Annotated in this window: 57 protein-coding genes, 1 tRNA gene and 1 pseudogene (1 of these 59 only partly in view); 26 read left to right on the top strand and 33 right to left on the bottom strand. The window is 63.3% G+C overall.

All coding sequences use genetic code 11. The features are described 5' to 3' along the window. The 4 genes from CK219_RS11925 to CK219_RS11910 form a co-directional block, all read left to right on the top strand. A protein-coding gene (locus CK219_RS11925; protein ID WP_095766955.1) for an NUDIX hydrolase crosses the window boundary here: on the top strand, positions 1 to 37 show its final stretch. The gene continues 389 nt to the left of window position 1, outside the view; 37 of the gene's 426 nt are visible here — the last part of the coding sequence; the start codon falls outside the window, past its left edge; it ends in the stop codon at positions 35 to 37. A gap of 71 nt (positions 38 to 108) precedes the next feature. Further along, positions 109 to 486, top strand: a complete 378-nt coding sequence (locus tag CK219_RS11920) for a TIGR02301 family protein (protein ID WP_095767180.1) — start codon at positions 109 to 111, stop codon at positions 484 to 486. A gap of 353 nt (positions 487 to 839) precedes the next feature. After that, positions 840 to 1097, top strand: coding sequence for a hypothetical protein (locus CK219_RS11915; protein ID WP_040984202.1), 258 nt, complete (start codon positions 840 to 842; stop codon positions 1095 to 1097). Between the two features lie 124 nt (positions 1098 to 1221). Further along, positions 1222 to 2010: a hypothetical protein gene (locus CK219_RS11910; RefSeq protein WP_176476992.1), complete on the top strand. Its 789-nt coding sequence runs from the start codon at positions 1222 to 1224 to the stop codon at positions 2008 to 2010. A gap of 122 nt (positions 2011 to 2132) precedes the next feature. Here CK219_RS11910 and CK219_RS11905 read toward each other — a convergent pair whose 3' ends face one another. Then, the gene (locus CK219_RS11905; protein ID WP_095766953.1) at positions 2133 to 2357 is read right to left on the bottom strand and encodes a hypothetical protein; all 225 of its coding nucleotides are present in this window, start codon (positions 2355 to 2357) and stop codon (positions 2133 to 2135) included. A 50-nt stretch (positions 2358 to 2407) separates the two neighbouring features. Beyond that, positions 2408 to 3739, bottom strand: coding sequence for a dihydroorotase (locus CK219_RS11900; RefSeq protein ID WP_095766952.1), 1332 nt, complete (start codon positions 3737 to 3739; stop codon positions 2408 to 2410). 85 nt (positions 3740 to 3824) lie between these two features. Here CK219_RS11900 and CK219_RS11895 point away from each other — a divergent pair, with 85 nt between their 5' ends. From CK219_RS11895 to CK219_RS11885, 3 genes are all read left to right on the top strand, one after another. Beyond that, positions 3825 to 4688 (top strand): folate-binding protein YgfZ, encoded by an 864-nt coding sequence (locus CK219_RS11895; protein ID WP_095766951.1) that lies wholly within the window; start codon positions 3825 to 3827, stop codon positions 4686 to 4688. Continuing rightward, a complete protein-coding gene (locus tag CK219_RS11890) occupies positions 4688 to 5326 on the top strand; it encodes an HD family hydrolase (protein ID WP_095766950.1) in 639 nt (212 codons plus the stop codon). The genes CK219_RS11895 and CK219_RS11890 overlap by 1 nt, the downstream gene beginning before the upstream one ends. A gap of 66 nt (positions 5327 to 5392) precedes the next feature. Then, the gene (locus CK219_RS11885) at positions 5393 to 7528 is read left to right on the top strand and encodes an EAL domain-containing protein (protein ID WP_095766949.1); all 2136 of its coding nucleotides are present in this window, start codon (positions 5393 to 5395) and stop codon (positions 7526 to 7528) included. Between the two features lie 13 nt (positions 7529 to 7541). On the opposite strand, the gene CK219_RS11880 is transcribed toward CK219_RS11885, so the two are convergent. Then, positions 7542 to 8432: a fatty acid desaturase family protein gene (locus CK219_RS11880; RefSeq protein WP_095767179.1), complete on the bottom strand. Its 891-nt coding sequence runs from the start codon at positions 8430 to 8432 to the stop codon at positions 7542 to 7544. A 218-nt stretch (positions 8433 to 8650) separates the two neighbouring features. Here CK219_RS11880 and CK219_RS11875 point away from each other — a divergent pair, with 218 nt between their 5' ends. Next, entirely contained in the window at positions 8651 to 8941 is a 291-nt protein-coding gene (locus tag CK219_RS11875) for a LysR substrate-binding domain-containing protein (RefSeq protein WP_095766948.1), read from the top strand. On the opposite strand, the gene CK219_RS11870 is transcribed toward CK219_RS11875, so the two are convergent. From CK219_RS11870 to CK219_RS11845, 6 genes are all read right to left on the bottom strand, one after another. Beyond that, positions 8926 to 9561, bottom strand: a complete 636-nt coding sequence (locus CK219_RS11870; protein WP_095766947.1) for a hypothetical protein — start codon at positions 9559 to 9561, stop codon at positions 8926 to 8928. The genes CK219_RS11875 and CK219_RS11870 overlap by 16 nt on opposite strands. A gap of 111 nt (positions 9562 to 9672) precedes the next feature. Continuing rightward, positions 9673 to 9945 carry a DUF3303 family protein gene (locus CK219_RS11865; RefSeq protein WP_095766946.1) on the bottom strand — a complete coding sequence of 91 codons (273 nt, stop codon included), beginning with the start codon at positions 9943 to 9945 and terminating at the stop codon, positions 9673 to 9675. Between the two features lie 237 nt (positions 9946 to 10182). After that, positions 10183 to 11646, bottom strand: coding sequence for a RimK family protein (locus CK219_RS11860; protein WP_095766945.1), 1464 nt, complete (start codon positions 11644 to 11646; stop codon positions 10183 to 10185). A gap of 4 nt (positions 11647 to 11650) precedes the next feature. Next, a complete protein-coding gene (locus CK219_RS11855; protein ID WP_095766944.1) occupies positions 11651 to 12748 on the bottom strand; it encodes a GNAT family N-acetyltransferase/peptidase C39 family protein in 1098 nt (365 codons plus the stop codon). Between the two features lie 207 nt (positions 12749 to 12955). Continuing rightward, positions 12956 to 13750 (bottom strand): anti-sigma factor, encoded by a 795-nt coding sequence (locus CK219_RS11850; RefSeq protein ID WP_095766943.1) that lies wholly within the window; start codon positions 13748 to 13750, stop codon positions 12956 to 12958. Next, positions 13747 to 14265 carry an RNA polymerase sigma factor gene (locus CK219_RS11845; RefSeq protein WP_095766942.1) on the bottom strand — a complete coding sequence of 173 codons (519 nt, stop codon included), beginning with the start codon at positions 14263 to 14265 and terminating at the stop codon, positions 13747 to 13749. Before CK219_RS11845 ends, CK219_RS11850 begins: the two co-directional genes overlap by 4 nt. 213 nt (positions 14266 to 14478) lie before the next feature. Here CK219_RS11845 and CK219_RS11840 point away from each other — a divergent pair, with 213 nt between their 5' ends. Next, a complete protein-coding gene (locus tag CK219_RS11840) occupies positions 14479 to 14730 on the top strand; it encodes a type II toxin-antitoxin system Phd/YefM family antitoxin (protein ID WP_095766941.1) in 252 nt (83 codons plus the stop codon). Next, complete coding sequence (locus CK219_RS31640) at positions 14723 to 15118, top strand: hypothetical protein (protein WP_176476991.1); 396 nt, start codon at positions 14723 to 14725, stop codon at positions 15116 to 15118. Before CK219_RS11840 ends, CK219_RS31640 begins: the two co-directional genes overlap by 8 nt. Positions 15119 to 15146: 28 nt before the next feature. Here CK219_RS31640 and CK219_RS11830 read toward each other — a convergent pair whose 3' ends face one another. After that, positions 15147 to 17915, bottom strand: coding sequence for a DUF2339 domain-containing protein (locus CK219_RS11830; protein WP_095766940.1), 2769 nt, complete (start codon positions 17913 to 17915; stop codon positions 15147 to 15149). A gap of 350 nt (positions 17916 to 18265) precedes the next feature. On the opposite strand from CK219_RS11830, the gene CK219_RS11825 reads away from it, so the two are divergent. Beyond that, a complete protein-coding gene (locus CK219_RS11825) occupies positions 18266 to 18730 on the top strand; it encodes an NUDIX domain-containing protein (RefSeq protein ID WP_095766939.1) in 465 nt (154 codons plus the stop codon). A 12-nt stretch (positions 18731 to 18742) separates the two neighbouring features. Here the strand turns inward: CK219_RS11825 and recO are convergent, their stop codons facing one another. The 7 genes from recO to CK219_RS11790 all read right to left on the bottom strand — a co-directional run bounded on the left by recO (position 18743) and on the right by CK219_RS11790 (position 23986). Next, positions 18743 to 19501: a DNA repair protein RecO gene (gene recO, locus CK219_RS11820; protein ID WP_095766938.1), complete on the bottom strand. Its 759-nt coding sequence runs from the start codon at positions 19499 to 19501 to the stop codon at positions 18743 to 18745. Positions 19502 to 19533: 32 nt separating this feature from the next. Beyond that, positions 19534 to 20481, bottom strand: coding sequence for an aminoglycoside phosphotransferase family protein (locus CK219_RS11815; RefSeq protein ID WP_095766937.1), 948 nt, complete (start codon positions 20479 to 20481; stop codon positions 19534 to 19536). A 40-nt stretch (positions 20482 to 20521) separates the two neighbouring features. After that, positions 20522 to 21454, bottom strand: coding sequence for a GTPase Era (gene era / locus CK219_RS11810; RefSeq protein WP_095766936.1), 933 nt, complete (start codon positions 21452 to 21454; stop codon positions 20522 to 20524). Further along, on the bottom strand, positions 21439 to 22155 hold the full coding sequence (gene rnc, locus CK219_RS11805; protein ID WP_095766935.1) for a ribonuclease III: 717 nt from the start codon (positions 22153 to 22155) through the stop codon (positions 21439 to 21441). The genes era and rnc overlap by 16 nt, the downstream gene beginning before the upstream one ends. A 4-nt stretch (positions 22156 to 22159) precedes the next feature. Beyond that, positions 22160 to 22909, bottom strand: coding sequence for a signal peptidase I (gene lepB / locus CK219_RS11800; RefSeq protein ID WP_095766934.1), 750 nt, complete (start codon positions 22907 to 22909; stop codon positions 22160 to 22162). A gap of 79 nt (positions 22910 to 22988) precedes the next feature. After that, entirely contained in the window at positions 22989 to 23402 is a 414-nt protein-coding gene (gene acpS, locus CK219_RS11795; protein ID WP_041009542.1) for a holo-ACP synthase, read from the bottom strand. Then, positions 23399 to 23986, bottom strand: a complete 588-nt coding sequence (locus CK219_RS11790) for a DUF2062 domain-containing protein (protein WP_095766933.1) — start codon at positions 23984 to 23986, stop codon at positions 23399 to 23401. The genes acpS and CK219_RS11790 overlap by 4 nt, the downstream gene beginning before the upstream one ends. A 211-nt stretch (positions 23987 to 24197) precedes the next feature. Here CK219_RS11790 and CK219_RS11785 point away from each other — a divergent pair, with 211 nt between their 5' ends. Continuing rightward, the gene (locus tag CK219_RS11785; RefSeq protein ID WP_095766932.1) at positions 24198 to 24728 is read left to right on the top strand and encodes a GNAT family N-acetyltransferase; all 531 of its coding nucleotides are present in this window, start codon (positions 24198 to 24200) and stop codon (positions 24726 to 24728) included. On the opposite strand, the gene CK219_RS11780 is transcribed toward CK219_RS11785, so the two are convergent. The 4 genes from CK219_RS11780 to rpoZ all read right to left on the bottom strand — a co-directional run bounded on the left by CK219_RS11780 (position 24706) and on the right by rpoZ (position 28600). Beyond that, complete coding sequence (locus CK219_RS11780) at positions 24706 to 25089, bottom strand: VOC family protein (protein WP_095767177.1); 384 nt, start codon at positions 25087 to 25089, stop codon at positions 24706 to 24708. The two genes, CK219_RS11785 and CK219_RS11780, sit on opposite strands and share 23 nt — an antisense overlap. 75 nt (positions 25090 to 25164) lie before the next feature. After that, the gene (pyrE, locus tag CK219_RS11775) at positions 25165 to 25743 is read right to left on the bottom strand and encodes an orotate phosphoribosyltransferase (protein ID WP_095766931.1); all 579 of its coding nucleotides are present in this window, start codon (positions 25741 to 25743) and stop codon (positions 25165 to 25167) included. 99 nt (positions 25744 to 25842) lie between these two features. Next, positions 25843 to 28074, bottom strand: a complete 2232-nt coding sequence (locus CK219_RS11770) for a bifunctional (p)ppGpp synthetase/guanosine-3',5'-bis(diphosphate) 3'-pyrophosphohydrolase (protein WP_095766930.1) — start codon at positions 28072 to 28074, stop codon at positions 25843 to 25845. Positions 28075 to 28198: 124 nt separating this feature from the next. Further along, positions 28199 to 28600: a DNA-directed RNA polymerase subunit omega gene (gene rpoZ, locus CK219_RS11765; protein ID WP_095766929.1), complete on the bottom strand. Its 402-nt coding sequence runs from the start codon at positions 28598 to 28600 to the stop codon at positions 28199 to 28201. A 304-nt stretch (positions 28601 to 28904) separates the two neighbouring features. Here rpoZ and CK219_RS11760 point away from each other — a divergent pair, with 304 nt between their 5' ends. Both CK219_RS11760 and CK219_RS11755 read left to right on the top strand, forming a co-directional pair. Continuing rightward, a complete protein-coding gene (locus CK219_RS11760; RefSeq protein ID WP_095766928.1) occupies positions 28905 to 29486 on the top strand; it encodes an NYN domain-containing protein in 582 nt (193 codons plus the stop codon). Between the two features lie 11 nt (positions 29487 to 29497). Further along, complete coding sequence (locus tag CK219_RS11755; protein WP_095767176.1) at positions 29498 to 30154, top strand: uracil-DNA glycosylase; 657 nt, start codon at positions 29498 to 29500, stop codon at positions 30152 to 30154. A 33-nt stretch (positions 30155 to 30187) separates the two neighbouring features. On the opposite strand, the gene CK219_RS11750 is transcribed toward CK219_RS11755, so the two are convergent. Beyond that, positions 30188 to 30661, bottom strand: a complete 474-nt coding sequence (locus CK219_RS11750) for an Lrp/AsnC ligand binding domain-containing protein (RefSeq protein ID WP_140842520.1) — start codon at positions 30659 to 30661, stop codon at positions 30188 to 30190. Positions 30662 to 30778: 117 nt separating this feature from the next. Between CK219_RS11750 and CK219_RS11745 the strand changes: the two genes are divergently transcribed. Beyond that, entirely contained in the window at positions 30779 to 31735 is a 957-nt protein-coding gene (locus CK219_RS11745) for a DMT family transporter (RefSeq protein ID WP_348628332.1), read from the top strand. Between the two features lie 39 nt (positions 31736 to 31774). Here CK219_RS11745 and CK219_RS11740 read toward each other — a convergent pair whose 3' ends face one another. The 4 genes from CK219_RS11740 to CK219_RS31140 all read right to left on the bottom strand — a co-directional run bounded on the left by CK219_RS11740 (position 31775) and on the right by CK219_RS31140 (position 34504). Beyond that, positions 31775 to 32485 carry a GH25 family lysozyme gene (locus tag CK219_RS11740; RefSeq protein WP_095766925.1) on the bottom strand — a complete coding sequence of 237 codons (711 nt, stop codon included), beginning with the start codon at positions 32483 to 32485 and terminating at the stop codon, positions 31775 to 31777. 89 nt (positions 32486 to 32574) lie between these two features. Then, positions 32575 to 33054 (bottom strand): SsrA-binding protein SmpB, encoded by a 480-nt coding sequence (smpB, locus tag CK219_RS11735; RefSeq protein WP_095766924.1) that lies wholly within the window; start codon positions 33052 to 33054, stop codon positions 32575 to 32577. 246 nt (positions 33055 to 33300) lie between these two features. After that, on the bottom strand, positions 33301 to 34182 hold the full coding sequence (gene dapA, locus CK219_RS11730) for a 4-hydroxy-tetrahydrodipicolinate synthase (protein WP_095766923.1): 882 nt from the start codon (positions 34180 to 34182) through the stop codon (positions 33301 to 33303). 115 nt (positions 34183 to 34297) lie between these two features. Further along, entirely contained in the window at positions 34298 to 34504 is a 207-nt protein-coding gene (locus tag CK219_RS31140; protein WP_141245327.1) for a hypothetical protein, read from the bottom strand. A 145-nt stretch (positions 34505 to 34649) separates the two neighbouring features. Here CK219_RS31140 and CK219_RS11725 point away from each other — a divergent pair, with 145 nt between their 5' ends. Together CK219_RS11725 and CK219_RS11720 are read left to right on the top strand one after the other, a co-directional pair. After that, a complete protein-coding gene (locus CK219_RS11725) occupies positions 34650 to 36683 on the top strand; it encodes a lytic transglycosylase domain-containing protein (protein ID WP_095766922.1) in 2034 nt (677 codons plus the stop codon). Positions 36684 to 36901: 218 nt separating this feature from the next. Further along, on the top strand, positions 36902 to 37795 hold the full coding sequence (locus CK219_RS11720) for an alpha/beta hydrolase (RefSeq protein ID WP_095766921.1): 894 nt from the start codon (positions 36902 to 36904) through the stop codon (positions 37793 to 37795). Positions 37796 to 37866: 71 nt separating this feature from the next. On the opposite strand, the gene CK219_RS11715 is transcribed toward CK219_RS11720, so the two are convergent. From CK219_RS11715 to CK219_RS11705, 3 genes are all read right to left on the bottom strand, one after another. Beyond that, entirely contained in the window at positions 37867 to 38940 is a 1074-nt protein-coding gene (locus CK219_RS11715) for a site-specific integrase (protein ID WP_095767175.1), read from the bottom strand. Between the two features lie 241 nt (positions 38941 to 39181). Next, a complete protein-coding gene (locus CK219_RS11710; protein WP_095766920.1) occupies positions 39182 to 40384 on the bottom strand; it encodes a porin in 1203 nt (400 codons plus the stop codon). A 381-nt stretch (positions 40385 to 40765) separates the two neighbouring features. Continuing rightward, positions 40766 to 40856 (bottom strand) — tRNA-Ser (locus CK219_RS11705). A 334-nt stretch (positions 40857 to 41190) separates the two neighbouring features. Between CK219_RS11705 and CK219_RS11700 the strand changes: the two genes are divergently transcribed. Next, positions 41191 to 42378 carry a porin gene (locus CK219_RS11700; RefSeq protein WP_095766919.1) on the top strand — a complete coding sequence of 396 codons (1188 nt, stop codon included), beginning with the start codon at positions 41191 to 41193 and terminating at the stop codon, positions 42376 to 42378. Between the two features lie 153 nt (positions 42379 to 42531). Here CK219_RS11700 and CK219_RS32720 read toward each other — a convergent pair. After that, positions 42532 to 43591: pseudogene (locus CK219_RS32720) on the bottom strand (sulfotransferase). After that, entirely contained in the window at positions 43561 to 44142 is a 582-nt protein-coding gene (locus CK219_RS32125; protein ID WP_245340456.1) for a tetratricopeptide repeat protein, read from the bottom strand. Before CK219_RS32125 ends, CK219_RS32720 begins: the two are co-directional and overlap by 31 nt. Positions 44143 to 44307: 165 nt before the next feature. Here CK219_RS32125 and CK219_RS11690 point away from each other — a divergent pair, with 165 nt between their 5' ends. The 8 genes from CK219_RS11690 (at position 44308) to CK219_RS11650 (ending at position 53284) form a co-directional block, all read left to right on the top strand. Continuing rightward, a complete protein-coding gene (locus tag CK219_RS11690; protein WP_095766918.1) occupies positions 44308 to 45420 on the top strand; it encodes a pyridoxal phosphate-dependent aminotransferase in 1113 nt (370 codons plus the stop codon). Positions 45421 to 45633: 213 nt separating this feature from the next. After that, the gene (locus CK219_RS11685; protein ID WP_095766917.1) at positions 45634 to 45915 is read left to right on the top strand and encodes an acylphosphatase; all 282 of its coding nucleotides are present in this window, start codon (positions 45634 to 45636) and stop codon (positions 45913 to 45915) included. Positions 45916 to 46135: 220 nt separating this feature from the next. After that, complete coding sequence (locus CK219_RS11680; RefSeq protein WP_095766916.1) at positions 46136 to 46783, top strand: TetR/AcrR family transcriptional regulator; 648 nt, start codon at positions 46136 to 46138, stop codon at positions 46781 to 46783. A 42-nt stretch (positions 46784 to 46825) separates the two neighbouring features. Then, complete coding sequence (locus CK219_RS11675) at positions 46826 to 47989, top strand: isovaleryl-CoA dehydrogenase (protein WP_095766915.1); 1164 nt, start codon at positions 46826 to 46828, stop codon at positions 47987 to 47989. A gap of 9 nt (positions 47990 to 47998) precedes the next feature. Further along, positions 47999 to 48898 carry a hypothetical protein gene (locus CK219_RS11670; protein ID WP_095766914.1) on the top strand — a complete coding sequence of 300 codons (900 nt, stop codon included), beginning with the start codon at positions 47999 to 48001 and terminating at the stop codon, positions 48896 to 48898. A gap of 9 nt (positions 48899 to 48907) precedes the next feature. Further along, on the top strand, positions 48908 to 50515 hold the full coding sequence (locus CK219_RS11665; RefSeq protein WP_095766913.1) for a carboxyl transferase domain-containing protein: 1608 nt from the start codon (positions 48908 to 48910) through the stop codon (positions 50513 to 50515). A gap of 2 nt (positions 50516 to 50517) precedes the next feature. After that, a complete protein-coding gene (locus tag CK219_RS11660) occupies positions 50518 to 51048 on the top strand; it encodes an O-acetyl-ADP-ribose deacetylase (RefSeq protein WP_095766912.1) in 531 nt (176 codons plus the stop codon). Between the two features lie 271 nt (positions 51049 to 51319). Beyond that, positions 51320 to 53284 (top strand): acetyl/propionyl/methylcrotonyl-CoA carboxylase subunit alpha, encoded by a 1965-nt coding sequence (locus CK219_RS11650; protein WP_095766911.1) that lies wholly within the window; start codon positions 51320 to 51322, stop codon positions 53282 to 53284. 139 nt (positions 53285 to 53423) lie between these two features. Here CK219_RS11650 and CK219_RS11645 read toward each other — a convergent pair whose 3' ends face one another. Both CK219_RS11645 and CK219_RS11640 read right to left on the bottom strand, forming a co-directional pair. Next, positions 53424 to 54545: an ABC transporter substrate-binding protein gene (locus tag CK219_RS11645; RefSeq protein WP_095766910.1), complete on the bottom strand. Its 1122-nt coding sequence runs from the start codon at positions 54543 to 54545 to the stop codon at positions 53424 to 53426. 367 nt (positions 54546 to 54912) lie between these two features. Then, positions 54913 to 55179: a sel1 repeat family protein gene (locus CK219_RS11640; RefSeq protein WP_027164869.1), complete on the bottom strand. Its 267-nt coding sequence runs from the start codon at positions 55177 to 55179 to the stop codon at positions 54913 to 54915. Positions 55180 to 55243 lie beyond the last annotated feature (64 nt).

Here is a 55243-nt window from a genome sequence, read left to right as displayed (position 1 = left end):
GGAATTGCTTGGGTCAGCGCAAGGCACAAGGCGGTGAGCATCCAGAATGGCCTTGCAGGCGACGAAATGTTTCGCCACAAAGCCCTGCCCTTTCACCGCAAGGCTTTGATGACCCGCGCTCCCGCTTTTCTCGCCGCGTGCCTCGCCGTCAGCATGACCGTCGCAGCGTCCCCAGCGCCCGCCGCCGAGGCGCCTTTCGAGCCCGGGCTGATGCGGCTGGCGGAAGTCCTGGGATCGCTGCACTTCCTGCGCAACCTGTGTGGCGAGAAGGGCGACAAGTGGCGGGTCGAGATGGAAAAGCTGCTCGAATCGGAAAGCCCCAATCCCGACCGGCGCGCCCGCTTCATCGCCTCGTTCAACCGCGGCTACCGCTCCTTCAGCGGCACCTACACGCGATGCACGCCTTCGGCGACCGAGGCCATCGCCCGCTACATGAAGGAAGGCGAGACGCTGTCGCGCGACATCGCTTCCCGCTACGGCAATTGAGACCGGGTCGGCCGCTGCATGTTTTGCGCAGATTTGTGGCGGGCAATCGGTGCCAATGTGACGTGCCTTATTGTGTCCTGTCCCGCTCTGGTGCAATCATGTGTTGCACTTGCGCAACAGTATTAATGAAACGTTAGCGCGCACTTGTGGAATTAACTCAAACTGAAGGTTTCGATGCCCCAAGCCGGTCTAATCGGCTAAGCTCGGCATCAATTGAGGGCAGTCTCGCCCGGAATGTGGATTTCGACCGTAAAAATGTCGTATTTACAAAGACTTAATTGAGACTGCGGACGAACTGACAGACCAAGCCGGATCCCTCGTCGGATCGACGCTTGTAGAAAGTGGATATCGCAATGGAACATGGTGTCAGCGACATCGACGCTTTGGTCAGGGAAGAAAAGCGGCTGACTGCCGTGGAGAGCCACAGCGAAGCGTGGGCCGAGGGCCTGTCGGCCGGCATCGAACCGGAAATCATCGCCGAAGCGGCGCTGGAGACCGCTTTCGGCGAGATGTTGCGCGCCAATGGCGAGACCTCGGCGCTTGCCCTGCTCGACCGCATGCGGGAAAAAGTGATCGCCGGCGCGTTCGAGCCGGAACGGCTGAAGCACTAGCCACCCGTTTTGACAGCGACTTTTTGATAGTGACTTTTGACGCGCCGTTTGGGCATCATGTCCATGCGCTCGGACATTCAATGTGCCGGCCGGACCGAGCCCGGGAACCATGGAGAGGCAAGCGGTGAGATTTTCGATGTCAGGTCGGCCGCGCGGGCTGGCCCTCAGCATCCTGATCGCCGCCTCCTGCCTGGCGCTGCCTCTGTGCCTCACCAGCACGCCTTCCTACGCGCTGAGCGAGATTCAGCGCGAGGACCTGCCTTCGCCGGTCACCCCGCCCGCCAATAGCGACAGCGCCGCGCCCGGCGCTGCCGTGCCGATGCCGGAGCCGCCCGGCACCAAGCCCGCGGACGGCCAGCCGGCCGACGACACCGACAAGTCGGAGCCGGAGACGCCGCCCGCCAATGGCGGCATCACCAGCCCGCGCGCAGACCCTGACGGGCCGCCGCCCGCGGTCGTCTACGACCTCAACACGCTTCCCGAACCAGTCAAGCGCATGCACGGGCTGCTCATCGAGGCCTGCCGGACCGGCGACATCGAGAAGCTGAGGCCGCTGATCGGCAAAGGCGATTCCATGACGCAATTGTCGCTGGGCGACATCGATGGGGACCCGGTCACCTTCCTCAAGAGCCTTTCGGGCGACGGCGACGGCCAGGAAATCCTCGCCATCCTGGAAGAGGTGCTTTCGGCCGGCTACGTCCATGTCGACACCGGCACGCCGCAGGAACTCTATGTCTGGCCGTATTTCTTCGCGCTGCCGCTCGACAAGCTCGATGCCAGGCAGCGCGTCGAATTGTTCAAGCTGGTCACCGCCAGCGACTATGACGACATGAAGCAGTTCGGCGCCTACATCTTCTACCGCGTCGGCATCACGCCGACGGGACAGTGGCTGTTCTTCGTCGCCGGGGATTGAATTTCGCCCTTACTCGGTAAGGCTGGCGGGACAGCGCCCCCCTCTGTCCTGCCGGACAGAGGGGGGCGCGAAGAAACACGATCATAGCGGATCGTCCTATTGCCGAGGATTGTTGCGATGGCTCAGGCAGTGGTCAGAAGGATGCCGTGACCGAATTCGTCGGCCAATTTCATGATAAGCAGCTTCTCACGCGCCGTAAGGCGCTTTTGGTCGACAAAGCGCCAGTTGCGTTCGTAAAGCGCAAAGGCCTCTTTCGCGGGAATAGGGCGCGCGACATCGCGGTTCCAGGCGAGCGCCTGGAGCTCAGGAAACTCCGCAGGAATGATCGGCGCAATATTCGCGGTCATAGCCCACCCAAGATAATGCAGAGCGCTTAACAAATCCAATGTCGGCGGGATCAGGCCGGCAGCGCCTCGGAGAACTCCACCGCCCTGCCCTGGCCGGGTGTCGCGATCTCGCCTTCCCACATGACGCGCGTGCCGCGCACGATGGTGCCGACCGGCCAGCCGGTGACCTCTTTGCCATCATAGGGCGTCCATCCGGCCCTGGAGCCGGCCTGCGCGTTGGTGATGGTCTCGCGCCGCCTCATGTCGACGATCGTAAAATCGGCATCGTAGCCGGCGGCGATGCGGCCTTTCCTGGCCATGCCGAAAATGCGCTGCGGACCATGGCTGGAAAGATCGACGAAGCGCTGCAGGCTGAGCCGGCCGGCATTGACGTGGTCGAGCATGATCGGCACCAGCGTCTGCACGCCGGTCATGCCGGACGGCGAGGCCGGATAGGGCTTCGCCTTCTCGGCCAGCGTGTGCGGCGCGTGGTCGGAGCCAAGGACATCGACGATGCCCTGCGAAATGCCGTGCCAGACGCCTTCACGATGGCGTGGCGCCCGCACCGGCGGGTTCATCTGGATGAGCGTGCCAAGCCGCGCATAGTCGTCGGCGCTCAGCGTCAGATGATGCGGCGTGGCCTCGCAGGTCGCGACATCCTTGTGCTGCTCGAGGAAGACGATCTCCTCGGCCGTCGATATGTGCAGCACATGGATGCGCGCGCGTGTCTGCCTGGCGATGCGCACCAGCCGCTCCGTGCAACGCAGCGCCGCGATCTCGTCGCGCCAGACGGGATGCGACGACGGATCGCCCTCGACGCGCTCGCCGAGCCGTTCGCGCAGGCGGAACTCGTCCTCCGAGTGGAAGGCGGAGCGGCGGCGGGTGTTGCGCAGGATCGAGGCGACGCCTTCATCGTCCTCGACCAGAAGATCGCCGGTGGACGAGCCCATGAACACTTTTATGCCGGCCGCGCCCGGCAGCCGTTCCAGTTCGCCGACATCACGAGCATTGTCGCGCGTCCCGCCGACCCAGAAGGCGAAGTCGCAATGCATGCGGCCGGTAGCGCGGCGCACCTTGTCGGCAAGTGCTGCCTCGCTGGTGGTCAGCGGATTGGTGTTGGGCATTTCGAAGACGGCGGTGATGCCGCCCAGCACCGCGGCGCGGGAGCCGGTTTCCAGATCCTCCTTGTGCTCCAGCCCCGGTTCGCGAAAATGCACCTGGCTGTCGACGACGCCCGGCAGGATGTGCAGGCCCGTGCAGTCAATGGTTTCGCCGGCCGAAGCCTGGCCGAGATCGCCGATCCGCGCGATGCGTCCGGCCTTCACGCCGATGTCGCGCCGTCCCCCGCCGTCATGGTTGACCACCATGCCGCCTGTCAGGATGAGGTCGAAGGTGGTTGCCATTGGCAGGTCCAATCTCTTGCGGGGGGAGTGTGGCCGGCTTACGTAATGACCGGACGTTTTGCAAGATCAGGCCGATTTCACGCCCATGCCCTTTGCCCAAATCAAAGACCGCGCGCTCATTTCCGTGTCAGGCCCCGATGCCGAGCATTTTTTGCAGAACATCCTCACCACCGATCTCGACATGCTTGCGCCCGGTGAGGTGAGACCCGGCGCACTGCTTTCGCCGCAGGGCAAGATCCTGTTCGATTTCCTGGTCTCGCGCGCCGGCGACGATGGCTTCCAACTGGAATGCCGGGCCGACATCGCCGACGACTTCGTGCGCAGGCTGATGCTTTACCGGCTAAGGGCAAAGGCCGAGATCGCCAAGCAGGATCAGGTGCTTGTCACAGTCGCATGGGGTGATGATTCAACCGCCTCACGTTCTGATTCAACAGCGCTCTCCGACACGCGGTTTCAAGATATCACGGTTACGCGCACTTATGGCGGCGAGGCGCGGGACGGCGGCGACCCGAATGGCTGGCTGAACATGCGCATCGGCAACGGCATTGCCGAAAGCGGCAGCGACTACCAGCTTGGCGACGCCTTCCCGCATGACGTTCTGCTCGACGAGACGGGCGGCGTCGGTTTCAAGAAGGGCTGCTATATCGGCCAGGAAGTGGTCTCGCGCATGCAACATCGCGGCACCGCGCGGCGCCGTGTGCTGATCGCTTCGGCCGATAGCCCCCTGCCCGCCGCCGGGACCGAGCTCACCGTGGCCGGCCGACTGGTGGGCACGCTCGGGTCTGTCGGCCACCGGACCGGTCTCGCCATTGCCCGCATCGACCGCGTCAAGGCGGCGCTGGATGCCGGCGAGGCGATCACGGCGGGCGAGATTCCGGTAAGGCTCGCCATTCCCGCCTGGGTGAAGTACACCTTCCCTGAAGGTGCGGTCAGCGCGGAGGAGGCCTGATGGCGGCCGACCGGGCCGGCGCGCCGCCGCGTGCCTGGCAACGCATGCTGTCCGGCCGGCGGCTCGACCTGCTCGATCCCTCGCCGCTGGACATCGAGATCGCCGATATCGCGCACGGGCTCGCCCGCGTCGCGCGCTGGAACGGCCAGACCAGAGGCGACCATGCCTTCTCGGTGGCGCAGCATTCGCTGCTGGTCGAAGCTCTCTACGGTGAACTGGCGCCTGCCGCCCCGGCCGAGGCGCGGCTCGCAGCGCTGCTGCATGATGCGCCGGAATATGTCATCGGCGACATGATCTCGCCGTTCAAATCGGTGATGGGCGGTTCCTACAAGGATTGCGAGCTGCGCCTGCAGCGCGCGATCCATCTGCGTTTCTCGCTGCCGGCGGAACTCGCCGCCTCCTTGCGCAACGACATCAAGCGCGCCGACCAGATCGCCGCCTATTTCGAGGCGACGCTACTGGCCGGCTTTTCGACCGCTGAGGCGACCGAGTATTTCGGCCGGCCACGCGGCTTCTCCGCCGATAGCTTCGACTTCACACCAAAATCCGTGACCTGGGCGCAAACAGCTTTTCTCAGGCGTTTCAAGACGCTGGAAACCAGGCGCCAGTCTTCGCACGCGGTCAATTCCACCCCTTAATAGAACGCTAAATTAACCGGCGAGCAGGACAGTATTTGCGTTCGGTCACGATCCGAAGGCGTGCTCATGCCCGGCGCACATGTCAAGACTGGTTCGTTCGCCGGCAAGCGAAGAGCGGCCGGTGTTGGCCCGGTGCGACGAATAGCCGAAGAACTTCGCGCGCAGAACGAGCGCTTCGCGGCGGCTGTCGAGAATATGTCGCATGGCCTGTGCATGTTCGACGCCGATGAGCGGATGATTATCTGCAACCACAACTATATCGACCTCTTCCGCCTCGACGCCAAGGTGATGAAGCCCGGCATCCGCTTCTTCGACATCCTCCAGCACAGCGTCGATATCGGCATCGCCTCGCAAAGCGCCGAGGAGCTCTATGCCGTCCGCAAGCCCTATATCGACGGCGCGAAGCCCTCGACCTATGAGGAGGCTCTGGCGGATGGGCGCATCATCGTCATCTCGCACCGGCCGCTGGCTTCCGGCGGCTGGGTCTCGATCTACGAGGACGTGACCGTGCAACGGCGCGCCGAAAAGGAGCTGAAGGAGCAGCACCGCCGCTTCGACGCTGCCTTAGCCAACATGTCGCAAGGCCTGCTGATGTATGACGCCGGCGGCAAGATGATCGTGCGCAATCAGCGTTTTCTGGAGCTCTACAACGTAGCCGCGGCAGATTTCCCGTTCGGCACGACGCACCGGGACGCGCTCAAACGACTGCTGGAGCTCGGCATCTACACAAAGATCGATGTCGACAGCGAAGTCGCCAAGACCGAAGCTTGCCTGCGGGCGGGGCAGATGCATTCGACTTACCGGTATCTTGCCGACGGCAGGACATTTCTGGTTGTCCGTCAGCCGATGAGCGGCGGTGGCTGGGTGGTGACCTTCGACGACGTCACCGAGCGCCGGCGCACCGAAGAGCGCATGACGCATCTTGCGCATCACGACACGCTGACCAACCTGCCCAACCGGTCGATGTTTCGCGAAAAGCTGGACCAGGCGCTTGGCGAGGCAAAGCCGCTGGCAATCCTGTCGCTCGACCTCGACCGCTTCAAGGCCGTCAACGACACGTTCGGCCACCCGGCCGGCGACTGGCTGCTGAAATGCGTCGCCAAGCGGCTACAGCAGGCCGTGCGCAGCAGCAAGGACGTGGTGGCGCGCTTCGGCGGCGACGAATTCGCCATCATCCAGTCGGGCATCAAGAGCGCCGCCGGCGCCGAAAAGCTCGCCAAGCGCATCGTCGAGATCGTCGGCAAGCCTTATCGCGACAAGGGGCGAGAGATGCATGTTGGCGTGAGCCTCGGCATCGCGCTCTATCCCGGCGACGGACACGACGCCGACACGCTGCTCACCAACGCCGACATGGCGCTCTACCGGGGCAAGAGCGAAGGGCGCAACGTCTATCGCTTCTTCGAGCAGGGCATGGATGCCCTGATGCGGGAGCGCCGGGCGCTCGAGGCCGATCTCGAGGCAGCGCTGTCCAGGCGCGAATTCGAACTCGACTTCCAGCCGATCCTCGACATCGGCTCCGGCAAAATTGTCGGCGCGGAAGCCCTGATGCGCTGGCGCTCGCGGTCGCGCGGCCTGGTATCGCCGGAAAACTTCATCGCCGCCGCCGAGGAAACCGGACTGATCGTGCAGCTCGGCGATTGGGCGTTGCGCAAGGCTTGCAACGTGGCGGCGAACTGGCCGCCGGAGATGCGCATGGCCGTCAATGTCTCGGCCGCGCAGATCAAGAGCGGCGGCTTCGCTCGCAGCGTGATCTCGGCGCTTGCCTTTTCCGGCCTGCCGGCCAACCGCCTGGAGCTCGAAATCACCGAGACGGTGATGATGGACGAAAGCGACGCGGTGCTGAAGACGCTGAGCCAGTTGCGCGGTCTCGGCGTGCGCATCGCGCTCGACGATTTCGGCACCGGCTATTCCTCGCTTGGCTACCTTCGGCGCTTCCCCGTCGACAAGATCAAGATCGACCGCTCCTTCATCCGCGATCTCGACAAGCGCGACACGGCGGCGATCGTGCGCACGGTGATCAGGCTCGGCGCCGAGCTCGGCATCACCGTCACCGCCGAAGGGGTCGAGACCGAAGCGCAGCTCGATATGCTTCGCAAAGCCGGTTGCGGCGAGGCGCAAGGCTTTCTGATCGGCGTGCCGGCCAAGGCGTCCGACATTGGCAGGCTGCTGCGCTCGCAGGCGCAGCTGCGCCAATCAGGCTGAGTGACACCGTCCGTCAGCGTAGCGTCCCGACATATTTCGCATGGAAGCTGACATAGCCTGGCTCGACCACCTTGAGATGCCGCTCGATCAGGCGGTGAAATTCCGGCAGCTGATGGAAAGGCACGCCGGGATAGGCGTGGTGCTCGGCATGATAAGGCATGTTCCAGGCGAGCTTGCGCACGAACCAGTTGGTCAGCGTCGTGCGGGTGTTTTCCAGCATGTTGGCGACAAAGGGACAGCGACCGTGCTCGGCCAGCAGATAGAGCCTGAGGAACGGCTGGCCGAGCAGCGCCGGCACGATCCAGACATAGAGCAGCACCGAGGCCCTGAACCAGACCGCAAGCGCCAGCAGGACGACATAGAAGGCGGTCATCGCCCGTGCCTCGGCCTTCACCTTCGGCAAGCCCTTCGGCGGCACGTAGGTGTCGCGGCAGCGCCCAATTGCATTGGTGTAGAGCGTCTTGACATGCCCCCACCACACCGGCAGGCCGGAGACGTGGACGATGTATTGCCGCACCGTCTCGGGCTTCGGGAAAGCCAGCTCCGGATCGTTTTCGGGATCCTGGGTGAAGCGGTGATGGGCGAAATGGAAGTAGCGGAACCAGTCGGCCGGCAGCGCGAGCGCCAGGCTGCAAAAGCGCGCGACGGTATCGTTCAACCACTGCGTTTCGAACGCCGTCCTGTGCACCGTTTCATGCAGCAGCGTGAACAGGAACACGATCAGGATGCCCTGCGGCAGCATCAGGATCGGCCAGAACGGCACCTTGGCCGCGATCAGCGCGCCGAAGAGGAGGATCGCGCCGAGATGGAGCGCCAACTGAACGAGGGCCGGCCCATCCGATTTGCCGGTCAGCCGGCTGCGCTCCTCATTCGTCAGCGAGGCTATCACGGAGCGATGGTCGATGGCTGCGTCGTGGTCGATTGCGTTCATGAGATCACGATACCCAGAAACAAACCTCTCGAAAAACGAGGATTTCCGCGAAATAGGTAAGGTAATCTTATCTTTCGGATCGTCATGGCCGCCCTTCCCTCCTTGCGCGGACCGACTGAGGACCGACCGGCGCATCTTTCCCATCCTGGCGCAACTGCTTCGAGGCGACGGGAAGCGAAGCGGACCACGCAATGCAGAGCGGTCTCTCCGCGAATTCGTCGCGGGCAGTGCTCGATCTCGCCATTTCAGGGCTGGGCATGGCGCTGGCGCAAGGCGTCTACTGCGCCCAGGCGCTGGAAGCCGGCCGGCTGGTCCGGCCCGTTGCCAGATCGCTGGAGTTGCGCCAGCCCTACTGCCCGACGTTCTCGGAACGCGGCGCCAGACGCGATATCGTGGCGGCGTTCCGCGAATGGCTGATTGGGGAATGCGTGCGCGCGGTCGGATCGCCGGCGCTTGGCGCCGCAGCTCAGCGCCGTCTTTGACCGAATTGGCCAGGGGCACGACGCGCCGGCTCGGGTATGATTGCCTGCCGAGCCGGTTCGGCACGCGGTCCGTGGGCAAATCCACCCGGCACGAACCCAAGCACTATCATCGCGGCGATGAAGCTGTATTGCAGGATGTCAAAGGCCGGCGGCGGAAGCCTGCCGGGAAGAACTGAAATTGCAAGCTTCGGCGCAAGAACGCCGAACCCTACCGCGGCCGGCCAACCAATGTCGCGCACGCGGGCGAATACCATCCAAATGATCGCGACGATGGTGGCAAAGCCCATCGCCACAAGGATGGAGATATAGACCGTGCCGATGGCGGAGCTCTTTGCCTCCATAGCGAGCCCTCTGGCGACCATGCCGGAAGCAAGTTGCTCGGCGGATTTCGGCTTATCGTGCATCCCATAGTCCGGCGTCCTCAGTTCCTCGACAAAGGACTTTTGGCTCAGGGCCATACTGTTGCCGTCAGCCGCATAGATCTGCCTTTGAATGTTCTCTTTGGTCCCGACCAGAAAATGCTGGATAGGGTCCTTGGCAAAATCAAACCCGATCAAGAAGACCAAAAGAACGAGGTAAAGAATTTGGCCGCAATTGCCCGATTGAAACAGCCTGATCATCTTTTTAGAGCCTCTGGGCAATCCACAATATAGGCGGAATAGCAAGCCGGGCTTAAGACGCAGTTAGGCAGTTCTGCGCAAATTGAAGAAACGGCGGGCCAGGATATTCGCTTAGAGATGCCCGGCCAGCGCCGCAACCATGTCCTTGCTCGTCGCTACCGGAACGATCTCGAACTCGACGAGGTCGTTCCACTCGATGGCCCAGCGCTGCAGGATCGTGACGTCATCGGCCTCCACCAGCAGGAAGCAGCGGCTCATATCGGCCGCGATCCAGGAGTGGTGGACAACGAGCTCGTCAGGCTTCAGCCGGCCCTTGTCGCGAAAGCGGCGATAGATCTCCTTGCGGTCCGCGCCATGAAAGTCCTCGATCACTAGGAACAGCATTTGTTTCCCTCGGTTTGATTGATTGGGAACTGAGGAAGTGGGGAACTGGGGAACTGATGACCTGAGGAACTGAGGAACTGAGGAACTGAGGAACTGAGGAACTGAGGAACTGAGGAACTGAGGAGATTAAGAAATGATGGGCTGATGACGCAAGGACAGATGGTTCCGCCAGACACTCCATTCTTCAGTTCTTCAGTTCTTCAGTTCTTCAGTTCCTCAGTTCCTCTTCTCCCGCCGCTACTTGTCCGGTCTCTCCAGGCGCTCCAGGAACCACTGCGTCAGCCGTACCCAGAGCTCGTCCTTCTCGCCCGAATCCTCCCAGCCATGGTCGAGGTTGGGATTGTCATTGACCTCGATGACGAAGACCCCGTCCTTGGTCTCCTTGAGGTCGACGCCGTAGAGCCCGTCGCCGATGCATTTTGCCGCCCGCACCGCCGTCTCGACGACATGCGGCGGCGTCTGCTTCAGCGTGAACGTCTTGATGCCGCCCTGGTCGGGCTTGCCGCTGGCCTTGTGGTTGACGATCTGCCAGTGCTTCTTCGCCATCAGATAATGCACGGCAAACAGCGGCTGGCCGCCGAGCACGCCGACGCGCCAGTCATATTCGGTCGGGATGAATTTCTGCGCGATCAAGAGATCGGAATCGTCCAGCCATTCGGTCGCGAGCTTGGTCAGCTCCGACATGTTCTCGCATTTCTTGACGCCGCGCGAGAAAGACGAATCCGGGATCTTCAGCACCAGGGGGAAGCCGAGCGTCTGCGCCGCCACCTCGAAGTCGGACGTGCCGGCAATCATCACCGTCGGCGGCACCGGCACTTTGTTGTAGGTCATCAGCTCGTTGAGATAGACCTTGTTGGTGCAGCGGATCATCGACAGCGGATCGTCGATCACCGGCATGCCTTCCTGCTGGGCGCGGCGCGCGAAGCGGTAGGTGTGGTTGGAGATCGCCGTGGTCTCGCGGATAAACAGCGCGTCGTAGTTAGCGAGTTTGGCGAGGTCCTTCCTGGTGATCGGCTCGACCTCGACGCCCATCTTCTCGGCGATTCTCGCCCAATAGCGCAGCGAGGAAATCTCCGACGGCGGCAGTTCCTCATGCGGGTCGACCAGCGTCGCGAACGTATAGCGCGCCGGCGTGCGGCCCTTGGTGTCGCGCCATTCGCGGTTGGTGTAAGTGTCCAGGCACTGCAGGAAGAACTCTTCCTCATCCTCGGACATGCGGGCAAGCGGCAGGAAGCCGATCTTGCGGATCGAGGCCCATTCGGCGCTGTCCTTGATATGGACCTCGAGCGCCGGCGCGCGGAACCAGTCGAACAACAATTTGGCGAAACGATCCCATACTTTCGACGGGCCGATGCCGAAGAAGATCGCGACCTTGGCCGGAAAAATCCCGCCGAGATCCTTGCGGCATTTGTTCAGGGCGAGCTCGAGCTCCGGCAGCGCGTGCTCGTAGAGCTTGCGCTCCGAAAGGTCGATCATGGTCTCGACGGTCGGGATCACCCTGTGGCCGCGCGAGCCCGCGAGAAGCGAGGCGTAGTAGCCGCGGCTCTGGTAGCCGTAATTGTTCGACAGGTTGATCACCTTCGGCCGCTGGCCGCGGAACAGCGCCGGATGCGCGAGATAGTCGCGGTTGGTGATGATCTTGTGGGGTGTGGCCACCTGATCGAGATCGTTCTGCCTGCCTGTCAGGATAACCCAGGTCATTGTCTCAGCGTTTTCCCAAAGTGATGGCGGCGCGCAAACCGTCGCGGCCAAACTGCGCCATGTTCATGAAGATGTCGTAGGGCACCGGAATATTCGCGGCATCGAGGATCGTTTCCTGCCTTTCATCCTCGACCCAGGGGTCGTGGATCAGGATATGGTCGCCATCGTCGCCGATGGCCAGCACCCAATGCGGCACCTTCTTGCCGAACATCAGGAAGCCACTGATCAGGACCACAACCAGCTTGCCCTCGGCAAGGGCGTCACGGATGTCGCCGATGCCGAACGGACGGTAATTGACAGGGATGCCGTAGAGTTCGGCGCGGCGGCGGAAATCGACCTGGGCAAGCTCCATCACCCGGCGCTTGTCCTCGCTCCTCACCGACTGGAGGAACAACGCGCCGTAAAAGGAGACGAATATCTCGGCCGCAAGTCCGCTCTCGTAGCCGGCGACCGCCAGGCCGAAAGGCTCGCAGCCGCCGGGGCCGGACATCATGAAGACAGTGGTCGCCTCGCGCCACAGGCGGATTTCCATGACCGGATCGGGCACGAAGCCAGGATCGAAATTGGCCATCGCCATCATCAGGCAGCAAGGGCCGCATGTGAACTCGCAGGTCTGCTGGTAGAAAGGCACCCTGGTCGCGGTCGAGGTGTCGCCGCGCAGCGTCTTTTCGTAGCGCAGCGCCGTGGCGCCATCCTCGTAATAGTCGGGCTCGCGGCCCAGTTTCCGATAGCCGGCCTGCTCGTAGATCCGGATGGCGCGGTCGTTGTCCTCGCGCACTTCGAGGCGTAGCAACAGCCGGTCGTGCTCGAAGGCCGCTTCCTCGGCGGCCGCCAGCAGAAGGCGGCCGATACCGAGCCGACCGAAGAATGGGCCGACGGCGATGGAATAGAGCCGCGCCACTCCGCTGCCCTTGCGAAACAGCACCACCGCATAGCCGGCGACGCGGCCTTCGTTCTCGGCCACCAGCATCTCGGCGGTTTCGCGTTCGATGAACTGGCGGAAGGAGCGGCGCGAGAGCCTGTCGCCCGGAAAAACAGCCTTCTCGATGGCGGCGAGGTCATCGACGTCTGACGCACGGGCCTTGCGGATCTCGGCAGGCATGCGGGCTTGGGAGAACCTCGATTGGATTTAAGAAACGGCCCCGGTGGATGCGTCGCGAATACTGGCCGAAGCGTCAGTATCCATCAAGCGCTATCGCTCCTTGATTAGGGCTGAATTGTGACAGTTTCCGCCCCGGCTGGAAAGGGCAAAGCGTTTGAACAGGACTGCCGTTCAAAGGGCTGCCGGCCGCCGAAAAAGGCAGCCGGTTCAGCTCGATATGCCTGCCACGAGCTGGCCATAAGCGGTTTTTGCGACATCCGACAGCCGCTCCGGCGGCAACGAGCCGACGACGGCGCAAGCATAGCCTTTATCCAGCCAGTAGACCGCCTCCGGTTCGCCCCCCTCGGCAGTATAGGTGCCCTTGGACGTCGCCGACGATTCGGCGGTGACGAAGAGCGAGATGCGCTCGCCCTTGGCGTCCTCGTAGAGCAGCATCGCCGCCTTGCCTTGGCCGCCGGCCGGCAGCAGCCGGCCACCGACCAGTTGGAAGCCCTCGGCCGCCAAGTCGGGCGCGACCAGCTTCAGCCCGACTCGGTTCGACAGCCAGGTCTGGAGATGGTCCTTGTCGCTTGCCGGGACCTCGACGGCATGGCGCTTCTCGGCGGCGTACAAGACATGGGCAGCGATCGCCTGCTCGGCGAGCTGGTCGTCGCCGTCGTCGCCGCGGCTGACGCTGTCGATGCCGGCGACATAGCCGCCGAGGCCGCCCACAGCGAGCACAACGGCGGCCGCGGCCGAGAGCCACCAGCGCGAGCGCCAGGGCGATGCTTTTGCAGGCGCCTCGCCAAGCACGACCTGCCGCAGCCTTGCCGGCACCGGCTCTTCCATCACGCCGGCCAGGGCGGCGCGCATGGCGGCGCGGTCGGCGATGTAGCGCGCGGACTTTGCCTTCATCTCGGGATTGGCCTCGAGCCAGGCGTCGTAAGCCATGCGCTCCTCGCCCGGCAGTTCGCCGTCGAGGGCCATATGGATATCGCGTTCGGAAAAATCGCTGCGGGTCATTTTTCGACGATCCTTATCGAGCGGCGGCGCGATGTGTCGTCGAGCAATCCTCGCAATTCCTCGCGGCCGCGCGCGATGCGCGACATCAGCGTGCCGGCCGGCACGCCAAGGATGTTGGCGGCCTCGGCATAGGAAAAGCCCTCGATGGCGACCATCACCAATGCCGCGCGGCGATCGGGGCTGATCGCCTGCAAGGCATCCATGATCTCGCGCGAGGCGATGGTCTCGACCTGATCGGCGGGCGCGGCTTGGGCCTCACCGGCTTCGAGAGGCAGTATCGCCGCCTCGCCTCGCCGGTTGACCTTGCGCATCTGGTCGATGAACAAGTGATGCATGATCGTAAACAGCCACCTCCGGGGGCTCTCTCCCGTCTGCCAGTTGTCGAGCCGCACGAGCGCCCGCTCCAGGCAATCCTGGACCAGGTCGTCGGCGGAATCGCGCTCGCGCAGCAGCGAGCGCGCATAGCGCCGCAGCCGCGGTATTTCGCTCAGGATCGCTGCCTTCTTGGCGTCCATGACCGCTTGTTTCGAGGTCGCTTTCCATCCGGATAGAACGCGCCTTTGCGGCGCGGTGCAAGCAGTCAGCGCGAAGCGGCCCAACCGCTGCGGTTACCCAAGCATATTCAAAACGATGGCGCAGGCCGGTTTATTCCCGACTCAAAGTGCGCAGGACGGATTGTTTAATTATGTAATATAGGTATACTAGGTATATCACGTATGAGGTGACCAATGAAGCAATTCACCTTTTCAGATATGAACCGCACGTCGGGCGAAATCCTCGAAACGGCGATGATTGAGCCTGTCGCTCTCACAAAACGCGGCAAGGAGAAGCTGATCATCCTATCGGCCAGACAATACCGGCAACTCGTCGGTTCGTCTCATGCCGCCGCTTACACGCTGGAGGGCGCACCGGACAAGGTCCACGACGAACTGATGTCGGGGTTGGAAGCCATCATAGTCGGTGATGAGCCGGATGTTTAAACCCGGCGACCTGCTTCGATACTACTATTTGTGGACGCGGCAGGCTGATGCTGGTGAAGAATCCGGCCGCAATGCGCGTCCTGTCTGCGTCGTGGTCAGAACTCCGACTACGCCGGCGGCGCTGTTCCTGTTCCCGCTTACGTCGCAGCAACCCGACGCGATCCGCACGTATATTGCAGTCAGTGAGATCGAGTGTCGGAGGGGCGGCCTCGATTTTCCGTCATGGCTGATCCTCGACGAGTACAACCGGGTGCGGACCGACGAAGCTTACGACCTCGTCACGGTGAAACCCATCGGTTCTTTCAGTCCAGCATTCGTTCGAAAGATTGCTGGCCTCATCAAAGAGGCAGCCGACCAGCGCCGGCTGCGCGGGATCGTTCGAAAATAGCCGCAACGACCCAAGGAGCTCCAGCCTCTCACGCTTCCCTCGCCGCCCTTGTCAGCAGCCGCTGATAGAACAGCCCTATCCCGATCAGCACGGCACCCAGACCGATGAAGGACAGCGCGCGCAGCACGCCTTCGAGTTCCGACATGTCGAAGAGGAAGACTTTCAGCACCGCAACCGCGATCAGCGCCGCCGACGCGATGCGCAATACCTGCGATTTCAGCCGGACGCCGGCGGTAAGCAGCGCAACGCCGATGACCAGCCAGAGCGCGGAGTAGGTATAGGTCTCGAGCTGGCCGAGCCCGCTCCACAGGGCGATGAACTCGCCCTTGAACAGGCGGCGCACCGAGAGCGTGGCATAGGCGAAGGCAAGCAGCGCGGCGATCAGTGCCAGCATTGCCGCATACCATCGCGGGCGCTTGTCGCGGACATAGAGTGCCAGCGCCCCGGCGGCGACCGCCGGCAGCAGATAGGCGAGAAACAAAAGATTGAAGACGGGAACCGTGCCGGTCGACTCGTCCGTCAGCAGCGGGTTCAGCACGACGAAATGCTGGACGGCGATCAGGCTGGCCGAAACCACGCCGGCGGCCATCGAGCCATAACGCAGGACCGAGCTCGGCGAACGCATGTCGATGGCGACCAGTATGGCGCCGGCGCCGAGCGCGATCAGCGTATAGATCGCCTGTTCGGCAAGAGTGACGGTGCCGATGTCGATGACGCCGCCATGCATGGCATGGCGCACCAGCATGGCAATGGTGAGCAGCGCGAACAGCGCGGAGGCCGCCTCCATCGCAAGACGCGGCCGGCCGTTGGTGGTGCGGGCGAGCTGCCAGGCGGCGAAGCCGAAGGCGAGCGCCGGCACGCCATAGCCCGGCAGCAGCCAGTTCAAGACCGGCGTCCTGGCGAGAGACGCCGCGCCGACGATGCTCGGATCGAAGGTGACGCGGCCGAGCACGGCGACCGCCGCGCCCACCGCGATCCAGCCCAGCACGGGGTAGGTGCGCCACCGCGTTGCCAGCGCCGGGACGACAGCGGCGGCGCCGAGCAGCAGGGTCGTCCAGCCGGAGCCGAAGGCCATGTGCAGCATCAGCAGGCCTGCGACGCCGGCGCCGCCGAGCGCGAATGACACGGCCGGGCCGCCGCTGAGCGGCGGCTCCTCGGCGCGCGCGATCCATTCGCCGCCGGCGGCAAAGGCGAGCGCCAGCAACAGGGCCGGCAGCGCATAGCCGAGATCGCGGTCGATATCGCCGGAGGTCAGCCACAGCGCCAGAAGCACCACCAGCGGTGCAATGACGCCCCAGGCCGCCCAGCAGGCTGCGCGCAATGGAGCGGCGGCGGCGAAGCGGCGTGCCGCCCAGAAACCGGCGGCGAGGAAGATCATGCCGAGCGCGACCCCGATGCGGAAAGTCAGCACGTCGGACGACGCCAAAGGCTGAGCGTCGAGCCCGACATCGAGCGCATCCGCCCCGATCGTGGCGGGCGGGATGATGCCCAGATAGATCAGCAGGGTCGCGATGCCGGCGGCAAAGACCAGCGGAAGCGCGCGCGGCCGGTAGAGCGCCGCCGCGACCAGCGCGGCCAGCAGGATCGCCCCGTGCAAGGCATCGCCGGCGCTGGCAAAGGCCCGATCGACGGACAGGCCGAGCGCGCTCAAGGCGATGAAGAAGCCGGGCACGATCGAAGGCCAGTCGAAGCCGCGCGCCGCATCGTCGCGGCCAGTAACCAAGAAAAGGCCGAGCCAGACGAAAGCCAGCACGGCCAGCGTCGCCAGGCTGATGAACAGGACGGCGGCGAGGTTCACCTCCGGCGCGTCGACCATGTAAAGAATGGTCCAGACGCCGGCGCCGGCGAAGGCCGCGGCCACCAGCGCCTTCCAGTCGCGGATGCGGGCGATTGCCGCCGTGGCCGCAAGCACGATCGCGAGATAGACGAACAAGGCCCAGGGATTGGGTGCTTCCGAGGCGACCAGCGCCGGCGTGACCATGGCGCCGACGAGGCCGATGCCGGCCAACGCCAGGCCATGCAGGAGCGAAGCGCCAATGGTCGCGACGCCGATGACGCCAAGCAGCGCGAAGGCCGTCGCCGGACCGATGAAGCCATAGATGGCGTGCGCCGCGTAGACCGTGCCGAACAGGATGAAGGCGCCCGCCCCGGTCAGAATCGCGGGGATGTAGGCGCCGGCGGCGCCCTGCACCGACACCCTGAAGCCGGTGCGGCGGATGAATTCGGCGCCGGCAATCAGCACCAGGCCGAGGATGCCGGCCATGGCGAGGCGCACGCCAGGGCCGAAAATGCCGGCCTCGATGGTGTAGCGGATCAGGAACAGGCCGCCCAGCGCCAGCGCGATGCCGCCGACCCAGACTGCCCAGCGCGTGCCCAGCGCTGTTTCGACATCGGTTTGGCGCGCCGCCTTGGGCGCCGCGGGAGATCCGGCCGCGGGCGCCTCGGCCACCGTGGCGGGTTGCGCCGGTGCGGCGGATTGCACCGGGGCCGCCTTGCCCTTCGTCCAGGGTCCGGCCACGGCCTCGCCTTCGGCGGTCTCGGGCGTCGCGACGACCTCCTCGGCCACGGTCGCGCCCTCCGCCAATGGCGCGGCAGGCGCCGCGGCTGCCTTGGCCTCCTCGGGAAGACTTTCCTGCGCGGCGTCCGCCGCGTTGGGCGCCGACAGCGAAGCTCCAGGCTGCACAAGGCCTCGCAGCATACCGAGCTCGCGCTCGATCAGCGCAATGCGGTTCTGCTGTCGTGACACGATGACGAAAAGAGCTATGACGGCGGCAATGGCGATCAGGCTGAAAAACATGGCGGTTTCCCTCAAAACCAGACCGGTCGTGGCCAAAGAATGCGGCAATGAGACGGCTGGTGCAAATCAGCGTCTTGCCGGCTAAAGGCGCCTCGCGCCGAAACGGAGTCAGGCGACGCGCCTTTAGTCATTGCTTTTGGTGCATGTCGTTCTCCCAAAACCGCTGCGCATTTTTGGGCGACATGCACTGACAAGATCGAGCATGTTTCGTCGTCGATTGCCAGCAACTTGCCGGTTTATCCAATGTCGGGCCGCCGAGGCGTCGGCATTGCCGGCGAGATTACGTGACCTCTGCCGCGGAATACTCATGCTATTCTCGCGCGGGCGAAGCAAATGCCGCGAGGTGACGGATGCCGCAAAAAAGCGCTGGCCTGCTGATCCACAGGCGCACCGCCGGTGTGTTCGAATTCCTGCTCGTCCACCCGGGCGGGCCGTTCTGGGCAAGAAAAGATGAAGGCGCGTGGACCATCCCGAAAGGACTGATCGGCGATAACGAGGATGAGCTCGAGGCCGCCAAGCGGGAAGCCGAAGAGGAGCTCGGCGTCACCGTCGACGGCGATTTCCGGCCGCTCGGCAGCTACAAGCAGCCGGGCGGGAAGATCGTCATCGCATGGAGCGTCGAGGCGGACATCGATGCGAATGCCGTCAGGAGCAACACGTTCACGATGGAGTGGCCGCCGAAATCAGGGACCATGAAAGCGTTTCCCGAAGTCGACAAGGCCGGCTGGTTTTCGCTGCCCGAAGCCGGCGTCAAGATCCTCAAGGGCCAGCGCCCCATGCTCGATGATTTCCTGGAGCGACGCAGCGCCGAATAGGCGGCTGCCTTGCTATCGTGCCTCGCCCGCAATCGCCCTCACCGAGGCATGATGCCGGCGCAGCGCGGCGAGGAAGCCGGCGCGAGCATCGGGCGGCTCGAGGCCTCGTGGCTCGTAGACGTGACGGGTGAAGAAGAAGCCGCTCAGCCGGAACGCGTCCTCCAGGGCTGCCGCATCGGCGCGCAGGCCGGAGCCGCGTTGCAGGAAGGCGGGCAGCGCCAGCATCTTGTCGTGCCAAGGCGCGCCGGCTTCGCGCGACACGGCGCGCCCGGATTTCGGCGAGACATAGGCAAGATCCTGCCTGGTGCCGGTCGCCGCGCATTGGCTGAGATCGAGGCCGAAGCCCAGTTCATCGAGGATAAGCAGCTCGAAGCGCGCCACCAGCTCTCCCGCCGCGTCGGCATCGTCCAGGTGCGAAATCATCACGGCGAGCGCCTCATAAAGGCCGCCATGGGCGTCGCGCTCGGGCAGCAGCCTCAGATGCGCGGCCATGGTCTGCAGGCCGTAGACGGCGATGGCGCTGTCCATCAGCCGCGCAGCGTTCATCTCGATCGCTTCGGCCTGGAAGATGCCGAGATGCTCGTCGAGCCGCGCCCGCCACAGAAGATCGACGCGGTTGCCGGGCTGCAGCACCGGCTGCTGCTTGCGCGAGCGCCCTCCCCGCACTAGGCCGAGATGGCGGCCATGGGCACGCGTCATCACCTCGAGGATGGCGCTGGTTTCGCCATGCTTGCGAGTGCCGAGAACGATTCCCTCGTCGCGCCATTCCATGAGTAGAGCTTTTCACCCGTTGGGTGGTGAAATCAAGGTTCTGGCACATCGGGCTCGATCTGTGCTGACATTCGCCGGGTGCCGTGTCGCGCCCAACTTCGATGATCCGCAAGCACCTCCTCGATGACGCGACGCTGCCTTTCCGCCTCGGCCTGGTTGACGTCGTGCCCGGCGACGGTGATCAGCGCCTTCCATAGCGCCCAGCCTCGGCCGCGCGCCCAAGTGGCGTCGTCGACGTCGATGCGAGTGCGAAACACCTCGCGGCTTTCGCCTTCGAAGAATGTCCAGCTTATAGCAAGATCGCAGGACGGGTCGCCGACGCCGGAGGTGCCGAAATCGATGACGGCGCTCAAGCTGCCGTCCTCGACCAGAAGATTGCCCGAGGCGACATCGCCGTGGAACCAGACCGGCGAGCCATGCCAGGTGGCGGCGAGTGCCGCGTCCCACACGGTGGTCGCGGCTTGCGTGTCGATCCGGCCTTCGAGCGCGGCGATGGCTTGCCTCGCCTCGCCGTCATAGACGCTCAGCGATCCGCCGCGATGGAAATTATGCTGACCAGGCGCAGGCCCGTCCGTCGGTTCGATGCCCCTCAAAGCGACAAGGAAATCGGCGAGCGCCACGGCAAACGCTCCGAGATCGGCGATGCACGCATTCCTCGCCGTCTCGCCCTTGATCCAGTGATAGACCGACCAATGCCAGGGATACCCCGCCGCCGGCTCGCCCATGGCCAATGGCGTTGGAATGGGCAGCGGCAGATGAGGGGCGAGTTTCGGCAGCCAGCGATGCTCCTTCTCGACCTGCAGCGAATAGGGGGCCGCGCTTGGCAGCCTGATGGTCATCTCATCGCCAAGATGGAAGGTGCGGTTATCCCAGCCGCCGAACTCGACCGGGCTGACCGGCAGATGCCGCCATTGCGGAAACTGTGCATCAACCAGCCGGCGGACGAGATCGGTATCGATGGTTATCTTTGGATTATGCAATGTCGCTGGCCCGTTGCCGGGTTCTTCTACGCGGCAAGCATCAATGGGGAAACTCCAGCCCCATCTCGCGGTAGCGCTCGGGGTCGTCGCCCCAATTCTCGCGCACCTTCACGAACAGGAAGAGGTGCACCTTCTGCTCCAGAATGCCAGCGATCTCCATCCGCGCGGCTTGCCCGATGGCGCGGATCGTCTCGCCCTTGTGGCCGAGCACGATCTTCTTCTGGCTGTCGCGCTCGACATAGATGACCTGCTCGATGCGCACCGAGCCGTCCTTCTTCTCTTCCCATTTCTCGGTCTCGATATGCGAGGAATAGGGAAGCTCCTGATGCAGCCTCAGATAAAGTTTTTCGCGCGTGATCTCGGCCGCGAGCTGGCGCATCGGCAGGTCGGAGATCTGGTCCTCCGGATAGTACCAGGGACCGGCCGGAAGCGTCTCGGCGAGATAATCGAGCAGGTCCTTGCAGCCGGAGCCGGTCAGCGCGGAGACCATGAAAGTGCGCTTGAACGGCACGCGTTCGTTCGCGGTCGCGGCCAGGGCGAGAAGCGTTTCCGGCTTGACGCGGTCGACCTTGTTGAGAACCAGAAGCATCGGCTGCCTGACGTCCTTCAGCCGGTCGAGGATGGCATCGGCATCGCCCTTGATGCCGCGCTCGGCGTCAATCAGCAGCACTACGACATCGGCATCCTTGGCGCCGCCCCAGGCGGTGGTCACCATCGCCGTGTCCAGCCGCCGCTTCGGCTTGAAGATGCCCGGCGTGTCGACGAAGACGATCTGCGCGTTGTCATGCGTGGCAATGCCGCGCACGATGGCGCGGGTGGTCTGCACCTTGTGGGTGACGATCGACACCTTGGCGCTGACGAGCTGGTTGACCAGCGTCGACTTGCCGGCATTTGGCGCGCCGATCAGCGCTACGAAACCGGAGCGCGTCGCGGGGACTTGAGTGGTTTCCGTTTCTGTCATGCCGCGCTCCATACGCCTTCGCGCAGCAAAAGAGTAGCCGCCGCGGCCTGCTCGGCCTCGCGCTTGGAGCGGCCGCTGCCGACGGCGGGCGCGAAAGAGCCGACTTTTACGCTGACCGTGAACACCGGGTCGTGGTCCGGTCCGTCACGGCCGTCGATATGGTAGGCGGGCACGGCGCCGGCGGCGGCCTGATGCGCCCATTCCTGCAATTCGGTCTTGGCATCGCGGCGGGCAGCGCCCATCGCCTGCGAGCGCGGCTGCCAGTAGCGGTGGATGAACGCGCGCGCCGCGTCCATCCCGCCGTCGAGATAGAGCACGGCGATCAGCGATTCCAGCGCATCGGCGCGCAGATTGGTGCGCTTGCGGCCCTCGAGATTGCGCACATCGGAACCGGCGCGCACCAATTCCGGCAGGCCGATCTGTTCGGAGATTTCCGACAGCGCCTCGGCATTGACCAGCGCGTTGAGGCGCAGCGAAAGCTCGCCTTCGGCGGCATCGGGAAAGGAGGCGAGCAGCATGTCGGCCACGACGAGGCCGAGAACACGGTCCCCAAGGAATTCGAACCGCTCATAGTCAACGCCGGCATGGGTCGAACGGGCGCTGGCATGGGTCAGCGCCCGCTGCAGGCGCTGGCGGTCGGCGAAGACATGGCCGGTGCGCTCGACAAGCGCTTCGGCAAGGGCATCGGCGGTCAAACGCTTGCTGGCCGCCATCGCTCTAGTGGACGAAATGGAACAGGCGCCCGGCGCGCATCAACGACGGCCACTTCCATATCTCGAGCGGGCTCGCCTTGCCGGCGATCGAGAAGAAGATGAGGTTGGCGCGGCCGACAAGGTTCTCGGCCGGCACATAGCCGACGGCAAAGCGGCTGTCGGAGGAATTGTCGCGATTGTCGCCCATCATGAAATAGTGCCCAGGCGGCACGACGAATTCGCGCGTGTTGTCGCCGATCGAATCGGAATTGATGTCGAGCGTGTCGTAACTGACGCCGTTCGGCAGCGTTTCGCGGTAGACATCGATCGGCCGGTTTTCTTCGGTGACATCGGGATTGTCGATCTGGCCGGTCTTCACGCGCGGCACGCCGACGTCATTGATGAAAAGCTGGCCGTCCTTCACCTGAATCTTGTCGCCGGGCAGGCCGACGACGCGCTTGATGTAATCGACCGACGGATCCGGCGGGAACTTGAACACCACCACGTCGCCGCGCTTGGGCTCGGAACCCCAGATGCGGCCCGAGAAGAGATCGGGACCGAAGGGCAACGAGTAACGCGAATAGCCATAGGCCCATTTGGTGACGAAGAGATAGTCGCCTTCGAGCAGCGTCGGCCGCATCGAGCCGGACGGAATGGAGAAAGGCTGGAAGAGCAGCGTGCGGATGACGAGCGCGAGCAGCAGAGCCTGGATGATGACGGAAAAGGTCTCACCAAGCCCGCCGGATTTCTTCTGCGATTTTTCAGCCACGCTCATGTCGTCCTCGATTGTGCGATGTTGGTATAGAGTCTCGGCGGGCGCTGGGCAACGTCATGCCGCTCGTGGTCAGATGGAATCAATGTGGCGCTTGTTCGGCGGGCACTGCCTCGATGATCACAAAGGCTTGAGCAAGCGGGAAATCGTCGGTGATGGTGAGATGGATGAGGGCGCGGTGGCCTTTCGGCAGGATTTTCTCCAGCCTGGCCGCGGCGCCGCCGGTCAGCGCCATGGTCGGCGCGCCGCTCGGCAGGTTGACCACGCCCATGTCGCGCCAGAACACGCCCTCGGCCATGCCGGTACCCAATGCCTTGGCGCACGCCTCCTTGGCGGCGAAGCGCTTGGCATAGGAAGCCGCGCGGGCGGCACGCTTTTCCGACTTGGCCTGCTCGACCTCGGTATAGATGCGCTGGACGAAGCGCTGGCCGTGCCGCTCCAGCGATTTCTCGATACGTCTGATGTCGATCAGGTCGCTGCCGATGCCGATGATCATTCCGCCGGCACTTCCCGTCGGCCCTGCCGCGCTTTCTTCTCGGCACGCTCGGCCATGCGCTTCCGGCGCTGCTCGCGAAACACCGTCATGCCCCAGCGGGTGATGGCGTAGAACAGGAGCCCGAAGACCAGGCCGAGCGGCACCGCGCCGATCAGCATCGGCTCCAGAATGGGGTGCCAGAGCTTGGCGAAGGAAAGCTTGTGCATCATTTCGCCCAGATGCTCGGGCGGGCCGTGCTTCGGCAGATGCTCATGCAGGAGCAGCTTGCCGATCTCCCAGGACGCGCCCCACAAAAGCGGGAAGGTCAGCGGATTGCCGAAGAACACCGCGCCGAGCGCTGCCGCGACCAGATTGCCGGCGATGATCCAGCACAGCACGGCGGCGACGATGAAGTGGAAGCCAAGCGGGAAGAAGGAGGCGAAAACGCCCGCGGCGACACCGGCGGCGACGGAATGCGGCGTCGCCTTCAGCCGCAGGATGCGTTTGGAGAAATACTGCACGGAACGCGAGAACGAGCGGCGCGGCCAAAGATAAGTACGCACCTGTTCCAGGAAGCCATCAGGCTCTCGGCGTCGAAAAAGCACTCTGTTCCAGTTCCCGGTCCAATACGCGCTGCCCCTACCCGCCGGGTCGCGCAAACACATCTTGCGCTTCGAGGGCGCAGAAAGGCAACAAGCTTTGATATAGCGACGACCGGGCCGCGCAACAACGAACGCCGCCGCGATGGTCTGCCGCAGGCTGTAACAACAGTGTCATTCTGGCGAAACTGAGGAAAACAACCCGGATGCGGAGCCGATGATCACCATTAGACCGGCGCGGGCCGAGGACGCCGGGGCGCTGCCGCGGATCGAACAGTCCGCCGGGCTGGCGTTCCGCGCCATTGCGGAACTGGCATGGCTCGCCGACGGCGACAATATCAGCGTCGAGCGGCATCGCGCGCTGATCGCCGCCGGCGCATGCTGGATTGCCGCAGACGAGAAGGGCCGGCCGGTCGGCTTCCTGAGCGCCGGGATCGAAGGCGATGCGCTACATATATGGGAGTTGGACGTGCGCCTCGACCGGGAGGGCCAAGGCATCGGCCGCGCGCTGCTCGAACAGGTGGTCGCGGACGCCGGGCGGCGCGGACTGGCCGCGGTGACGCTGACCACGTTTCGCGCCGTCGCCTGGAACGCGCCCTTCTATCGGAAGGCCGGATTTCGCATCCTGGAAGACGCCGAGATCGACGAACGGCTGGCAAGCCTGCTCGACGACGAGGCCAGGCACGGCATGCCTACGGGCCAGCGCTGCGCCATGCGGCTCGATCTCAGCCGGATTGATACTCGCTGACCTCGACCAGATTGCCGTCCGGATCGCGGAAATAGACCGACATCATCTTGCCGCGCGCGCCGGTGCGTTCGACCGGACCGACTTCGATCGCCACGCCATTGGCCTCGAGGCTGGCCTGGACCTCGGCAAGCGGCACTGCCGCCACGAGGCAGAAATCGCCGGAACCCGGCGTCGGCGCCTTCGCCTTCGGCTCGAAGGTGCGACCGACTTCGTGCAGGTTGATCTTCTGCGAGCCGAACAGAAGCGCGGTCGGCCGGTTCGGTTCGTCGAGCCGCCGCATGCCGAGCACCCGCCGGTAGAAATCGCAGGTCGCTTCCAGCGAGCAGACCGTCAGCACGAAATGGTCGATCCCGGCGATCATTGTCGCCTCGGCGCGCGTCTCCGGCAAAGAGATTCAAGCGACGCGCTAAAGTGCCTGTTTTCAAACATTGCGATGTCAGATGTTGCGGCTTCCCGGCTTAACGGCTGGAATCGCGGCAAGTTCCGGCGGCAGGCGGTCGGCGGGATAGGCCGGCACTTCATATTCGGCAAGCGCGATCAGCGGCACGCCGACATCGGTCTTGCCGGCCGAACGATCGATGATGCAGGCAGCCGCCGAGACGTCGGCGCCAAGCTCGCGCAGGCAGTCGATGGTCTCGCGGATCGACAGGCCGGTGGTGACGATGTCCTCGACGATGACGACGCGCGAGCCCTTGGCAATCTCGAAGCGACGCAGCCTGAACTCGCCCCCTTCCCGCTCGACCCAGATCGCCGGGACACCGAGATGACGCGAGGTTTCATAGGCAGGGATCAGGCCGCCGATGGCCGGGCCAACGATGTAGTCTATCCTGCCAGGCACCGCCTTGCGGATCTTCTCGGCCAGCGCTCTGCACAGGCGCTCGGTCTTGTCGGCATGCATGAACACGCGGGCCTTCTGCAGGAAGACCGGACTGCGCAGGCCGGACGTCAGGATGAAATGACCTTCGAGGACGGCGCCGGCCTCGCGGAAAATACCCAGCACTTCGTCGGTGTTCATTGTTCGGTCCCCCTTGGCGAATGGTGAATGGTGGTGAGAGCACCTTCTATTCACTATTCACTATTCACTATTCACTATTCACTATTCACTATTCACTATTCACCCATTCACACGCCGCGCATCGCTGACGCTCGAATTGTCCTTGAGCTGCGACAGCAGCCGGTTGAGGTGCTTGAGATCCCAGACCTCGAGATCGATCAGCATCTCGGTGAAATCGGGTGCGGTGCGTATCATCGACAGCGTGTGGATGTTGGCATCGTTGGATGCGACGACCTGAGCGATGTCGGCCAACGAACCGGGCGCATTGATGGCGGTGACCGAGATGCGCGCCGGAAAACGTTCCTTGGTGCGCTCGTCGATGTCCCAGCGCACGTCGATCCAACGCTCGGGCTGGTCGTCGAAGGCCTGCAAAGCCGGCGACTGGATCGGATAGATAGTGATGCCGGTGCCGGGCTGGATGATGCCGACGATGCGATCGCCGGGCACAGCGCCCTCCGGCGCGAAACGCACCGGCAGGTCGCCGCGCACGCCGCGGATCGGCACCGCGCCGTCGCGCTGCTGGTCCTTGTCCTTCTTCGCGGCGCGGGTGCCCGGCATCTGGAAGAGCATGCCGGCGGCGTTGCGGATCTTCGACCAGCCCTCCTCGCGCTGCTTGGGCGCCGCGACGGTGACACGCTCATCCTTATAATCGGGGAAGACGGCTTTCATGACATCGGTGGAGCTCAGCTCGCCGCGGCCGACCGAGGCCAGCACGTCCTCAATATCCTTGCGCGCCAGCCGGTGCAGCACCGGTTTCAGGCTCTCCTTGGTGAATGTCTTGCCGGCGCGCTCGAAGGCGCGCTCCAGGATGCGGGCTCCGAGGCCGGAATATTGCTTGCGGATCGCATTCTTGGTGGCGCGGCGGATGGCAGCGCGCGCCTTGCCGGTGACCACGACCGATTCCCAGGCGGCGGGCGGCACCTGCGCCTTGGAGCGGATGATCTCGACCTCGTCGCCGTTCTTGAGCTCGGTCATCAACGGCATGATGCGGCCATTGACCTTGGCGCCGACGCAGGTGTCGCCGACATCGGTGTGGACGGCATAGGCGAAGTCGATGGGAGTAGCGCCGCGCGGCAGCGCGATCAGCATGCCCTTGGGCGTGAAGCAGAACACCTGGTCCTGGAACAGCTCCAGCTTGGTGTTCTCGAGGAAATCCTCCGGATTGTCGCCTTCGGCCAGTTGCTCGATGGTGCGCCGCAGCCAGGCATAGGCGTTGGTCTCCCTGGAGATCGCATGGCCCGCGCCGTTCATCTTGCCGCCGGTATCCTTGTAGATCGAATGCGCGGCGACGCCATATTCGGCGATCTTGTTCATCTCCCTGGTGCGGATCTGCAATTCGACGCGCTGGCGCGACGGGCCGACGATGGTGGTGTGGATCGAACGGTAGTCGTTCTGCTTGGGCGTCGAGATGTAATCCTTGAAACGGCCTGGCACCATCGACCAGGTGGTGTGGATGGCGCCAAGCGCGCGGTAGCAGTCGTCGACCGAATCGACCACGACGCGAAAACCGAAGATGTCGGAGAGCTGCTCGAAGGAGAGCGCCTTGGCCTCCATCTTGCGGAACACCGACCACGGCTTCTTCTGCCGGCTCTTCACGCTCGCCTTGATGTCGTGTTTTTCGAACAGGCCCGACAGCGCCGTCTCGATCTCCTGCAGGACGCCCCTGTTGCGCTCGAAAATCTCGGCAAGCCTTGCCGTAACAGCGCGGTAAGCCTCCGGATTGATGTAGCGAAAGGCTATTTCCTCCAGCTCCTCGCGCATGCCTTGCATGCCCATGCGCCCCGCCAGCGGCGCATAGATCTCCATCGTCTCCTCGGCGATGCGCAAGCGCTTGGCTTCCGGCATATGGTCGAGGGTGCGCATGTTGTGCAGGCGGTCGGCGAGCTTGACGAGCAGAACGCGGACGTCCTCGGAGATCGCGAGCAGGAGCTTGCGCAGGTTTTCCGCCTGCTCGGCCTTTTTCGAGACCAGATCGAGCTTCTTCAGCTTGGTGAGCCCCTCGACCAGCTTGCCCATCTCGGGGCCGAAGAGCTCGTCGATCTCGGCGCGGGTCGCGGTCGTATCCTCGATCGTGTCATGCAGCAGGGCAACGGCGATGGTCGCCTCGTCCATATGCATGTCGGTGAGGATGGCGGCGACTTCGAGCGGATGCGAGAAATAGGGATCGCCCGAGGCGCGCTTCTGGTGGCCATGCTTCTGCATGGCATAGACGTAGGCCTTGTTGAGCAGCGCCTCGTTGACGTCAGGCTTGTAGCGCTGGACGCGCTCGACAAGCTCATACTGACGCATCATGGGCGGGATCTCGCGGTGCTGAAATGATTGATGCGCCGCACCGACGTGCGACGCATCTCATAGATAGCCACGAAACCTAAGATACGGAAGTCCTGGATGGTTGATCCAACCCGGACAAAAGCACTTAGTAGTCGTCGCTCTTTTCCGGCGGCACCAGACCTTCGATGCCGGCGAGCAGGTCTTCCTCGCTCATGCGGTCGAAAGTGACGTTCTCCTCGGCGTCGTCGGCGTCGGCGGCAACGGCTGTCGCACCGGTCTGGTCGGCAATTGCCTCGCCCTCGGCTTCCGGCTCGTCGACTTCAACATGCTTCTGCAGCGAGTGGATCAGGTCTTCCTTGAGGTCGTCGGGAGACAGCGTCTCGTCGGCGATCTCGCGCAGCGCGATGACCGGGTTCTTGTCATTGTCGCGCGGAACGGTGATCTGCGCGCCCTGGCTGATCTGGCGGGCGCGATGGCCGGCGAGCAGCACGAGTTCAAAACGGTTGTCGACCTTGTCGATGCAATCTTCAACGGTTACGCGGGCCATGGACTGCCCCTTTCATGCGATGGATTTGATGGAAAGCTGGCGCGCTCCATAACGCGGGCGCGGCCGAAATACAAGCTTTATGGCGCCAGCGTCGGCTTGGCGGGCCGTTGCCCGGCTCATCATCGCGCCGCGCCGTGAAGCTACCCACATAGTGGCGATCACAATTGCTTGCAACACAGGGCCATGCCCTTGGATATCCACAAATTGCGCGTTATCTCGGAGGTGACGGTACAAAGGTTCATTTGCCGGACCTATTCGTCAAACGCTTTTAGACGACAAAAATTTTCGAAAGGAATGTTTTTCAATGTTCGATCCCCGTGAAAAGATCGCTCTTTTCATCGACGGCGCCAATCTCTATGCCACGTCCCGCGCGCTGGGCTTCGACATCGACTACCGCAAGCTCCTGTCGAGCTTCCAGAAGCGCGGCTACCTGCTGCGCGCCTACTATTACACCGCCCTGGTCGAGGATCAGGAATATTCGTCGATCCGGCCGCTGATCGACTGGCTCGATTATAACGGCTTCAAGGTGGTGACGAAGCCCGCCAAGGAATTCACCGACTCGACCGGCCGCCGCAAGATCAAGGGCAACATGGACATCGAGCTGACCGTCGATGCGCTGGAGCTCGCCGACGTCGTCGACCACTATGTCATCTTCTCCGGCGACGGCGACTTCCGCACGCTGGTCGAAGCGCTGCAGCGGCGCGGGCGCAAGGTATCGATCATCTCGACGATGGCCTCGCAACCGCCGATGATCTCTGACGATCTGCGCCGCCAGGCCGATCATTTCATCGACCTGATGACGCTGAAGAGCGAAGTCGGCCGCGATCCGTCCGAGCGGCCGGCGCGCCGGCCGGAACCCGCCGAAGTCGACGAGGAAGATTATTGACGGCGGCGGCCTTGACCGCCGTGCCCTCCCCCGAACCCAGCCGTGACTGCCCGCTTTGCCCGCGGCTGCATGATTTCATCGCCGCCTGGCGCGAGCGTGAGCCCGGCTGGTTCAACGCGCCAGTGCCGACCTTCCTGCCGCCGGAGGGTCAAGATTCAGTCCGCCTCCTGATCGTCGGGCTGGCGCCCGGCCTGCGCGGCGCCAACCGCACGGGGCGCCCCTTCACCGGCGACTATGCCGGCGACCTGCTCTATGGCACGCTGATCGCGCACGGTTTTGCGCGCGGCGAATTCAAGGCCAGGCCCGATGACGGCTTGCAACTCGTCGGCACGGCCATCACCAATGCGGTGCGCTGCGTGCCGCCTGAGAACAAGCCGGTGGGCGCCGAGATCGCCACTTGCAGAACTTTTCTCAAGCCGACGATCGCGCGCTTTCCCAACCTGCGTGCCATCCTGACGCTGGGCGCGATCGCGCATCAGTCGACGGTGCGGGCGCTGGGCGAGCGCGTCGCGGCCTTTCCGTTCCGCCATGGCGGGAGGCAGCAAGCCGGCGGCATCGCGCTGTTTTCCAGCTACCATTGCTCACGCTACAACACCAATACGGGCGTGCTGACGCAGGAGATGTTCGTCAGCGTGTTCAAGGAGATTGCGGCGTTCCTGAAGAGCTAGATTCAGGCGGCTTCCTGTCGGTCTGACAGCCACTCATACCGGCAGCAGCGCATCCGGCTTCACGTCGCCGATGGAGGTATAAGTGTGCGTCTCCTTCACTCCCGGCAGCGCGAGAATGACCCGCGTCAGGAAATCCTGATAGGCGGCCATTTCCGAGATGCGCGCCTTTACCAAATAGTCGAAGCCGCCGACCACCATGTGGCACTCGAGAACCTCGGGCGCCTTGGTCACCGCCTCGGCGAAGCGCTCGAAAATATGCGGCGCCGTGTGATCGAGACGCACCTCGATGAAGACGAGCGTACCGCGTCCGATCTTTGCCGGATTGAGCACGGCCCTGACCGCGGTGATGTAGCCTTCCCGAAACAGCCGCTTCACCCGTAGGCTGGTGCCGGTCGGCGAGAGGCCGACACGTGACGCCAGATCAAGTGTGGTGCGACGCCCATCTTCTTGCAGCAATCGCAGGAGATTGCGGTCGACGCCGTCGAGGTCGCTTGCTTCAGCATTCACGCTAGATCTGCCTCTAATCTGCGAGTTTCGCTCGAATTTCGAGAAAAGAGCGTATTTTGCCGGGGGCTTTTCGGCAATAGCCTGCGCTTTCATCGCTTTGTGCGGAGATGATCTTCGATGGCGATGTCACGACGGCGGCGGAACATGGCGGACGCGCGAGACTCAGGAAGCTCCAGGCTGGCGATCATCGCGGGCCTTATTATGATCGGCATCTACGCCATCCAATTCGTCGCCGCCCGCTTCAGCCTCAGGGAGCATCTGACGGCGACGGATCTGGCCGCCTTACGCTTTGGCGGCGCGGGGGTGGTCTTTCTGCCGATCGTCTGGCGCGGCGGCTTTGTAAGCATGAGGGCGCTCGGTTGGCGACGGGCCCTGGCATTGGCGGCGCTGGCCGGATTGCCTTATCCGCTGATTATCAATTGGGGCCTGACCTATGCCCCTGCCGCCCATGCGGCCGCGCTTTGTCCAGCGTCGATCGTCTTCTTTTCGTTCCTGCTGTCACGCATCGTCTTCAATGACGGCGCTTCGCGGCAACGGACCATCGGTGTCCTCGCGATTGTCGCCGGCCTGTCGCTGTTCATCGCGCCGGCGCGCGACGGCACCGGCGGCGTTCTCTTCGGCGATATGCTTTTCATCGAATCGGGCCTGATGTTTTCGGCCTATGCCGTTCTTATCAGGCGCTGGCGTGCCGATCCCGTCACGGCGACGGCCGCGGTGGTGCTCCTGTCCTGCCTGCCGCTGCCGGCCCTCTATCTCGTCGCGCAGAGCCATATCCATGTCGCGGCCGCCACGGAAATCATCAGCCAGATCGTGATCCAGGGGATTCTGGCCGGCGCGGCAGCCATGTTCCTCTATACCTATGTCGTCGGGCAGTTGGGGCCGCAGACGGCATCGCTGTTCCTGCCCGGCATACCCATCGCCACCGTGGCTGTCGGCATGGCGGTACTCGGCGAAACGCCGATGACGATCCAGTTCGCAGCCATTGCCATCATGGCCGCCGGGATGGGCTTGTCAGCGATCGGAGGGCGGATTGCCAATAGACGCCTTAATGCACCGGCGCCGGGAGGATCGTAAGCCTTCAGCGGTGCGGCAAGCGATTCAAGGGCCGGCAATTCAAGGCGTCGGCGCAAACAACTTCGCCAGCGTCTCGCGGCTGCCCTTCAGGACGTTGAGATCGACATCGCCTTCGATGCCGTCGACGCGGCCCATATTGTGATACTGCCAGTAGATCCAGTCGTTCTCGCGCGGTCTCGTCGCCAGCGAACGCAACCAGCGCCGGCGGTTAAGAATGCTGCCGGAATAGGCGTCTGCCGCCTCGTCGGTCAGATAGAAAATCGCCGGCTTGCCGAATGCCGTCTCGACCGGGCCGAGGAAAGCGGCAAGCTCGGCGTTCAACTGCTCGGGCGATGGGCGCTGCGGACAATTGCCGCCGAACTCGATGTCGACCACCGGCGGCAGAAGCGGCTCGCCGCGCGGCACCACCGAGATGAAGTTCTTCGCCTGGTCGGCGCCAGGGCGGCAGAAGGTGAAGAAGTGATAGGCGCCGACCGCCAGGCCGGCCGCCCGCGCCTCGCGCAGATTGGTCGCGAACAGGGTATCGACATGGGTGCCGCCTTCGGTCGCCTTGATGATGGCGAAGGCGACATCGTCGGCGGCGACGCGGGGCCAGTCGATCTTTCCCTGATGATGCGAGACATCGATGCCGCGGATCGGAAATTCCTCGCGATCCGGGGAAAGGCCGCGGAACCAGAAGAAGGCGCCCGCCACGACGGCACTGGCGACAACCGCGACGGCAAGCCCCCAGAACACAATCCGCTTGCCCAAGACATCCCCCGTCGGAAGGCAATACGCGCCGGACCTGAGAACCGGCCGGCGGCTTTTTTCAGGCGGCCGGCGCTGCCAGCCCTGGAGGCTCAGCCGCGCTCCTTCAGCAGCCGGCCCTTCTCGCGCGACCAGTCGCGCTGTTTCTCGGTCTCGCGCTTGTCGTGCAGCTTCTTGCCTCGCGCAATCGCGAGCAGCAGCTTGGCGCGGCCGCGGTCGTTGAAATAGATTTTCAGCGGCACCAGCGTCATGCCTTCGCGCTCGACGCTTTGCGAGAGTTTCGCCATCTCGCGCTTGGAGACCAGCAATTTGCGGCGCCGGCGCGGCTCGTGGTTGAAGCGGTTGGCCTGCAGATATTCCGGCAGATAGGAATTGATCAGCCAGATCTCGCCGCCCTCGGCCGAGGCGTAGCTTTCCTGGATGTTGGCCTGGCCCTGGCGCAGCGACTTGACCTCGGTGCCGGTCAGCACCAAGCCGGTCTCGATCGTGTCGAGCACCTCGTAGGAAAAGCGCGCCTTGCGGTTTTCCGCAACGGTCTTGTTGTTGGGATCGGCTTTCTTGACTTGATTCATGACGTCCAGAGTCCGTTTCGAAACTCGCTCCTGCGAGTCAGGTGAAGGTGTCAACAGAGCGCCGCGCGTTTTCTAAACGCGCAAAGGACGCTCTGCAGCCCGACTTTGCGCATGGTCCTTTCCGAAAGCGGATGCTTTCGGGGCCATGCGCGGAACCGGAGCGGAGCGTACATATAGTACGTGAGCACCGGAAGCGCAGGTGGCGCCTTCAGATGGCCGCAGGAGTAGAGTTTCCAAACGGGCTCGCTAATTAATCAAGCCGGCGTGCTTGAGCGCCGCGTCGAGCTTCTCGGCGGTCGAGGACTCCACCGTCACCAGCGGCGAACGGACCACGTTCTCGACCTTGCCCAGCTTCGAAAGCGCGTATTTGGCGCCGGATACGCCAGGCTCGATGAAGATCGCCTTGTGCAATGGCAGAAGCCGATCCTGCAGCTCGAGTGCCTTGGCGCTGTCGCCGGAAAGCGTCGCTTCCTGGAACTCGGAGCAAAGGCGCGGCGCGACATTCGAGGTGACCGAAATACAGCCGACGCCGCCATGAGCGTTAAAGCCGAGCGCGGAGGCATCCTCGCCGGAAAGCTGGATGAAATCCTTGCCGCAGGTCATGCGCTGCTCGGAGACGCGCTCGACCTTGCCGGTCGCGTCCTTGACGCCGGCAATGTTCTTGAAGTCGTGGCGCAGCCTGCCCATCGTCTCCGGCGTCATGTCGATCACTGAACGCGGCGGGATGTTGTAGATGATGATCGGCAGCCTGGTCGCCCTGGCGACGGCCGCGAAATGCTCATAGAGGCCGCGCTGCGTCGGCTTGTTGTAGTAAGGCGTGACCACAAGGGCGGCATCGGCGCCGGCCTGTTCGGCATACTTCACCAAGCCGACCGCTTCCTCGGTGTTGTTGGAGCCCGCGCCGGCCACGACCGGCACCCTGCCCTTGGCTACCTCGATGGCGACCTTGACGACATGGCGGTGCTCCTCATGCGACAGCGTCGGCGATTCGCCGGTGGTGCCGACGGGAACGAGGCCCTTGGTGCCCTCGGCGATCTGCCATTCGACAAACGAGCGAAAGGCTTTCTCGTCGAAGCGCCCGCTCTTTTCGAACGGTGTCACGAGCGCAGTCAGCGAGCCTCTCAGCATGTCGTCCAAACTCCTTGGAACTTCGTCGGTTTATGCATGTCGTCGTCCCAAAACCGGTTTCCGCTTCTGGGCGACATGCATCGGTGTTTCATCAGATCGGCCAGTTGCGCGCCTTCTACCCGAAAGCGAAGCCGCGCACCATAGTCTCGACATGGTTCAGCGGCAAGCATCGGCGTAATGCCAGTGTCGTGGTTTTCGATGTTTGCCAGACGTTGATATCAGGCTCGGGGCGAACATCGAAAACCAAAACGACACTGGATTCGACAGTTGGCTGGTGTCCTGCGATTCTGAAATTCGCGCCGCGCCCGATATCAAGGGTCATGCGAATTTCAGAATCGGGACACCAGCAAGCGCAATTCGAACGGCCTCGATAACCTTTTGTTTACGAGCCCTTCACGACCTAAGTCTAGGCTTCGCATCGGGTTCTCCAGTGCCCGCGCCTGCTGATGATGTGCTAGGATCACAAAATGCCGACGAGGCGGCCCCATCTTTTCGCGCTTTTGAGCGCGATCGTCGCGCTGACGCCTACCATGGCGATCGGTAGCAGCGTCGATGCGCGCGCGACGGCCTCAATTCCGGCGCCAGATGCGCCGCAGGCACCGGGCCAGACGCCGATTGCCCCCGATATAGCGCAACTGAAGAGCGGGCTCGATGCGCTTGCCGCCAACAACATCGTCGGCGCGCGCAATGCGCGCGACACGCTGCCCGCCACCTCGCTCGACAGGCATATCCTCGCCTGGGCGATCGCGCTTTACGGCGGCGACCAGGTGCCGAGCGGCGAGATTGCCGACGCGGCCAAGATGCTGCCTGGATGGCCGGGCACGATCGCGTTGCGCAAGAACAGCGAGCGTGCGCTCTATCGCGAAAACCCGCCGCCGCAAGTGGTGGTTCAGGCCTTCGGCCGCAGCCAGCCGCTGACGCCCGAGGGCGTCATCATCCTTGCCCGCTCGCAGGTGGCGCTTGGCAACCAGGCCGCCGCCCGCGCGGTGCTGGTGCCGTTCTGGCGCAGCGAAAAGCTGGAAGCCAAGGATGAGAATGCCATCATCAAGGAGTTCGGTACGTTGATTCCGGCGGCCGACCATCGCTACCGCATGGAGCGCATGTTCTACGCCGACCGGCCATCCTCAGCTCTGCGGGTCGCCGGCCTCGCCGGCGCGCAGCCGCTGGCGGATGCGTGGGCGGCGGCCGACAAGGGCGACAAGAACACCGCCAAGCTGTTGAAGGCGGTGCCGACCGCGCAGCGCTCGGCAGGCTATTTCTTCGCAGAGGCCGAATATCTGCGCAAGCAGCAGAAATTCGCCGATGCCGCTGCTGCTGTGATGAAGGCGCCGACGAACCGCGATTCGCTGGTCGACCCCGATGCCTGGTGGGTCGAACGCCGAGTGCTCTCGCGCGAGCTGGTCGACCGGGGCGACATGAAGACTGCCTACAAGATTGTCTCCATGCACGCTGCCGAAAGCCCGCCGAACGCCGCCGAAGCCGAGTTCCATGCCGGCTGGTACGCGTTGCGCGGCCTCAACGATCCGGCGACCGCCGCCACCCACTTCAAGCGCATCACCGAGCTCGCCGAGGGACCGGTGTCGCTGTCGCGCGCCTATTACTGGCTCGGCCGCGCGGCGGAAGTCGGCGGCCCGGGCAGCGCCAAGGACTATTTCACGCGCGCGGCCAGCTACGGCACGACCTTCTATGGCCAGCTCGCCGGCGAGCGCGTGGGCTTGAGGACCCTCAACATCGCCTACCCGAAGCCGAGCGCGGCCGACCGCCAGAGTTTCGACGGTCGCGAAGCAGTGAGCGCGATCAAACGGCTGCAGGAAGCGGGCTATGACCGCTACGCCGAGACGCTCTACCGCGACCTTGCCGGCCAGCTGACCAGCCCGGGCGAGCTGGCGCTGCTAGCCGTGCTGGCCGAAAAGCAGGGCAACCATTTCATGGCGCTGAAGGTCGGCAAGATCGCCGCCCAGCGCGGCATCGATGTTGGCGCGCTTTCGCATCCGCTGGGTGTCATTCCCGATTCGGCCAACATTTCCGGATCCGGCAAGGCACTTGCCTACGCTATTGCCCGCCAGGAAAGCGAGTTCAACATCGGCGCCGTCTCCAGCGCCGGCGCCCGCGGCCTGCTGCAGTTGATGCCGGGCACCGCCAAGCAGTTGGCAAAAAAGGCCGGCATGAATTTCTCGCAGGCCAGGCTGACGAGCGATGCCGGCTACAACGCGACGCTGGGCTCGGCTTTCCTCGGCGAGCAGCTCGACCGCTTCGGCGGCTCCTATGTGCTGACCTTCGCCGGCTACAATGCCGGCCCCAACCGCGCCGCCCAGTGGCTGGCGAAATACGGCGACCCGCGCGGCAAGGACGTGGACGCCGTCGTCGACTGGATCGAGCGGATTCCCTACACGGAAACAAGAAGTTACGTGCAGCGTGTGATGGAGAATTACGAGGTCTACAAGATGCGTATTTCAGGCAAATACGACATCGTGGGGGATCTCGTGAACGGACGAAGCTGAGATTCTTCCTTCTCCCCTTGTGGGAGAAGGTGGCCGCGAAGCGGCCGGATGAGGGGTGTTCCAGCGGAGTGAGACGACGGCGTTCCCTGGAACACCCCTCATCCGTCTCGGCGCTACGCGCCGATCCACCTTCTCCCACAAGGGGAGAAGGAAGAGTGTTTGACGACCCTTGCCCTCGTCTGTAGCTGTCGGTCACCTCAACGAGGAGCAGCGTTCCGATGGCGAGCGACGAAGGCTTTTCCGACTTTTTCTACGCCGCGCCAGACGGCCTGAAGCTCCATGCTCGTATCTACGGCGAGGCGAACGCCGGCAGTTGGCCGGTCGTCTGCCTTCCCGGACTCACCCGCAACGCCCGCGACTTCCATGAACTGGCGCTTTACCTTTCAACCAAGGCGGCAAGGCCGCGCAAGGTCGTTGCCTTCGACTATCGCGGGCGCGGACAATCCGACCGCGATCCCGATATCAGCCACTATAATGTCGGCGTCGAAGCCGGCGATGTCCTTGCCGGATTGTCGGCGCTCGGCATCGAGCAGGCCGCCTTCGTCGGCACGTCGCGGGGCGGCCTGATCATCCATGTGCTCGGCGCATTGAAGCCCGCCGTGCTGAAAGCCATCGTGCTCAACGACATCGGCCCGGTAATCGAGGCAGCGGGCCTCGCCCATATCCGCTCCTATCTCGACCCGGCGCCGAGACCGAAGACATTCGCCGAGGCGGTGGATGCTCAGCGCAGCGTGCATGGCGCCGATTTCCCGGCGCTCACCGACGCCGACTGGCTGCGGATGGTCCGGGCAATCTGCCGCGAGACGGAGGCCGGCTGGCTGCCGGATTTCGATCCGGCGCTGGTCGGGACGCTGGCCGGCGTCGATTTCAGCAAGCCGTTGCCGGATCTGTGGCCGCAGTTCGACGCTTTAGCCGCTGTGCCGCTGCTTGTCATTCGCGGCGGCAATTCAAAACTGTTATCCGCTGCGACCGTCGAGGAGATGGGAAGGCGTCATCCCGGCATGGAGACGATCACCGTCGAAGGCCAGGGACACGCGCCGTTCCTGGAGACCGGCACTCTGCCTCGGGAGATTGCGGATTTCCTCGATCGGGCAGAGCGCAAATCAAAATAAAGTAAAACCCGAGACTAACTCAATCTCGGGCTTGTCGATAAAATATAGATTCGCCGACGCGCGCCGCTCGCCTATTTGCCCTTCGAGCTCTTGCGGCGCGCCTTCGCCGGTTCCGATCCGCTCTGCTTCCGAGCCGTCTTGACGGGTGACGGCGCGGTCAACGGAGACGCAAAAACCGAGCTCTCCGCCGGGCGCGGGGCCTCGTCGGTACGCGGCTTCTCCAGAACGACGACGCAGCCATCGAGGTCGTTGGTGGCGAGATGCGCGTAACGCATGGTCATCGACAGCGTCTGGTGGCCGAGCCACATCTGCACGCGCCTTATATCGATGCCGCCCTGAACGAGGCGGGAGGCGCAGGTGTGGCGCAGGATATGCGGCACCACCTGTTCATCGGCGCCAAGACCGACTTCCGCTTTCGCTTCGTTCCAGATGGCGCGGTACTGCGCCTGCGTCAGTTTGGTGAAGGGACCTTTCGGCCGGCGCCCTTCCGTGTTTGGCGGCAGCTTGATCACCTCCTTGACCCGTTCGGTCATTGGAATGGTGCGGCTGCGGCCCGATTTGGTGATCCAGAAGGAAACGCGGTGCTCCTGAATGTCGTTCCAGATCAGGCCGAGCGCCTCGCCGAGGCGGCAGCCGGTATCGACCAGAAAGACGGAGAGCCTGTAGGCGTCCTCGCTGCGGCTCTTGATGGCGGCGAACAGCCTTGCCTCTTCGTCTCTTTCGAGGAAACGAATCCGTCCCGCCCGCTCCTTCTGGCGGCGGAACTCGGGCAGGCTGTGGATATCTCCCATCTTATGAGCCTTGCGCAGCAATTTGCTGAGTGCAGCCATCTTGCGATTGATGGTTGCATTGCTGTTCCCGCGCTGGCGCAATGTGCCGATAAGATTGTCCAGGGTGTTCTGGTCAAAGGTGCTGAAACGCTCTCCCAGAAGGATCTCGTCTATTTCACCGATGAAAGAGCTGACATTGTATTTATGCCGCCCGTCATCCCAGAGTATATCTCGATAAGCTGCAAAAAGCTCCCCGATCCGATACGACTTTACTTCTCTGATCTTGTTGTAGGTGTAGTTAAACTTCGAATTCTGAGAAGAAAAGAACGCAAAATGACCAGAGGCCTCGGCCTCTTGAACCGCTTCGTTCGACATTTTTAGCCACACCCCCTGTGGTTAAGCCTTCAGCCCTAACCGTTCGGAGATGTCCTTTCAAGAGTTTTCGAATCTGGCGGCCGACCACATCCGCCGGTGGCGGATCCCACAAAGTCGCTCCACAGACCCGATCAGCTTACCGTTTCACCCCCATCCTTTCGTTTGCTTCGACCAATCGCGAAAACAAAACGGCCCGGGCATTTGACGCCCGGGCCGGATTTCAGTTGTTGCAGTCCGGCCCTTAGAAGGAGCGCTGGAAGCGGAGCATGCCGCCGATGGCATCGTCGTTACCAGCAGAGATACCGGTCCAGTTGTGGTTCGTGCCACGGGTATCGGCTTCGTCGATTTTGCCTGCATTGACGTAGTCGACTTCGGCCGTAACCGTGAAGCCGGGAACGATGTCGTAGGCGATGTTGGCGGCGATGCCGAGGTTCTCACCTTCGTCATACGAGACCTGAGCGTTGAACGAGGTCTTCTCGTTGAACTTGTAGGTGCCACCGCCCCACACTGCCCAGTTTTCGTCCCACTGCTTGTAGAAGCCGCGACCGCCGGCTGCGAAGGTATAGGTCGGGTCACTGTAGTTGTCATCGGTGCCGTAGCCGCCCATGATGAAGAGCGACAGCGCGTCGTTGACGTTCACGTCCAAACGAACCTTGCCGGCAACTTCTTCATAGTTGCTGTCATAGGCGACGACGCCGGTGATAGCGCCCCACCCTTGAGTCCACTTCACGCCCCCGACGACATGCGGAACGTAGCTGTCGATCGTGCCCACGCCGTAGGAACCGTCCGTGCCACCGCCCGCGCCTTCTTCGAGCGAGACCACGGCCGAGAAGCCGTTGCCAGCGTCGAAGTAGTACTGGACGACGTTGGTGTCGAAGTCGCCGTAAGGAACCAGGGTATCCTGGATGACGTTGCCGGCGTAGCCGATGAACGTGTTGAAGGCCGATTCGTCCTTACCGACGCGAAGGCCGCCGAGCTGGATCCAGGCGAAGTTCAGCGAAGTGCCCTTGTTGAAGGCCGGATTGACGCCGAAATCGTCGTTGGTCGGATCACCAAGGTCGGCGTTGCGGTTGCCGAAGTTCCAGCGGGTCTCGACGTAGGTCTTCAACGTGCCGAGCTCGGTTTCCTGGCCGGTCCACAACTTCAGCGTGAAGCGGGCATTCTTGTAGAAGGTGTCGTTGCTGTCGCCGTCCTCAACATCGCGGGACGTCGCGCCGTCGAACGAGCCGACGTCGCCGACGCCGATGTCGTAACGGACATAGCCGCCGATGCGCAGGCAGGTTTCGGTGCCGGGGATGTAGAAGTAGCCCGAGCCGTAGACGTCGCAGATCTTGACGTATTCAGCCGGTTCCGGCTCGGCGACGGTCACCGCGTCGGCGGCGCGAGCACCGGAAACTGCGATCAGGGCCGCAGCTGAGCCGAGAAGAAGGCTCTTGATGTTCATTTTCTGACCTCCAGTCAAAAGTTAAAAAACGGGTCTGGGTATTTTTTGCTGAAGGACAGCGTTCCCTGCCCCATCCCCACTACCGAAAAAGATGCGCACCGCGCCGCTCCTTCGAAGATGACCTTTACCCAGGCGGCGGCGGCGTTCAACCACGATCGTATCGGCGAAAGCCCGATCCAGACGCTATCCCCGGATGTTGTTGCACAAATGACACGATTTGGCCTCACTCCGAAAGCTCTCGTTAACCATCGAGGCCCGCCAGACGAACGAAGCTGGCGGTTAACGGCCGGAATTGCGGCGTCCCGGCGAGTCGCCCTGCCCGGTTCTTGCCGCAGAATCGCCTTGCGAAGGGAGGCTTGTTGCGCACAGCGCAGGGGAGGATGGCGGAGAGGATGGGATTCGAACCCACGAGAAGCTTTTGACCTCTACTCCCTTAGCAGGGGAGCGCCTTCGACCACTCGGCCACCTCTCCGTCGCGCCGCTGGATAAAGAAAAGCGTGGGCACAATCAACAAGCCGGCGCCATAATCGCCGAAAAATCGTTAGGCCGGCAGCTTCTGAAAGCGGTGGAGCATCGGCATCGCATCGGCCCAGACGAGGCGAATCGTGACTTACTAGGCCTTTTCGAGCCAGCAGAGGCGCCTTCATTGGAGCGCCATCGTAGACCGGAAACCGGACACGCAATCACCGGCAGACGCCCTTCATCACGCTGCATGGGGCGAAAAAGAGCGCAATAACAAGGCATTGCCCATAATCTTGGCCGAGAGTCCACATCGCTTGCGTTCGATTCTGACTGGAGGTCAGAAAATGAACATCAAGAGCCTTCTTCTCGGCTCAGCTGCGGCCCTGATCGCAGTTTCGGGCGCCCGCGCCGCCGACGCGGTGACCGTCGCCGAGCCGGAACCGGCTGAATACGTCAAGATCTGCGACGTGTACGGCTCGGGCTACTTCTATATCCCCGGCACCGAGACCTGCCTGCGCGTCGGCGGTTATGTCCGTTACGACATCGGCGTCGGCGACGTCGGCTCGTTCGACGGCGCCAAGTCGTTCGACCATGAGGACGGCGATGAGCAGAGCACCTTCTACAAGAACACCCGCTTCACGCTGAAGACCTGGACCGGCCAGGAAACAGAGCTCGGCACGTTGAAGACCTACACCGAGACCCGCTTCAACTTCGGCAACCGCAACGGCTACCCATCGGCAGACGATCCGACCACGGCAGCGGATGAATTCAACAGCAATCCTGCCGGCAACAAGAACGTTTCGCTGAACTTCGCCTGGATCCAGCTCGGTGGCCTCCGCGTCGGTAAGGACGAATCGGCCTTCGATACGTTCATCGGCTACGCCGGCAACGTCATCCAGGATACGATCGTCCCCTATGGCGACTTCGACACCAACGTCGTCCAGTACTATTTCGACGCCGGCAACGGCTTCTCGGCGGTGGTCTCGCTGGAAGAAGGTTCGGGCGTCGTCGGCACGATCGACAGCTACGTTCCGCATGTCGTCGGCGGCGTGAAGTGGACTCAAGGGTGGGGCGCCATCACCGGCGTCGTTGCTTACGACAGCAACTATGAAGAAGTCGCCGGCAAGGTTCGTTTGGACGTGAACGTCACCAACGAACTGTCGCTGTTCGGCATGTTCGGCTATGGCAGCGACGACAACCTCAACGACCCGACCTATGCCATCGGGGCCGGTGGTCGCGGCTTCTATAAAATCTGGGGCGGCAACTGGGCATTCTGGGCCGGCGGCACCTACAAGTTCAACGAGAAGACCTCGTTCAACCTCCAGGTGTCGGGTGACGAGGACAAGAACTACGGCGTGGCCGCGAACGTCGCTTACGACATCGTCCCCGGCTTTACGGTCACGGCCGAAGTCGATTGGGATCACTTCGGCAAGTTCGATGATTGGGTTTCGGGTGCCGACGTCGTCAACTTCACCGGCGCCGACAAGAAGAACAGCGTCGGCGGTCTGCTCCGCTTCCAGCGCTCGTTCTAACAGGCACTGCCCGATTGAATCGAAAACCCGGCGGGCAACCGCCGGGTTTTTTGTAATGGAATGCCATTAAATCAAGCCGTTACGACGGCACTCAATACCTGACGGGCCATCATCCGCCTGACATCGAACCACCGACTGAAACTGAAACCAAGGTCAGGTCTCGGCCAAATCGCCCAACGCGTCGATCAGGGGCTGGATCTCGCTCTCGTAATTCTTCCATCGCTTGACGGAGGACGTATAGATCGGTTGGCGGACCTGCCAATTGCTATAGGTGTTCACGGAGCCGCTCCGGTCAAAGAAGCGCAGGCAGGCTTCGTCCCAAGGCAAGCCGAGATAGTCTATGAGCCGGCGCGACTGCTCCTCCTGATTTTCAACCAAGGCCTCATACCGGTTTTCGAAGATCCGGCCCGGTCGCGGCGACAATGAATGATGCGCGCATTCGGAAACAGAATGCCGATTAGGCCAAACTGCTCGAAATTGTGAGGCATCTTGTCGACGATCCGAAGCGCCTCGGGAGCACGCTCGCGCAGATAGGAGAGACGCCCGTCGGCCAGCGTCCTGGTCAGTTCGGGCGTCGTCGAGGCGATCCATTTGCCAAGGTCAGGGTTGAGCGATCCTTCAGGCCAAGCCCACCGGCAGTTCGTGCAAGCTTGCTGAGCTCGCCGGCGCCGTGGACACTGGGATGACTGGCGCAAATCTGCTCGCTCAGCGTCGTGCCGGAGCGAGGCATGCCGACGACGAATACGGGCACCTCAGTGGGATTGCCGAAAGCGACCATTGAAGCCACCAACTCCGGTGTGAAGGTCTCGATCGTGGCATCGACCCAGCGACGGTGGGCTTCCAGGTCGAATTTACCAGTTCCGTATTGATTGCCTTGCTTGAAATGATCCATTGCCCCCCGGTAGCGACGAAGGTCGTTGAGCACCTTGCCGGCGGCGTGATGGAGCGCTGGCGCTCCCTCCGATCCATGTTCCGGGTTCTGAAGCTCGGTCAGGATTGCCGCCAGCTCCGGCGGCCCTTCAAGGTATTTGCGTGTGTGCACAAGTGCATTGTACGCGGCCGGCACCGCAATGCGCCGTTCTATCGCCGCCTTCAGATGAACTGCAGCCTCGTCCATGCGGCCGAGGCTTGCAAGCGCGCGGGGGAGCCCCAGGCGGGCTACAGGATGATCCTGGTTGATCCTCAGCGCCTTCTCAAAGAGCGGCAGCGCCAACTCCCCCTGTCAAAAGAATTGTAAGCGTCGCCCAGGGCGCAAATCGCTTCCACCAGACCCGGCTTCAGAGCCAGGGCGTGCTTGATATGCTCGATCGCCGGCGAAAATTCGCTGAGCCGCAAATAGGTTTCACCGAGGGTAAGATGATAATATGGATTTTGCGGTTCCTCGGCGACCGCGCGGGCAAAATAGCCCAGCGCCTTTTCATCATCATAGCCGATCCCGAGCGTTCCCTGGATATAGAGGGCGAGTGGATGGTTCGGCGTCCTTGCCAGCACGCGAAGGCAGAGTTCTTCGGCCTCGGTCAAACGCCCGGCCTCCTGCAACTCGAGCGCCTGCTTCAACATCAGTTCGTCGGCCGAACCGCGCGACGGGCCGGGTTTTGACTGAACGGCCGGCCCCACGGCCCTCGGTGGCGGCGCCTTGGCCGAAGGTCGAGTCTTGAGGTGTTTTGCCCAGGCGGGCGGCAATCGGCTGCTCATGCCGTCTCGCCAGCAAAAGCGGCAGGGAGAATCCAGCGAGACGTCGTCCGCATCGAATTCGGAGGCCAACGGCAGACGTCCGCCGCTGCGTCCACCAGACCCATGCGAGCGGCAAACCTCTCAAGAGCTGACGCCGGATGCCGGTCAAGCCAGCTGATTTCAGCTTGTCGCCCAACTTGCACCCACCCCTCGCGCACGCTAGCAAGAAGACCCTTTCTCAAGCGAGCTTGCGCCATGCTTCGTCGCCCTCCCCTTACGCCGATCATCGGCGCGCTTCCCACCACGGTGCCGTTCGTCGGGCCGGAGGCGCAGGAGCGCGAGCGCGGGCGGCCGTTCCGGGCCCGCATCGGCGCCAATGAAAGCAGCTTCGGGCCTTCGCCGCGCGTCATAGCCCGCATGGAAAGCGTTGCCCGCGACCAGTGGATGTATTGCGATCCCGACAACTACGAATTGAAGGTGGCAGCTGCCGCGCATCACGGCGTGGCCGTCGAAAACGTGGTCGTGGGCGAAGGCATCGACGGCCTGCTCGGCCTGGTGGCGCGCATGTATGTCGGCCCCGGCGATGCGGTAGTCACCTCGCTTGGCGCCTACCCCACCTTCAATTTCCATATCGCCGGCGTCGGCGGCTGCCTGGTGACGGTGCCCTATGCCAATGACAAGGAAGACCTGGACGGCCTTCTCGCCAAGGTCGCGAGCGAAAAGGCGCCGCTGGTCTATCTTTCGAACCCCGACAATCCGATGGGAAGCTGGTGGGAGGCGCCGGATGTCGTGCGCTTCATCGAAGCGCTGCCGGAAACCACCATGCTGGTGCTGGACGAGGCCTATGGCGAGCTGGGACCGGCCTCGGCGCTGCCGGCGATCGATGTCGCACGGCCGAACGTCATCCGCATGCGCACTTTCTCCAAGGCTTACGGCCTGGCCGGCATACGCTGCGGCTACGCGGTGGCGGAGGCGGAGGTGATCCGCGACTTCGAGAAGATCCGCAACCATTACGGCGTCAGCCGCATGGCGCAGGTCGCCGGCCTCGAGGCGCTTGCCGACCAGGACTATCTGCGCTCGGTGGTGGCGCGCGTTGCGGCAGGCCGTGAGCGTATTTCAGCCATTGCCAGGCAGAACGGCCTGAAACCGTTGCCGTCTGCAACCAATTTCGTCACCATCGACTGCGGCCGTGACGGCGCCTTCGCGCTGAAGGTGATGCAGGGCCTCCTGTCGCGCGACGTGTTCATCCGCAAGCCGATGGTGCCGGTGCTGGACCGCTGCATCAGGGTCAGCGTCGGGCTCGACCATGAGCTCGACATCTTCGCCGAGGAGTTGCCGGGCGCGCTGGCGGCGGCGCGGGGGAACTAGGATGTGTTGATATTCAGGTGATGCCAGCCTGCAAATGCTGGTTTTCCGCGCTTCCGGTGCTCACGGACCCGAATGTCCGCTCCGCTCCGGTTCTCGAAAGCCACCATTTTCGGCTTGGCCTGACCTGAATCTCAACACACCCTGGCCCAAGCCCCTGTTGCCTTTGCCCTTTGCTGTGCCAGATTCCGCGAAGTGCAACGCGGAGCACAGGCAATGCAAGGCGAGCATAGAATCGTTCGGGCGCGCGTTTCCGGTACGGTTCAAGGTGTGAGTTACCGCGTCTGGGCGCGCGCAGAAGCGATACGTCTCGGGCTGACGGGTTGGGTGCGCAACGAGCGTGACGGCTCGGTCACCGCACTGATCGCCGGCGCCGATGCCGCTGTCACGGCGATGATCGAACGCCTGTGGCAAGGGCCGCGGGGCGCGCTCGTCTCGAAGGTCGAGATCGAGGAAGCGGCCGAAGAAGCGCCCTTGGATTTCAGGATCATCGTATAGGCCAGGTAGCTTCCTCTGAAGGAGGGGCAATCGCATACGGCTTTGGGAGTTCGGATAGCCGGCATGCCTTGATTGGCGTCATCCTTGGGACAAGCCCGAGGATAACGGCGTTGCGTCGGCCTTCGCCGATAAACTCGTATGCGACAGCCGCACCCTCGAGGGAAAATTGGAAGCTTGAATTAATTGAACGTTCGTTTTATTATTGCTGCCAGAGGCAAACATGGCGCGCACCACAGGTTCCGACGGGGAGAAAACCGAAGCGGCCGTTCGCGAGGCGGCGGTCAGCCTGATCGCGCGCCTCGGCTACGAGGCGATGTCGATGCGGCAGCTGGCGGCCGAGGTCGGCGTGCAGGCGGCAGCGCTCTATCGCTACTTCCCGACCAAGGAAGATCTGCTTTTCACCTTGATGCGAGAGCATATGGAAGGCCTGCTCGAGGCTTGGGAAGCGGCGCGACCGGCGAGCGTCGATCCGGTGGACCGGCTCACCGCCTATGTCGAAAACCACATCGCCTTCCACATCGGGCGGCGTCACGCCACCCATGTCTCCAACATGGAATTGCGCAGCCTTTCGCATGAAAGGCTGACGCAGATCCTCAAAATGCGCACGGCCTATGAGAAGGAACTGCGCACGATCCTGCGCGACGGCGCCGAGGTTGGTGTCTTTCAGGTCGACGACACCGGGCTCACTGCCATGGCGCTGATCCAGATGATGACCGGCGTCATCGTCTGGTTCCGGCCGGGCGAGCGGCTGTCGATCGTCGAAGTCACGGCATCATATCTTTCGATGACAATGCGCCTGGTCGGCGCGACAATCAGCCATGGCACCGCGCGTCCCTCGGGGCGCGCCAGGGACGCCGTGGCACTCTGATACGGCGCGATCTCCGCGAAGACCGGCGCAGGGAGGAACGGCATGTACACGAATACGCTGAACTTCGGACTTGATAGCGACATCGAGGCGCTGCGCGACACCGTGCGGCGCTTCGCCCAGGACAGGATCGCGCCGATCGCGGCCGAGATCGACCGTTGCAACGAATTTCCCGCGCATCTTTGGGGCGAGCTCGGCGCGCTCGGCCTGCTCGGCATCACCGCCGATCCGGACTTCGGCGGCAGCGGCATGGGCTATCTCGCGCATGTCGTCGCGATGGAGGAGATTTCGCGCGCGTCCGCCTCGGTCGGCCTCTCCTACGGCGCGCACTCGAACCTCTGCGTCAACCAGATCAACCGCTGGGCCACGCCGGCGCAGAAGGAGAAGTATCTGCCTGCCCTTTGCTCGGGCGAGACGGTCGGCGCGTTGGCGATGTCGGAACCAGGCGCCGGCTCGGACGTGGTGTCGCTTCGCCTGCGCGCCGAAAAGCGCAACGACCGCTACGTGCTCAACGGCTCGAAAATGTGGATCACCAACGGTCCTGACGCCGGGACGATGGTGGTCTATGCCAAGACCGATCCGGAACGCCATGCGCGCGGCATCACGGCTTTCATCGTCGAGAAGACGATGGCCGGCTTTTCGGTGGCGCAAAAACTCGACAAGCTCGGCATGCGCGGTTCCAACACCGGCGAGCTTGTGTTCGAGGATGTCGAGGTGCCGTTCGAGAACGTGCTGCATGAGGAAGGACGCGGCGTCGAGGTGCTGATGTCGGGGCTCGACTATGAGCGCGCGGTGCTATCCGGAGGCCCGATCGGGCTGATGGCGGCCTGCCTCGACGTCGCTGTGCCCTATGTGCATGAGCGCAAGCAGTTCGGCCAGCCGATCGGCACCTTCCAGCTGGTGCAGGGCAAGCTCGCCGACATGTACTCGACGATGAACGCCGCGCGGGCCTACGTCTATGCGGTTGCGGCCGCCTGCGACCGCGGCGAGACCTCGCGCAAGGACGCCGCCGGCTGTGTGCTGTTCGCCGCCGAGAAAGCGACGCAGATGGCGCTCGACGCCATCCAGCTGCTCGGCGGCAACGGCTACATCAACGACTATCCGACGGGACGGCTCTTACGCGACGCCAAGCTCTACGAGATCGGCGCCGGCACCAGCGAGATCCGCCGCTGGCTGATCGGCCGCGAGATCATGGCGGAGGGGACGTGAGCTTTTAAAATGCCAAGGCTGCCACTGGATCTCAAACGAATTGTGGGCGCGATTGTCACTTCGATTTTGCTCCTGGCATTCGTCGCGACAGCGCATTCCGGCACGCCGTTGTTCAAGGATGCGGATGCGCTGCGAACCGAAGTGATCTCGCGGTTGAAGACTGACAGTCGTGTCAAAGCGGTTGCTCCCGACCCTATCGATCCGGCTCGTCTGCATGTAACGACAGTGCTCTCAGGTAAGGATCAGAATCTCGAGGTCGACGTCACCAATTTGTTGGGTCGCCTTCGCGAACTACCCTCCGAGGATATCGAGTCCGAAATCCAGCGATTCTTGAACGTTCTTGTCTTTGCCGACACCAACACAGGCTTCGACGCTGATCACGTGATAGCGAACATTCGCCCTCGCGAGCATCTCGATGCTTTCAAAGGCGGCGCGGTGCCCGAAAAGGATCCCGTCTACGAGGATCTCGCTGGTGACGTTGTCGTCCTCTACCAGATCGACGATGAAGATTCCCTTCGCAGCGTACCCAAGTCTGATGTCGGAGGACGTTCCCTCGCACAACTTCGCCAACTTGCTCTCGCAAACATCGATAGGCAGATGTCCAAGGTAAAACAGGAGAGAATTCGCGAAGGGATATCCATCTTCAGCGTCGAAGGTGACGAAGCGATCTCGCCCGCCCTTCTCCTGACTGACAAATTCTGGGCCCTGCTCGAACCCCAATTCCCCGAGGGCGTCGTCATAGCCATTCCGCAACGCGACGCGATTATTGTGTTCGACAAGCGTTTGCCGAGGGCGGTGCAGATAGCCCACGTATTGATCGCCAATGTTTTTCGAAGCGAACCCGACCTTCTGTCTGAATGTATCTTCGAGCGGCGAAACGGCACGCTGCAAATCGTGGCAGAGCAATAGGAATCGACCGTGGCCACACTGCAAACTCAAATTTCCCCCTCCTCCGACACCTTTCGCGCCAATGCGGAGCGCATGCGGGCACTGGTCGCCGACATCGCCGAGAAGGCGGCAAGCGTCGAGCGCGGCGGCTCGGACGAAGCCCGCGAACGCCACGTCTCACGCGGCAAGCTGTTGCCGCGCGAGCGGCTGGCGCAACTGCTCGACACCGGCTCCCCCTTCCTTGAGGTCGGGCAGTTCGCGGCATGGTCGATGTATGGCGAGGACATTTCCTCGGCCGGCATCATCACCGGCGTCGGCCGCGTCGAGGGCACCGAAGTTATGGTCGTCGTAAACGACGCCACGGTGAAGGGCGGCACCTATTATCCGCTGACGGTGAAGAAGCATCTCAGGGCGCAGGAGATCGCGCTGCAGAACAACTTGCCTTGCGTCTATCTGGTCGACAGCGGCGGCGCCAACCTGCCCAACCAGGACGAGGTGTTTCCGGACCGCGAGCATTTCGGCCGCATCTTCTACAACCAAGCCAATATGTCGGCCGCCGGCATCCCGCAGATCGCCTGCGTCATGGGTTCCTGCACGGCGGGCGGCGCCTATGTGCCGGCGATGTCGGACGAGACGATCATGGTGCGCGACCAGGCGACGATCTTCCTCGGCGGCCCGCCGCTGGTGAAGGCCGCCACCGGAGAAGATGTCAGCGCCGAGGAGCTCGGCGGCGCCGATGTCCACACCAGGCTCTCAGGGGTCGCCGACCACTATGCGATGGACGACGAGCACGCCTTGGCCATTTGCCGGCGCATCGTCAAGAACCTGAATCGGAACAAGGCTCTAAAGCTCAATCTGCAGAAACCGGTGCCGCCGCTTCATGACCCGAGCGAACTTTACGGCATCGTGCCGACGGATCTGCGCCAGCCTTATGACGTGCGCGAGGTGATTGCCCGGCTCGTTGACGGCTCGGAGTTCGACGAGTTCAAGCAGAATTACGGCGCGACGTTGGTCACCGGCTTTGCCCATCTGCACGGCATGCCGGTCGGCATCATCGGCAACAACGGCGTGCTGTTTTCCGAAAGCGCGCTGAAGGGCGCGCATTTCATCGAGCTCTGTTGCCAGCGCGGCATCCCGCTGATCTTCCTGCAGAACATTACCGGCTTCATGGTCGGGCGCAAATACGAGGCCGGCGGCATCGCCAAGGACGGCGCCAAGCTGGTGATGGCGGTCGCCACCGCAAAGGTGCCGAAGCTCACGGTGATCATCGGCGGCTCGTTCGGCGCCGGCAATTACGGCATGTGCGGCCGCGCCTATTCGCCCCGCTTCCTGTGGATGTGGCCGAACGCGCGCATCTCGGTGATGGGTGGCGAGCAGGCGGCGACGGTGCTTGCCATGGTTAAGCGCGAGGGCATCGAGCGCAAGGGCGGTGAATGGAGCGCCGAGGAGGAGGCGAAGTTCAGGAAGCCGATCCTGATGAAATACGAGCATGAGGGTCACCCGCTCTATTCCTCGGCCAGGCTCTGGGACGACGGCATCATCGATCCGGCCAGGACCCGCGACGTGCTGGCGCTCAGCCTTTCGGCGGCTCTCAATGCCGGAATAGAGGCGACGAAATTCGGCGTGTTCAGGATGTGACGATGAGTGCTCTCGGCGACAGGATCCGTATCCACACCGGCGACATCACCAGGCTCGCGGTCGACGCCATCATCAATGCCGCCAATTCTTCGCTGCTGGGCGGCGGCGGCGTCGACGGCGCCATCCATCGCGCGGCTGGGCCGGAGCTGCTCTCCGAGTGCCGCGCGCTTCACGGCTGCAACACCGGCGACGCCAAGCTGACCAAGGGCTATCGGCTGCCGGCGCGTTACGTCATCCATACGGTCGGTCCAGTCTGGCAAGGCGGCGGCCAGGGCGAAGCCGAGCTGCTCGCCTCCTGCTACCGGCGCTCGCTCGAAATCGCGCTCGGCCATGATTGTCGAACCATCGCTTTCCCTGCGATCTCGACCGGCATCTACGGCTATCCGAAAGACCAGGCGACCGGGATCGCTGTTCGTGCCGTAAGCGCCTTCCTGGGGCAAAATGCGCTGCCGGATACGGTTACTTTCTGCTGCTTCGACGAGCAGACTGCGGAGTTATATCGGCAGGCCGTTGCGGCCATTGGGGAGAGCTGACCTTGAAGCAAAAGGCTCAGTGCAGGCAAATTCAGATGATCAGCTGGAGAGGCTGGCGGGACAGCGCCCCCCTCTGTCCTGCCGGACATCTCCCCCTCTTGGGGGGAGATCGGACGTCACGACGGCTTTCGCCAATCACTATCGTTGAAAAGAGAGCGGCTGCGCCAAAGCTGCCAATCTCCCCCCAAGTGGGGGAGATGTCCGGCAGGACAGAGGGGGGCGCGAAGGTATGCCGTCGTCGCCCGAGACACACCCTGGCTGCGGAGGCTTCATGTTCGGCAAGATCCTAATCGCCAATCGCGGCGAGATCGCCTGTCGTGTCATCCGAACCGCCCGCAGGCTCGGTGTGCGCACCGTCGCCGTCTATTCGGACGCGGATGCCCGCGCGCTCCATGTCGAGATGGCCGACGAGGCCGTGCATATCGGCCCCTCGCCCGTCGGCGAAAGCTATCTGCGCGGCGACAGGATCGTGGCGGCGGCGCTCGCCACCGGCGCCGAGGCCATCCATCCCGGCTACGGCTTCCTGTCGGAAAATCCCGATTTCGTCGATCAGGCGACGGCGGCAGGCCTTGTCTTCATCGGTCCTTCCGCTGCCTCGATCCGCGCCATGGGATTGAAGGACGCCGCCAAGCGGCTGATGGAAAAGGCCGGCGTGCCGGTGGTGCCGGGTTATCACGGCGAAGCACAGGAAATCGTCCTGCTTGCGTCCAAGGCGCGCGAGATCGGCTACCCGGTGCTGATCAAGGCGCGCGCCGGCGGCGGCGGCAAGGGCATGCGGCGCGTCGACCATCCCGACGATTTCTCGGAGGCGCTTTCCAGCGCGCGTCGCGAGGCGAAGGCGGCGTTCGGCGACGATCGCGTGCTGGTGGAAAAATATGTCGATAAGCCGCGTCACATCGAAGTGCAGGTGTTCGGCGACAATTTCGGCAACGCCGTGCATCTTTTCGAACGCGATTGTTCGGCGCAGCGCCGCCACCAGAAGGTGATCGAGGAAGCGCCTGCCCCCGGCATGACGCCGGCGCTGCGCAAGTCGATGACGGAGGCGGCCGTGAAGGCCGCCAAGGCGATCAATTATTCGGGCGCCGGCACGATCGAGTTCATCGTCGACGCCTCTCAGGGGCTCAAGGCCGACCGCTTCTGGTTCATGGAGATGAACACCCGACTGCAGGTCGAGCATCCCGTCACCGAGATGGTCACCGGCGTCGATCTCGTCGAATGGCAGCTTCGCGTCGCGTCCGGCGAAACGCTGCCGAAGATGCAGAATGAGATCGCTTTGTTCGGCCACGCTTTCGAGGCCCGCCTCTATGCCGAGGACGCCGTGAGAGGGTTCCTGCCGGCGACCGGCACGCTGCATCATCTCAAATTCCCCGACGCGGCGCCGGAAGGCGCCGCGATACGCATCGAGACCGGCGTGCGCGCCGGCGATGCAATCTCTCCCTTCTATGATCCGATGATCGCGAAGCTGGTAGCGCACGGCAAGGATCGGGCGTCGGCGCTCGGCACGCTGCGCGAGATGCTGGCGCGGACAGAAGTGGCCGGCTCGACCGTCAACACCGCCTTCCTGGCGGCGCTCGCTGCCGACGCCGATTTCGCTGCCGGCGATCTCGATACCGGACTGATCGGCCGGCACCAGGCGGCGCTCACCGCCATTGCCGCGCCGAGCGACGAGACGATCGCAGCCGCGGCGCTGGCGGCGGCGGATACCGCCGTGCCCGCTTCCGCCGCCGATCCCTGGTCCACGCTTTCCAGCTATGCCCATTTCCACCCGCTCTCGCGCCGCACCCGCTTGCGCTATGGCGAGGAGAACATCCTGGCGCGGGTTTCGGCACGCTCGGACGGCCGCTTCCAGGTGGCGCTGGAGGCGCCGCATGATGCGGTGAACACACATGATTTGAGGACCATGCCGCATGCCGCCCGCTGGCCAGGCCATGTCACCGTCTTCGAGGGCGCGGTCGGCTATACGTTCACAGTCCCCGATCCGCTCGCCAAGGCCGACGAGGCGGGAGCCGCCTCAAGCAGCCTGCGCGCGCCGATGCCGGGGCTGGTCAAGCTGGTGCGCGCCGCGGCGGGCGATGCCGTGATCAAGGGCCAGCCGCTTTTGATCCTCGAAGCGATGAAGATGGAGCACATGATCGCCGCCCCACATGACGGCGTGATCGCCGAGATCGCGGCAGAGGGCGCGCAGGTCAGCGACGGCACGGTGCTGGTGCGGTTTGCGGAGAATGGGCAGGGCTGAGGCGGCTGTTCGAATTGTCTCGTTAACGAGACAAAATAATTAGGTATGGCGGGACAACCTCCCCTGCACGTCAATGCCGCAGCACAAACGGAAATGGCCGGGCTCGTCCCGGCCATTTCCTTGATTCTTGCAGAACCGATTACGGCTTGATCGGCGCGTATTTGCCATCGTGCCACTGGTTGATGTCGTAGCTGGCGTTCTTCAGATCGCCCTTCTCGTCGAAGATGACGTCGCCGACCACGGTGCTGATCGGCTTGCCGTCCTTGAGCGCCTCGGCGACCTTGGCCGGATCGTCGGTGCCGGCGCGCTTGACGCCTTCGGCCACAGCCTGGATCACCGCATAGGAGAACAGCGTGAAGCCCTCGGGCGTGAAGCCGCCGGCCTTGATCTTGGCGACCGCGTCCTTCGCTTCAGGCTTGGCCTGCGGGTCCGACGGGAAGACGAACATGGTGCCTTCACCGGCCGGGCCGGCAACCTGCCAGAATTCCGGCGAAGCGATCGAGTCCGGCATGATCAGCTGGAACTTGACGTTCTGCTCGGCCGCCTGACGCAGGATCAGACCCGCCTCGGGGTGATAGCCGCCGAAATAGACGACGTCGGCCTTCAGTTCCTTCAGCTTGGTGACGAGGGCCGAATAGTCCTTCTCACCGGCATTGATGCCCTCGTAATCGACTTCCTTGAGACCGCCGGCATTCATCGTCGCCTTCACGGCGTCGGCAACGCCCTGGCCGTAGGCGCTCTTGTCGTGCAGGACGACAACGTTCTTGCCGGCGTATTTCTTGGCGATCCAGGGGCCGATGAAGGCGCCCTGCGCGTCGTCACGCGTGTAGAGGCGCATGATGGTCGGCCAGCCGGCCTTGGCGGCGGCGTCGGTCAGCACCGGGTTGGACGAGGCGGGGCTCATCATCAGCGTGCCGGCTTCGGCATAGACGGCCGAGGCCGGAATGCTGGAGCCCGAGCAGGCATGGCCGTCGACGAATTTGACGCCGTTGGCGACGATGCGGTTGGCGACCGAGACCGCCTGCTTCGGATCGCACTGGTCGTCTTCGATGTCGAGCTTGATCTGGGAGCCGTTGACGCCGCCAGCCGCATTGATCGCGTCGGCGGCGGCCTGCGCGCCCTGCTTGAACTGGTCACCGATGGTGGCGAGCTGGCCGGTCATGGGGCCGACCACCGAAATGGTGATGTCGTCGGCGAAGGCAACCGGGGCGCTCATCATCAGGCCAAAAGCGGCCGCGCTCAAAATACCCAATTTTTTCATGACTATAAGAACTCCTCCACTTGCGCGTGCCGATCCGGCCGCGCTTCTTCCACAGAGCCGGGACAATTTCACCCTTCGCCGAAACTGTCGAGAGGACAGTGAGGCCGGCTTTGGTTCATTCCGACGAGGATTTCTTGGGCCACGCGCCTGATTACCAAGCGTAATTCAAAAAGCCGCGCCGACCTTGTTTCGGTCGGTCACGGCTTTTGCAGTCGAGCTCCCCAGACGCCCCCGCGCCTGAAACCCGCTCGCTTCCCTGTTTTTTGCGTGGCTTCGGTTGTCTCAACCCGCCACGTTCTCGTTCTTCTTGACCGGCCGTCTTTTCGCGGCCTTGTCCCGATGAGCTCTGAGCGCTACGCGCTGAGGATCAGTGCATCGTCATCCATTCGCGGGCTTCGCGCAGCGCCGTGGCGATCTCGACTTTCGACATGGTGGCCGACAGTTCCGAGCGCAGCTCGGCGGCGCGGGCCGAGCCCTTGATCGCGGCGATGTTGAACCATTTGTGGGCGGCAACGACATCGGTCTCGCAATCGCGGCCCGTCGCATACATCATGCCCAGTTCGAAAAGAATGTCGGCCTGGGCAGTTGCCCCCATGGCGCCGAAGCCGTCCTCAAGCATTTCAAAGCGTGCCATTTCAATCCCCTGTCTGGCTCCCGAGAGCTGCCTCCTTTTCCCGTGGTATCCCCTCGGGACGAGC

The organism is Mesorhizobium sp. WSM4313 (genome assembly GCF_002294725.1).
GTDB lineage: Bacteria > Pseudomonadota > Alphaproteobacteria > Rhizobiales > Rhizobiaceae > Mesorhizobium.
Note: the sequence above shows the minus strand (reverse complement) of the source record. Positions and strands in the feature narration are given on the sequence as shown.

Excerpts from the sequence above, each read along its gene's own strand:
- rnc (WP_095766935.1), bottom strand. The coding sequence starts at position 22,155 with ATGGCGGCCAGCAAGCGTTTGACCGCCGATGCCCTTGCCGAAGCGCTT.
- CK219_RS11760 (WP_095766928.1), top strand. The coding sequence starts at position 28,905 with ATGTTCGATCCCCGTGAAAAGATCGCTCTTTTCATCGACGGCGCCAAT.
- CK219_RS11905 (WP_095766953.1), bottom strand. The coding sequence starts at position 2,357 with ATGACCGCGAATATTGCGCCGATCATTCCTGCGGAGTTTCCTGAGCTC.
- lepB (WP_095766934.1), bottom strand. The coding sequence starts at position 22,909 with ATGAGCGTGGCTGAAAAATCGCAGAAGAAATCCGGCGGGCTTGGTGAG.
- dapA (WP_095766923.1), bottom strand. The coding sequence starts at position 34,182 with ATGCTGAGAGGCTCGCTGACTGCGCTCGTGACACCGTTCGAAAAGAGC.
- CK219_RS11895 (WP_095766951.1), top strand. The coding sequence starts at position 3,825 with ATGCCCTTTGCCCAAATCAAAGACCGCGCGCTCATTTCCGTGTCAGGC.
- CK219_RS11685 (WP_095766917.1), top strand. The coding sequence starts at position 45,634 with ATGCAAGGCGAGCATAGAATCGTTCGGGCGCGCGTTTCCGGTACGGTT.
- CK219_RS11715 (WP_095767175.1), bottom strand. The coding sequence starts at position 38,940 with ATGTCGAACGAAGCGGTTCAAGAGGCCGAGGCCTCTGGTCATTTTGCG.
- CK219_RS11650 (WP_095766911.1), top strand. The coding sequence starts at position 51,320 with ATGTTCGGCAAGATCCTAATCGCCAATCGCGGCGAGATCGCCTGTCGT.
- CK219_RS11785 (WP_095766932.1), top strand. The coding sequence starts at position 24,198 with ATGATCACCATTAGACCGGCGCGGGCCGAGGACGCCGGGGCGCTGCCG.
- CK219_RS11865 (WP_095766946.1), bottom strand. The coding sequence starts at position 9,945 with ATGCTGTTCCTAGTGATCGAGGACTTTCATGGCGCGGACCGCAAGGAG.
- smpB (WP_095766924.1), bottom strand. The coding sequence starts at position 33,054 with ATGAATCAAGTCAAGAAAGCCGATCCCAACAACAAGACCGTTGCGGAA.
- CK219_RS31640 (WP_176476991.1), top strand. The coding sequence starts at position 14,723 with ATGTTTAAACCCGGCGACCTGCTTCGATACTACTATTTGTGGACGCGG.
- CK219_RS11890 (WP_095766950.1), top strand. The coding sequence starts at position 4,688 with ATGGCGGCCGACCGGGCCGGCGCGCCGCCGCGTGCCTGGCAACGCATG.
- CK219_RS11645 (WP_095766910.1), bottom strand. The coding sequence starts at position 54,545 with ATGAAAAAATTGGGTATTTTGAGCGCGGCCGCTTTTGGCCTGATGATG.
- CK219_RS11885 (WP_095766949.1), top strand. The coding sequence starts at position 5,393 with ATGCCCGGCGCACATGTCAAGACTGGTTCGTTCGCCGGCAAGCGAAGA.
- rpoZ (WP_095766929.1), bottom strand. The coding sequence starts at position 28,600 with ATGGCCCGCGTAACCGTTGAAGATTGCATCGACAAGGTCGACAACCGT.
- CK219_RS11675 (WP_095766915.1), top strand. The coding sequence starts at position 46,826 with ATGTACACGAATACGCTGAACTTCGGACTTGATAGCGACATCGAGGCG.
- CK219_RS11915 (WP_040984202.1), top strand. The coding sequence starts at position 840 with ATGGAACATGGTGTCAGCGACATCGACGCTTTGGTCAGGGAAGAAAAG.
- CK219_RS11670 (WP_095766914.1), top strand. The coding sequence starts at position 47,999 with ATGCCAAGGCTGCCACTGGATCTCAAACGAATTGTGGGCGCGATTGTC.
- CK219_RS11850 (WP_095766943.1), bottom strand. The coding sequence starts at position 13,750 with ATGACCCGCAGCGATTTTTCCGAACGCGATATCCATATGGCCCTCGAC.
- CK219_RS31140 (WP_141245327.1), bottom strand. The coding sequence starts at position 34,504 with ATGACCCTTGATATCGGGCGCGGCGCGAATTTCAGAATCGCAGGACAC.
- CK219_RS11920 (WP_095767180.1), top strand. The coding sequence starts at position 109 with ATGACCCGCGCTCCCGCTTTTCTCGCCGCGTGCCTCGCCGTCAGCATG.
- CK219_RS11860 (WP_095766945.1), bottom strand. The coding sequence starts at position 11,646 with ATGACCTGGGTTATCCTGACAGGCAGGCAGAACGATCTCGATCAGGTG.
- CK219_RS11640 (WP_027164869.1), bottom strand. The coding sequence starts at position 55,179 with ATGGCACGCTTTGAAATGCTTGAGGACGGCTTCGGCGCCATGGGGGCA.
- CK219_RS11725 (WP_095766922.1), top strand. The coding sequence starts at position 34,650 with ATGCCGACGAGGCGGCCCCATCTTTTCGCGCTTTTGAGCGCGATCGTC.
- CK219_RS11875 (WP_095766948.1), top strand. The coding sequence starts at position 8,651 with ATGCAGAGCGGTCTCTCCGCGAATTCGTCGCGGGCAGTGCTCGATCTC.
- CK219_RS11825 (WP_095766939.1), top strand. The coding sequence starts at position 18,266 with ATGCCGCAAAAAAGCGCTGGCCTGCTGATCCACAGGCGCACCGCCGGT.
- CK219_RS11680 (WP_095766916.1), top strand. The coding sequence starts at position 46,136 with ATGGCGCGCACCACAGGTTCCGACGGGGAGAAAACCGAAGCGGCCGTT.
- CK219_RS11855 (WP_095766944.1), bottom strand. The coding sequence starts at position 12,748 with ATGCCTGCCGAGATCCGCAAGGCCCGTGCGTCAGACGTCGATGACCTC.
- era (WP_095766936.1), bottom strand. The coding sequence starts at position 21,454 with ATGGAGCGCGGCATGACAGAAACGGAAACCACTCAAGTCCCCGCGACG.
- CK219_RS11780 (WP_095767177.1), bottom strand. The coding sequence starts at position 25,089 with ATGATCGCCGGGATCGACCATTTCGTGCTGACGGTCTGCTCGCTGGAA.
- CK219_RS11710 (WP_095766920.1), bottom strand. The coding sequence starts at position 40,384 with ATGAACATCAAGAGCCTTCTTCTCGGCTCAGCTGCGGCCCTGATCGCA.
- CK219_RS11845 (WP_095766942.1), bottom strand. The coding sequence starts at position 14,265 with ATGGACGCCAAGAAGGCAGCGATCCTGAGCGAAATACCGCGGCTGCGG.
- CK219_RS11720 (WP_095766921.1), top strand. The coding sequence starts at position 36,902 with ATGGCGAGCGACGAAGGCTTTTCCGACTTTTTCTACGCCGCGCCAGAC.
- CK219_RS11830 (WP_095766940.1), bottom strand. The coding sequence starts at position 17,915 with ATGTTTTTCAGCCTGATCGCCATTGCCGCCGTCATAGCTCTTTTCGTC.
- CK219_RS11700 (WP_095766919.1), top strand. The coding sequence starts at position 41,191 with ATGAACATCAAGAGCCTTCTTCTCGGCTCAGCTGCGGCCCTGATCGCA.
- CK219_RS11840 (WP_095766941.1), top strand. The coding sequence starts at position 14,479 with ATGAAGCAATTCACCTTTTCAGATATGAACCGCACGTCGGGCGAAATC.
- CK219_RS11690 (WP_095766918.1), top strand. The coding sequence starts at position 44,308 with ATGCTTCGTCGCCCTCCCCTTACGCCGATCATCGGCGCGCTTCCCACC.
- CK219_RS11900 (WP_095766952.1), bottom strand. The coding sequence starts at position 3,739 with ATGGCAACCACCTTCGACCTCATCCTGACAGGCGGCATGGTGGTCAAC.
- CK219_RS11660 (WP_095766912.1), top strand. The coding sequence starts at position 50,518 with ATGAGTGCTCTCGGCGACAGGATCCGTATCCACACCGGCGACATCACC.
- acpS (WP_041009542.1), bottom strand. The coding sequence starts at position 23,402 with ATGATCATCGGCATCGGCAGCGACCTGATCGACATCAGACGTATCGAG.
- CK219_RS11870 (WP_095766947.1), bottom strand. The coding sequence starts at position 9,561 with ATGATCAGGCTGTTTCAATCGGGCAATTGCGGCCAAATTCTTTACCTC.
- recO (WP_095766938.1), bottom strand. The coding sequence starts at position 19,501 with ATGGAATGGCGCGACGAGGGAATCGTTCTCGGCACTCGCAAGCATGGC.
- pyrE (WP_095766931.1), bottom strand. The coding sequence starts at position 25,743 with ATGAACACCGACGAAGTGCTGGGTATTTTCCGCGAGGCCGGCGCCGTC.
- CK219_RS11745 (WP_348628332.1), top strand. The coding sequence starts at position 30,779 with ATGGCGATGTCACGACGGCGGCGGAACATGGCGGACGCGCGAGACTCA.
- CK219_RS11770 (WP_095766930.1), bottom strand. The coding sequence starts at position 28,074 with ATGATGCGTCAGTATGAGCTTGTCGAGCGCGTCCAGCGCTACAAGCCT.